The sequence below is a fragment of the Erythrobacter oryzae genome (genome assembly GCF_030271515.1).
Taxonomy (GTDB): domain Bacteria; phylum Pseudomonadota; class Alphaproteobacteria; order Sphingomonadales; family Sphingomonadaceae; genus Erythrobacter; species Erythrobacter oryzae.
Map to the genome: position 1 here is coordinate 277,954 of NZ_JASCXI010000002.1, position 54,619 is coordinate 332,572.

General features: G+C 67.9%; 53 protein-coding genes and 1 riboswitch (2 of these 54 running past the window's edge). Of the genes, 24 read left to right on the forward strand and 29 right to left on the reverse strand.

Features of this window, described 5'->3' with window-relative positions; translation table 11 throughout:
- A protein-coding gene (locus tag PFX90_RS06095; protein WP_285711489.1) for a UxaA family hydrolase crosses the window boundary here: on the forward strand, positions 1-1,068 show its 3' portion. 432 nt of this gene lie to the left of the window's left edge; 1,068 of the gene's 1,500 nt are visible here — the last part of the coding sequence; its start codon lies off the left edge, out of view; the stop codon is at positions 1,066-1,068.
- Here the strand turns inward: PFX90_RS06095 and PFX90_RS06100 are convergent.
- From PFX90_RS06100 to PFX90_RS06110, 3 genes are all read right to left on the reverse strand, one after another.
- Positions 1,065-2,345, reverse strand: a complete 1,281-nt coding sequence (locus PFX90_RS06100) for an MFS transporter (RefSeq protein ID WP_285711490.1) — start codon at positions 2,343-2,345, stop codon at positions 1,065-1,067. The genes PFX90_RS06095 and PFX90_RS06100 overlap by 4 nt on opposite strands.
- 40 nt (positions 2,346-2,385) lie before the next feature.
- Positions 2,386-3,351 (reverse strand): alpha/beta hydrolase, encoded by a 966-nt coding sequence (locus PFX90_RS06105; protein WP_285711491.1) that lies wholly within the window; start codon positions 3,349-3,351, stop codon positions 2,386-2,388.
- Between the two features lie 79 nt (positions 3,352-3,430).
- Positions 3,431-6,205 carry a TonB-dependent receptor gene (locus PFX90_RS06110; RefSeq protein ID WP_285711492.1) on the reverse strand — a complete coding sequence of 925 codons (2,775 nt, stop codon included), beginning with the start codon at positions 6,203-6,205 and terminating at the stop codon, positions 3,431-3,433.
- A gap of 177 nt (positions 6,206-6,382) precedes the next feature.
- Between PFX90_RS06110 and PFX90_RS06115 the strand changes: the two genes are divergently transcribed.
- Both PFX90_RS06115 and PFX90_RS06120 read left to right on the forward strand, forming a co-directional pair.
- Positions 6,383-7,723 carry a pectate lyase family protein gene (locus PFX90_RS06115; RefSeq protein ID WP_285711493.1) on the forward strand — a complete coding sequence of 447 codons (1,341 nt, stop codon included), beginning with the start codon at positions 6,383-6,385 and terminating at the stop codon, positions 7,721-7,723.
- 68 nt (positions 7,724-7,791) lie between these two features.
- Entirely contained in the window at positions 7,792-8,130 is a 339-nt protein-coding gene (locus tag PFX90_RS06120) for a cupin domain-containing protein (protein ID WP_285712044.1), read from the forward strand.
- On the opposite strand, the gene PFX90_RS06125 is transcribed toward PFX90_RS06120, so the two are convergent.
- The 5 genes from PFX90_RS06125 to PFX90_RS06145 form a co-directional block, all read right to left on the reverse strand.
- The gene (locus PFX90_RS06125; RefSeq protein ID WP_285711494.1) at positions 8,127-9,626 is read right to left on the reverse strand and encodes a carboxylesterase/lipase family protein; all 1,500 of its coding nucleotides are present in this window, start codon (positions 9,624-9,626) and stop codon (positions 8,127-8,129) included. The genes PFX90_RS06120 and PFX90_RS06125 overlap by 4 nt on opposite strands.
- The gene (locus tag PFX90_RS06130; protein ID WP_285711495.1) at positions 9,613-10,617 is read right to left on the reverse strand and encodes a sugar kinase; all 1,005 of its coding nucleotides are present in this window, start codon (positions 10,615-10,617) and stop codon (positions 9,613-9,615) included. Before PFX90_RS06130 ends, PFX90_RS06125 begins: the two co-directional genes overlap by 14 nt.
- A 9-nt stretch (positions 10,618-10,626) precedes the next feature.
- The gene (gene kduD / locus PFX90_RS06135; RefSeq protein ID WP_285711496.1) at positions 10,627-11,382 is read right to left on the reverse strand and encodes a 2-dehydro-3-deoxy-D-gluconate 5-dehydrogenase KduD; all 756 of its coding nucleotides are present in this window, start codon (positions 11,380-11,382) and stop codon (positions 10,627-10,629) included.
- Positions 11,383-11,384: 2 nt separating this feature from the next.
- Positions 11,385-12,017 carry an RpiB/LacA/LacB family sugar-phosphate isomerase gene (locus PFX90_RS06140; protein ID WP_285711497.1) on the reverse strand — a complete coding sequence of 211 codons (633 nt, stop codon included), beginning with the start codon at positions 12,015-12,017 and terminating at the stop codon, positions 11,385-11,387.
- A gap of 88 nt (positions 12,018-12,105) precedes the next feature.
- A complete protein-coding gene (locus PFX90_RS06145) occupies positions 12,106-13,125 on the reverse strand; it encodes a LacI family DNA-binding transcriptional regulator (protein WP_285711498.1) in 1,020 nt (339 codons plus the stop codon).
- A gap of 142 nt (positions 13,126-13,267) precedes the next feature.
- On the opposite strand from PFX90_RS06145, the gene PFX90_RS06150 reads away from it, so the two are divergent.
- Positions 13,268-14,068 (forward strand): 2-keto-4-pentenoate hydratase, encoded by an 801-nt coding sequence (locus PFX90_RS06150; RefSeq protein ID WP_285711499.1) that lies wholly within the window; start codon positions 13,268-13,270, stop codon positions 14,066-14,068.
- Here the strand turns inward: PFX90_RS06150 and PFX90_RS06155 are convergent.
- The 6 genes from PFX90_RS06155 to PFX90_RS06180 all read right to left on the reverse strand — a co-directional run bounded on the left by PFX90_RS06155 (position 14,065) and on the right by PFX90_RS06180 (position 23,942).
- Positions 14,065-17,100 (reverse strand): TonB-dependent receptor, encoded by a 3,036-nt coding sequence (locus tag PFX90_RS06155; protein WP_285711500.1) that lies wholly within the window; start codon positions 17,098-17,100, stop codon positions 14,065-14,067. The two genes, PFX90_RS06150 and PFX90_RS06155, sit on opposite strands and share 4 nt — an antisense overlap.
- A 131-nt stretch (positions 17,101-17,231) precedes the next feature.
- Positions 17,232-19,511, reverse strand: coding sequence for a penicillin acylase family protein (locus tag PFX90_RS06160; RefSeq protein ID WP_285711501.1), 2,280 nt, complete (start codon positions 19,509-19,511; stop codon positions 17,232-17,234).
- An 81-nt stretch (positions 19,512-19,592) separates the two neighbouring features.
- Positions 19,593-20,681 (reverse strand): hypothetical protein, encoded by a 1,089-nt coding sequence (locus PFX90_RS06165; protein ID WP_285711502.1) that lies wholly within the window; start codon positions 20,679-20,681, stop codon positions 19,593-19,595.
- 160 nt (positions 20,682-20,841) lie between these two features.
- The gene (locus PFX90_RS06170; protein WP_285711503.1) at positions 20,842-21,789 is read right to left on the reverse strand and encodes a TorF family putative porin; all 948 of its coding nucleotides are present in this window, start codon (positions 21,787-21,789) and stop codon (positions 20,842-20,844) included.
- 254 nt (positions 21,790-22,043) lie between these two features.
- On the reverse strand, positions 22,044-23,114 hold the full coding sequence (locus PFX90_RS06175; protein WP_285711504.1) for an NAD(P)-dependent alcohol dehydrogenase: 1,071 nt from the start codon (positions 23,112-23,114) through the stop codon (positions 22,044-22,046).
- Positions 23,115-23,147: 33 nt separating this feature from the next.
- On the reverse strand, positions 23,148-23,942 hold the full coding sequence (locus PFX90_RS06180) for an SDR family oxidoreductase (RefSeq protein WP_285711505.1): 795 nt from the start codon (positions 23,940-23,942) through the stop codon (positions 23,148-23,150).
- A 147-nt stretch (positions 23,943-24,089) separates the two neighbouring features.
- Here PFX90_RS06180 and PFX90_RS06185 point away from each other — a divergent pair, with 147 nt between their 5' ends.
- The 6 genes from PFX90_RS06185 to PFX90_RS06210 all read left to right on the forward strand — a co-directional run bounded on the left by PFX90_RS06185 (position 24,090) and on the right by PFX90_RS06210 (position 28,837).
- Entirely contained in the window at positions 24,090-25,121 is a 1,032-nt protein-coding gene (locus PFX90_RS06185) for a phytase (RefSeq protein ID WP_285711506.1), read from the forward strand.
- Between the two features lie 10 nt (positions 25,122-25,131).
- The gene (locus tag PFX90_RS06190; protein ID WP_285711507.1) at positions 25,132-26,499 is read left to right on the forward strand and encodes an alkaline phosphatase PhoX; all 1,368 of its coding nucleotides are present in this window, start codon (positions 25,132-25,134) and stop codon (positions 26,497-26,499) included.
- A gap of 23 nt (positions 26,500-26,522) precedes the next feature.
- A complete protein-coding gene (locus PFX90_RS06195) occupies positions 26,523-27,077 on the forward strand; it encodes a hypothetical protein (protein WP_285711508.1) in 555 nt (184 codons plus the stop codon).
- 124 nt (positions 27,078-27,201) lie between these two features.
- Positions 27,202-27,684: a Dps family protein gene (locus PFX90_RS06200; protein WP_285711509.1), complete on the forward strand. Its 483-nt coding sequence runs from the start codon at positions 27,202-27,204 to the stop codon at positions 27,682-27,684.
- A gap of 60 nt (positions 27,685-27,744) precedes the next feature.
- Positions 27,745-28,359: a 6-phosphogluconolactonase gene (locus tag PFX90_RS06205; protein WP_285711510.1), complete on the forward strand. Its 615-nt coding sequence runs from the start codon at positions 27,745-27,747 to the stop codon at positions 28,357-28,359.
- Positions 28,360-28,363: 4 nt separating this feature from the next.
- Positions 28,364-28,837 (forward strand): NUDIX domain-containing protein, encoded by a 474-nt coding sequence (locus PFX90_RS06210; RefSeq protein WP_285711511.1) that lies wholly within the window; start codon positions 28,364-28,366, stop codon positions 28,835-28,837.
- On the opposite strand, the gene PFX90_RS06215 is transcribed toward PFX90_RS06210, so the two are convergent.
- Complete coding sequence (locus tag PFX90_RS06215; RefSeq protein ID WP_285711512.1) at positions 28,834-29,244, reverse strand: hypothetical protein; 411 nt, start codon at positions 29,242-29,244, stop codon at positions 28,834-28,836. The two genes, PFX90_RS06210 and PFX90_RS06215, sit on opposite strands and share 4 nt — an antisense overlap.
- 25 nt (positions 29,245-29,269) lie before the next feature.
- A complete protein-coding gene (gene dinB, locus PFX90_RS06220; protein WP_285711513.1) occupies positions 29,270-30,403 on the reverse strand; it encodes a DNA polymerase IV in 1,134 nt (377 codons plus the stop codon).
- A 109-nt stretch (positions 30,404-30,512) separates the two neighbouring features.
- Between dinB and PFX90_RS06225 the strand changes: the two genes are divergently transcribed.
- Positions 30,513-31,781 carry a multidrug effflux MFS transporter gene (locus PFX90_RS06225; RefSeq protein WP_419180091.1) on the forward strand — a complete coding sequence of 423 codons (1,269 nt, stop codon included), beginning with the start codon at positions 30,513-30,515 and terminating at the stop codon, positions 31,779-31,781.
- 104 nt (positions 31,782-31,885) lie between these two features.
- Here PFX90_RS06225 and PFX90_RS06230 read toward each other — a convergent pair whose 3' ends face one another.
- From PFX90_RS06230 to crtY, 8 genes are all read right to left on the reverse strand, one after another.
- Positions 31,886-33,451: an acyl-CoA carboxylase subunit beta gene (locus PFX90_RS06230; protein ID WP_285711515.1), complete on the reverse strand. Its 1,566-nt coding sequence runs from the start codon at positions 33,449-33,451 to the stop codon at positions 31,886-31,888.
- Positions 33,452-33,560: 109 nt separating this feature from the next.
- Positions 33,561-35,504 (reverse strand): acetyl-CoA carboxylase biotin carboxylase subunit, encoded by a 1,944-nt coding sequence (locus PFX90_RS06235; protein WP_285711516.1) that lies wholly within the window; start codon positions 35,502-35,504, stop codon positions 33,561-33,563.
- Positions 35,501-35,992, reverse strand: a complete 492-nt coding sequence (locus PFX90_RS06240) for a nuclear transport factor 2 family protein (RefSeq protein WP_285711517.1) — start codon at positions 35,990-35,992, stop codon at positions 35,501-35,503. Before PFX90_RS06240 ends, PFX90_RS06235 begins: the two co-directional genes overlap by 4 nt.
- 117 nt (positions 35,993-36,109) lie before the next feature.
- On the reverse strand, positions 36,110-37,075 hold the full coding sequence (locus PFX90_RS06245; RefSeq protein ID WP_285711518.1) for a phytoene/squalene synthase family protein: 966 nt from the start codon (positions 37,073-37,075) through the stop codon (positions 36,110-36,112).
- 8 nt (positions 37,076-37,083) lie between these two features.
- A complete protein-coding gene (locus tag PFX90_RS06250) occupies positions 37,084-37,665 on the reverse strand; it encodes an LOG family protein (RefSeq protein ID WP_285711519.1) in 582 nt (193 codons plus the stop codon).
- Complete coding sequence (locus tag PFX90_RS06255) at positions 37,665-38,066, reverse strand: hypothetical protein (protein WP_285711520.1); 402 nt, start codon at positions 38,064-38,066, stop codon at positions 37,665-37,667. Before PFX90_RS06255 ends, PFX90_RS06250 begins: the two co-directional genes overlap by 1 nt.
- The gene (locus PFX90_RS06260; RefSeq protein ID WP_285711521.1) at positions 38,066-39,628 is read right to left on the reverse strand and encodes a phytoene desaturase; all 1,563 of its coding nucleotides are present in this window, start codon (positions 39,626-39,628) and stop codon (positions 38,066-38,068) included. The genes PFX90_RS06255 and PFX90_RS06260 overlap by 1 nt, the downstream gene beginning before the upstream one ends.
- Positions 39,625-40,872, reverse strand: a complete 1,248-nt coding sequence (gene crtY, locus PFX90_RS06265) for a lycopene beta-cyclase CrtY (protein ID WP_285711522.1) — start codon at positions 40,870-40,872, stop codon at positions 39,625-39,627. Before crtY ends, PFX90_RS06260 begins: the two co-directional genes overlap by 4 nt.
- A gap of 156 nt (positions 40,873-41,028) precedes the next feature.
- Between crtY and PFX90_RS06270 the strand changes: the two genes are divergently transcribed.
- The gene (locus PFX90_RS06270) at positions 41,029-41,967 is read left to right on the forward strand and encodes a MipA/OmpV family protein (RefSeq protein WP_285711523.1); all 939 of its coding nucleotides are present in this window, start codon (positions 41,029-41,031) and stop codon (positions 41,965-41,967) included.
- Between the two features lie 18 nt (positions 41,968-41,985).
- Here PFX90_RS06270 and PFX90_RS06275 read toward each other — a convergent pair whose 3' ends face one another.
- Positions 41,986-42,777, reverse strand: coding sequence for a DUF2059 domain-containing protein (locus PFX90_RS06275; protein ID WP_285711524.1), 792 nt, complete (start codon positions 42,775-42,777; stop codon positions 41,986-41,988).
- A 157-nt stretch (positions 42,778-42,934) separates the two neighbouring features.
- Here PFX90_RS06275 and PFX90_RS06280 point away from each other — a divergent pair, with 157 nt between their 5' ends.
- Both PFX90_RS06280 and PFX90_RS06285 read left to right on the forward strand, forming a co-directional pair.
- Positions 42,935-44,209: a metal-dependent hydrolase family protein gene (locus PFX90_RS06280; RefSeq protein ID WP_285712045.1), complete on the forward strand. Its 1,275-nt coding sequence runs from the start codon at positions 42,935-42,937 to the stop codon at positions 44,207-44,209.
- Between the two features lie 109 nt (positions 44,210-44,318).
- Positions 44,319-44,918, forward strand: a complete 600-nt coding sequence (locus tag PFX90_RS06285; protein ID WP_285711525.1) for a thiamine biosynthesis protein ThiC — start codon at positions 44,319-44,321, stop codon at positions 44,916-44,918.
- Between the two features lie 30 nt (positions 44,919-44,948).
- On the opposite strand, the gene PFX90_RS06290 is transcribed toward PFX90_RS06285, so the two are convergent.
- Positions 44,949-45,449 (reverse strand): hypothetical protein, encoded by a 501-nt coding sequence (locus tag PFX90_RS06290; RefSeq protein WP_285711526.1) that lies wholly within the window; start codon positions 45,447-45,449, stop codon positions 44,949-44,951.
- A gap of 182 nt (positions 45,450-45,631) precedes the next feature.
- Positions 45,632-45,741: riboswitch (TPP riboswitch) on the forward strand.
- Positions 45,742-45,782: 41 nt separating this feature from the next.
- On the opposite strand from PFX90_RS06290, the gene thiC reads away from it, so the two are divergent.
- Genes thiC through PFX90_RS06310 form a run of 4 tightly spaced genes read left to right on the forward strand, consistent with a single transcriptional unit; the run spans position 45,783 to position 49,097 of the window.
- Positions 45,783-47,654, forward strand: a complete 1,872-nt coding sequence (thiC, locus tag PFX90_RS06295; RefSeq protein WP_285711527.1) for a phosphomethylpyrimidine synthase ThiC — start codon at positions 45,783-45,785, stop codon at positions 47,652-47,654.
- 19 nt (positions 47,655-47,673) lie between these two features.
- The gene (locus tag PFX90_RS06300) at positions 47,674-48,093 is read left to right on the forward strand and encodes a DUF4259 domain-containing protein (protein ID WP_285711528.1); all 420 of its coding nucleotides are present in this window, start codon (positions 47,674-47,676) and stop codon (positions 48,091-48,093) included.
- A gap of 14 nt (positions 48,094-48,107) precedes the next feature.
- Complete coding sequence (locus PFX90_RS06305) at positions 48,108-48,503, forward strand: hypothetical protein (RefSeq protein WP_285711529.1); 396 nt, start codon at positions 48,108-48,110, stop codon at positions 48,501-48,503.
- A gap of 24 nt (positions 48,504-48,527) precedes the next feature.
- The gene (locus PFX90_RS06310; RefSeq protein ID WP_285711530.1) at positions 48,528-49,097 is read left to right on the forward strand and encodes a hypothetical protein; all 570 of its coding nucleotides are present in this window, start codon (positions 48,528-48,530) and stop codon (positions 49,095-49,097) included.
- A gap of 22 nt (positions 49,098-49,119) precedes the next feature.
- Here PFX90_RS06310 and PFX90_RS06315 read toward each other — a convergent pair whose 3' ends face one another.
- The gene (locus PFX90_RS06315) at positions 49,120-49,254 is read right to left on the reverse strand and encodes a hypothetical protein (protein WP_285711531.1); all 135 of its coding nucleotides are present in this window, start codon (positions 49,252-49,254) and stop codon (positions 49,120-49,122) included.
- Between the two features lie 262 nt (positions 49,255-49,516).
- Here PFX90_RS06315 and PFX90_RS06320 point away from each other — a divergent pair, with 262 nt between their 5' ends.
- On the forward strand, positions 49,517-49,759 hold the full coding sequence (locus tag PFX90_RS06320) for a cold-shock protein (protein ID WP_285711532.1): 243 nt from the start codon (positions 49,517-49,519) through the stop codon (positions 49,757-49,759).
- A 104-nt stretch (positions 49,760-49,863) separates the two neighbouring features.
- On the opposite strand, the gene PFX90_RS06325 is transcribed toward PFX90_RS06320, so the two are convergent.
- The gene (locus PFX90_RS06325) at positions 49,864-50,322 is read right to left on the reverse strand and encodes a YaiI/YqxD family protein (RefSeq protein WP_285711533.1); all 459 of its coding nucleotides are present in this window, start codon (positions 50,320-50,322) and stop codon (positions 49,864-49,866) included.
- A 346-nt stretch (positions 50,323-50,668) separates the two neighbouring features.
- Between PFX90_RS06325 and PFX90_RS06330 the strand changes: the two genes are divergently transcribed.
- From PFX90_RS06330 to PFX90_RS06340, 3 genes are read left to right on the forward strand one after another with little or no spacing between them, the layout of a single operon-like run.
- On the forward strand, positions 50,669-51,316 hold the full coding sequence (locus PFX90_RS06330) for an MT-A70 family methyltransferase (protein WP_285711534.1): 648 nt from the start codon (positions 50,669-50,671) through the stop codon (positions 51,314-51,316).
- Positions 51,313-52,071 carry a BglII/BstYI family type II restriction endonuclease gene (locus tag PFX90_RS06335; protein WP_285711535.1) on the forward strand — a complete coding sequence of 253 codons (759 nt, stop codon included), beginning with the start codon at positions 51,313-51,315 and terminating at the stop codon, positions 52,069-52,071. The genes PFX90_RS06330 and PFX90_RS06335 overlap by 4 nt, the downstream gene beginning before the upstream one ends.
- A gap of 40 nt (positions 52,072-52,111) precedes the next feature.
- Positions 52,112-52,720 (forward strand): hypothetical protein, encoded by a 609-nt coding sequence (locus PFX90_RS06340; protein WP_285711536.1) that lies wholly within the window; start codon positions 52,112-52,114, stop codon positions 52,718-52,720.
- 377 nt (positions 52,721-53,097) lie between these two features.
- Here PFX90_RS06340 and PFX90_RS06345 read toward each other — a convergent pair whose 3' ends face one another.
- A complete protein-coding gene (locus PFX90_RS06345; RefSeq protein WP_285711537.1) occupies positions 53,098-53,841 on the reverse strand; it encodes a GGDEF domain-containing protein in 744 nt (247 codons plus the stop codon).
- Positions 53,842-54,123: 282 nt separating this feature from the next.
- Between PFX90_RS06345 and PFX90_RS06350 the strand changes: the two genes are divergently transcribed.
- Both PFX90_RS06350 and PFX90_RS06355 read left to right on the forward strand, forming a co-directional pair.
- Positions 54,124-54,336, forward strand: a complete 213-nt coding sequence (locus tag PFX90_RS06350; protein WP_066531312.1) for a cold-shock protein — start codon at positions 54,124-54,126, stop codon at positions 54,334-54,336.
- 97 nt (positions 54,337-54,433) lie between these two features.
- On the forward strand, positions 54,434-54,619 hold the 5' portion of the coding sequence (locus PFX90_RS06355; protein ID WP_285711538.1) for a hypothetical protein. 42 nt of this gene lie beyond the right edge of the window; only the first 186 of its 228 coding nucleotides appear in the window; its start codon is at positions 54,434-54,436; its stop codon lies beyond the right edge, outside the window.

A 54,619-nucleotide genomic window follows, 5' to 3' on the forward strand; every position in this document is an offset into this window, starting at 1 on the left:
GAAATCGCCGCGCGCGAGGCTGGCTTGCGCCATGCGGGGCGGATCGACGCCATCGCCGGCTTCGGCCACCCCCACGGCTGCTCGCAACTGGGCGATGACCTTGCCGGCACCCGCGCGGCACTGGCGGCGCTGTGCGACAATCCCAATGCGGGCGGGGTGGTGCTGATCGGGCTCGGGTGCGAGAGCAACCAGCTCGATGCCCTGATCGCCTGCGTCCCCGAAAGGAGCCGCGCCAAGCTGCGCGTGCTGCGCGCGCAAGATGCGGGCGACGAGCTGGCCGACGTGCTAGCGCTGGTCGACGATCTGGTCGACGATCTGGCACCCTTGCAGCGCGTGGAGGCCCCCGCTGCGGCGCTGACCGTGGGCCTCAAATGCGGGGGATCGGACGCCTTCTCGGGCGTCACCGCCAACCCGCTGCTCGGTCGCTTTTCCGAAAGGCTGGCCGCGAGCGGCGGGCGGGTGATCCTGACCGAGATCCCCGAGATTTTCGGGGCAGAGGACGCGCTCCTCGCCCGCGCGGTCTCTCCGCAAGTGTTTGAAGCGGCGGGCGCGCTCATCAACCGCTTCAAGCGGCATTATCTCGATCACGGCCTGCCGGTCTCCGAAAACCCCTCGCCCGGCAATATCGCTGGCGGGATTACCACGCTCGAGGAAAAGTCGATGGGGGCGGTGCAGAAGGCGGGCGCGGTGCCGCTGGTCGATGTGATCGACTATGGCGAGAGCGTCAGCCGCTCCGGCCTGACGCTGCTGGAAGCGCCGGGGAACGACGCGGTGTCCTCCACGGCGCTTGCGGCGGCGGGGGTGGGGTTGCTCGTCTTCACCACCGGGCGCGGCACGCCGCTCGGCTTCCCGGTGCCGACGGTGAAGGTCGCCTCCAATTCTGCCTTGGCCGAGGCCAAGCCGGGGTGGATCGATTTCGACGCGGGCGCGGCTCTGGGGGGTGATGCGGACGCCGTGCTCGAAGCCTTCTCCGACCGCCTGCTCGCCATCGCCAGCGGCGAGGCCACCGCCGCCGAACGCAGCGGCCAGCGCGTCATCTCGCTGTGGAAGCGGGGCGTGACGCTCTAGACTTCCTCGACCCGCGCGAGTGTCGGCGCAAGCAGGTGGATCATGCCGACCGCGAGGAAATAGACCACCGTGCAGGCCGCGAAGATGACTGTGTAATTGCCCCCCGTCGCATCGAGGATCGCGCCCACGCTCGCGGCCATGATCATGCCGCCCACGCCTCCCGCAAAGCCGCCGAGCCCGATCACCGATCCGACCGCGCGCTTGGGGAACATGTCGGGCGGGAGCGACAGCAGGTTCGAGGAGAACGACTGGTGCCCCGCCAGCGCCAGCCCGATCAGGCCGACCGCGAGCCACATGTTGTCGAGGCTCGTCACCGCCAGCAGCGGCAGCACGCAGGCGCCCGAGGCGAGCATCGTCACCTTGCGCGCGAAGCTGCACGAATGGCCCTTCTGCAGCAGACGCGAGGATAGCCAGCCCCCGGCGATGCTGCCGGCATCGGACAGCAGATACATGATGATCATCGGCAGCAGCACCAGCTTCAAGTCGACGCCGTAGGTGCTGTCGAAATATTTGGGCAGCCAGAACAGCATCAGGAACCAAACCGGATCGGTCAGGAACTTGGCGCTGGCATAGGCCCAGGTCGAACGGTGGCGCGCGATCCGGCCCCAGCCGAGCTGCGCGACGGCCTCGGGCGGGTCGTGCTCGATCCACGCGAGTTCCGCCTCGCTCACCCGCCCGCTTTCGCGAGGGGCACTGTAGAGCCACCACCACAGGCCGAGCAGAACCACGCCGAACAGGCCGGTGACGATGAAGGTCTCGCGCCAGCCGAGGCCGAGCACCCCCATGAACAGCGCCAGCGTGGGGGCGGTCAGGATCACGCCGATCGTGGTTGCGGAGTTGACCCAGCCGATGGCATAGGCGCGCTCCTTCTGCGGGAACCACTCGCTGCTCGAGCGGACCACGGCGGGGAAGTGCCCCGCCTCGCCCACGCCCAGCACCATGCGCGCGGCCATGAAGCCGGTGACCGCGCTGGCAAAGCCGTGCGCGACGTGGCCCAATGTCCAGACGGTGATGGCGATGGCATAGCCGATTTTCGGACCGAGCCGGTCGATCAGGGTGCCCATCAGCAGAAAGCCGCTGGCATAGGCGGCCTGGAAGGCGAGCACGATATTGCCGTAGTCGCTCTCCCTCCACCCGAGCTCGCGGCCGAGATCGGGGGCGAGCAGGCCGAGCATCGTGCGGTCGATGTAATTGACCGTGGTGGCGGCGAACAACAGCGCGACGATTGACCAGCGATAGCGCCCGGTCTTGGCCGGAATGGCGGCGGCGTCTGTCATGCTCGGGTCTCCCATACCGTCATTCGCGCGAAAGCACCCATCAGGCCAGCCCCTTTGCGCGCGCCCATGCGAGCCATGTCTCGGGCCAGGCGGCGACCGGCTTTCCGGCGGCGCGGCTGATGCCGAAGCCGTGGCCGCCCGCGGCGTAGAGGTGCGTGTCGACCGCGATCCCGCGCGCCTTCAGGCCATCGCGCATCGCCAGCGTGTTGCCGACGGGCACGACATCGTCGTCCTCGGCGTGGAGCAGGAAGCAAGGGGGCGCATCCGCCGGAACATTGCGGTCTGGCGAATGCGCCAGTTCCTGATCGGCGCGAGGAGCGGCACCGAGCAGGCGTTCGCGCGAGCCGGGGTGGGCGAGGGCCGCGTCCATCGCGATCACCGGATAGATTAGCGCTGCCGCGTCGGGGCGGGCGGAGAGGCGGTCGGCATCGTCATGCGGGGCATAGGTGGCCCGCGCAAAGCCCGTCGTGAGGCTCGCGGCGACATGGCTGCCGGCCGAGAAGCCCATGACGCTCACCCGCGCCGGGTCGATACCCTGCGCGGCGGCGTTGCGGCGGATCAGCCGCATTGCGCGCTGCGCGTCGGCGAGCGGGGTGTCGGGGCCGCTCACCCAGCCCTGATGCGGGAGGCGGTAGAACAGGACGAAGGCGTTGACGCCGCGTTCCGCCAGCCAGTGGCCCATCTCGAAGCCCTCCTTGTCGATCACGACATGGCGATAGCCGCCGCCCGGCGCGATCAGCACCGCCGCGCCATTCGGGTTCGCGGGACGGAACACTGCCATGCGCGGCGCGGCGACGGATTGCATGATCCGGTCGGGCCTTGCGGGATCGGCGGAGCGTTCGACGATCTGCTCGTCGGGCAGGGGCGCGGGCGCGCCGGGAGGCGTGCCGGGCCACAGGGTTATCCAATCGGAGGGCCCGGGCAGCGGATCGCCAGCCGGCCGGGCGAGCACGGGGCCTGCCGCTGCCAGCCCGAGGCCTGTGATGGCGGTGCGACGATCGATCAAGGGCCTATCCCGGCAAGCACGGCACATGACAAGCGGCGCGGGCACGGCCATCCCGGCCGCGCCCGCGCCGCGACACGGGTCACAGCGTGAACCGCACGCCGACCAGCACCGTGCGGCCGGTGCGGTTGAAGGTCACGGGCCGGTCACCCGCGCTGTCGACGAATTGCGGGCGGATCTCGTCGGTGAGGTTGATCCCCTCCAGCGTCACGCGGATGTTGTCGGTGATGGCATAGCTCATCGCAGCATCGACGTTGAAGGTCGAACGCGTGCCTTCGATGTCGTTGCCGTTCTGCCCCGGCACGCGGGTCAGGAAGTCGCTGCGATAGGCGCCCGAGATGCGCGCGCTGAACTTGCTGTCCTCGTAGTAGAGCGTGGTGTTGAACCCGGTCTTGGACAGGCCGGTCAGCTGGTCGCGCAAGGGCGCGGCGAGCGTGCCGTAATTCACCTCGGAATCGAGCAGCGTCAGGTTGCCGAGGAAGCCGAAGTTCTTGAGCACGCCGGGCAGGAAGGTGAAGGGCTGCTGGTACTGGAGCTCGATGCCCTTGAGGCTGCCGCCCTCGCCGTTGATGTTGCGGGTGACGATAAAGATGTCGTCGGGGCTCGAGGGCGAGCCGGCCAGCAGGCTCTCGGGCAGGCCGAGATCGCGGAACGGCACCGAGGCGGTCTCGCGCGTGACGAAGGTCTTGATGTCCTTGTAGAACACCGCGACCGACAGCAGCGCTTCGGGGGCGAAATACCACTCGATCCCGAAATCGACCGAATTGGCGCGGAACGGATCGAGCTGCGGGTTGCCGAAGCTCAGGGTGGTGTTGAACGGGTTGAAGGTGCCGCCCGGGGTCAGGCTCGCGAGCGTCGGGCGCGCCATCTGCCGCGCGACATTGGCGCGCAGCAAAAGCTTGTCGGTCGGCTCGAGCACCACCGAGAGCGAGGGCAGCCAGTCGTTGTAGGCATTGTCGACCGAGACCGTGGTGCCGCTCAGGATGCCGGTCGAACTGACCTCGGTGCGCACGTAGCGCACGCCTGCCACCGCGCGCAGGCCCCACGAGCCGAGCGTGGTGTCGAGCGAGCCCTGGAGGAAGCCGGCGTAGTCGTTCTCGGTCACCTCGTTGACGGCACCGTTCTGGAGGACCAGCGGGAAGTTGCCGGTGTAGAGCCCGACCTGTGCCGCGATCGCGTCGATATCGGGCACCACCCAGGTCCGGTCGTTGCCCGAAGCCCCGGGCGCACCCGAGGTCAAATTGGCAAGGCTGGAGTTGTTGGCAGTGAGCAGGAAGGGCTGCACCACCGTGGTCGCGGTCAGCACGCGGTCGCGGCGCGATTCGGTCGAGGAGAAGCCGAACTGCTTGTACGACGCGCCCGCCTGCACGCTGATCGTGTCGCTCGCCGTCCAGTCACCCGCAAGCGCCACGGTCTTGAACTCGTTGAGCGTCGATTGCGGCCGGTCGCGCACCTCGTTGACGAGGAAGTTGGCCGGATTGGTGACATCGATGTTGTAATCGATCACCGGCGAATTGGGGCGACCGGTGAAGTCGATGCTGTAGCCATCGACATTGAGCGCATCGGCAATGATCGTGGTCTGGCGGGTGATGCGGAAATCGGATTCCGATAGGCCGCCGTTGAGCCGCACCTTGAAGCTGTCGGAGAACTCGTGCTCGATATCGAGCGTCGCCTGCTTGAACACGGTCTCGAGATCGTCGAGCCGGTTCTCGATCCGCACGTCGACATCGTCGAAGGTGCCGCGCACCAGATTGCGGGTGGCGGGATCGACCTCGAGCGAGACGACGTCGGTCTGGCGGATGCCGTCGGCGGTGTTGCGGCTGAAACTGATCGCCTCGAGGAATTCCTCGCGGCGGGTGCCGGCAAAGCGCGAATAGAGCAGGTCAAGGCTGATCGTGGTCCGCTCGGTCGGGGCGAACTGGATCGAGCCGGTGATGCCGAGCCGGTCCTGATCGCTGGTCAGCACGCCGTAACGCGGGATGCGCGGGAAGAAGGCGGTGGCGGCGGCGGGGAAGGCGGCCTCGTTCTGGAAGGCGTTGCGCTGGGTGAAGCTTTGCGCGGCGCCCGCGGCGGGGGCGGGGTTGCCCACCCAGCGCACGGTGCTGAAGCCTTCCTCGACGATGTCGCGCGGGGTCCAGGCGACCGAGAGCAGCACGCCGAAGGTCTCGGCCTCGTTGGCATAGCTGGCGAGCGCGGCGATGCGCGGGTTCACCTGCCGCGAGGCGTCATTGTAGAGCGCCTGCCCCGATCCGGCGAGCGTCAGCCCCGCGCCGTAATCGAGCGGGCGCGCGGTCGCCAGATCGACCACCGCGCCCAATGAGCCTTCCTCGGTCGAGGGGTTGGGCGACTTCGACACCGTGATCGAGCGGAACAGCTCGGAAGCGAAGGTGTTGAAATCGAACCCGCGCCCGCGGTTGGTGCCGCCCGAGCTGTCGGTCGATCCGGTGGTCGAGAGCGTCTCCATCCCGTTGATGCGCACGCGGGTGAAATCGGGGTTGAGACCGCGAACGGTGATGGTGCGGCCCTCGCCATTGTCGCGGTCGATCGAGACGCCGGGGATGCGCTGGATCGATTCGGCAAGGTTGAGGTCAGGGAAGTCGGCAATGTCTTCGGCAAGGATCACATCGACCGCGTTGACCGCCTGACGCTTCTGGCCGAGCGCGGCATTGAGGCTGGAGCGGAAGCCCTGGACGACGATGCCCTCGGGATCGGTCGTCTCTTCTTCGGGCGTGGTGACGGCGACCTGCGGCTGGCCGGCTGCGGGAGCGCTCTGCGCAAGCGCCGTGCCCGGCGTCACCAGCGCGCCGCCCAGCAGCAGGGCGGACTTGAAACGGAACATCCCGGAAATCTGTGACACGCAGCCTACTCCCTCTGTTTCACCGAGAGAGTGACACCGGTTTCCGCGACAGTCGCAAAGCAACCGGCTGTCCCCCAGACCTCTCCCGCCCCGATTTTGGTAACCGGTGTCATTATGAATTGCCATGCCCCGCCGTTTCTGTCAAGCAGCGCTGCGGAACGAGGGAGAGTGACGGAAATGCGCGGATTTTTCGCCCATCTTGCGGCCTTGCTGCTGCTTGCTGTGTTCTTGCCGCAACAGGCGCTCGCGCATCCGGCGGACCCCACGCAAGGCGGCGCGGGCGGGCGGATCATCCGCGTCACCACGCTCGCCGCCGACGGGCCGGGGAGCTTGCGCGCCGCGATCCGCGCCAAGGGCCCGCGCATCATCGTCTTCGAGGTCGGCGGCGTGATCGACTTGGGTCGCACCGGGATCGACATCAACAACCCGTTCGTCACCATCGCCGGCCAGACCGCACCCGCGCCCGGGATCACGATCATCAAGGGCGGGATCGACATCAAGACCACCGACGTGAAGATCCAGCACATCCGCGTGCTGACCGGTGCCGACGGGCAGGCCAAGATGAGCGGGTGGGAGGCCGATGCGCTCTCCACCGTCCGCGCGGCGCGGGTGGTGATCGAGAACTGCACCTTCCTGTGGGGCATCGACGAGAACATGTCCGCCTCCGGCCCGCGCTTCACCGGCGAGACGGTCGCCGAATGGCGCGCGGGCACCAGCCACGACATCGTCTTCCGCCTCAACCTCGCCGCGGAAGGGCTGGCCTATGCGAGCCACCCCAAGGGAGAGCACTCCAAGGGCTCTCTGGTCCACGACAACGCCACCGGCATCGTCTTCGATCGCAACATCTGGGCCCACAATGTCGAGCGCAGCCCGCTGGTGAAGGGCGGGGCGCAGGTGCTGATGGTCAACAACCTGATCTACAACCCGAAAGCCCGCGCGGTGCATTACAACCTGATGGACCTCGAATGGGCCGGGCGCGCGCCGGTGACGGGGGAGATCACCGCGGTCGGCAATGTGCTGCGCGGCGGGGTCGATACCGATCCGGGCCTGCCCTTCCTGATGCTCGGCGGGGTGGGCGATCTGGCCTTCTACGGGCGCGACAATGTCGCGGTCGACCGGCTGGGCAATCCGCTGCCGATGTTCGGCCGCTACGGCAAGACCCAGGCGAAGCTGATCGAGGCCGAGGCGCCGCTCGCGAGCCTCGAAGGCTATGCCATCCTGCCCGCCGACGAGGTCGAGACCACGCTGCTCGCCACCGCCGGGGCGCGGCCGTGGGACCGCGGAAGCGAGGAGCTCAGGGTGCTGTTCTTCATCGCCGAAGGCCGCGGCGAGGTGATCGACGATGAAAGCGAGGTCGGCGGCTATCCCAAGGTCGAGGCCACGGCCTCGCCCTTTGTCGAGGCCGAGTGGGACCTTGCCACCATGACGCCGAAGTCGGGCACCTATCCCGGCCAGAAACCCGGCGCGCAGGAGCACCTCTCGCCGCGCGACCGCCAGATGCGCACGGGCGGCAAGTGATCCTCCCGGCGCTCGCTGCGCTGCTGCTGGCGGGCGGGGAGGCGGCGCCCCCGCCACCCGCGCGCCCGATGGTGGTGGTGCGCGGCGAGGATGTGCGGCGCGAGGAGCCGCCCCCGCATGGCGCGATCGGCATGAGCACCGCCTGGCGCATCTCCGACGCCGTCCCGCCCCCGCGCGCTATGGAGTTCCGCCGCCGCGTGCTCCACCCGGGCGCGGCGATCGGCGCGCACCCCATCGCCCATGACGAGGTCTACTACGTCCTCTCGGGGCGCGGCGAGGTGGTTTCGGACGGGGTAACCGCCGTGCTCGAACCAGGCATGGCGGCCTATCTGTGGAAGGGCGCGGTGGTGGGCATCCGGCAAGTGGGCACGGAACCGCTCGACCTGATTGTCAGCTATCCGAACTAGGTTCCGGGCTGGATATAGGGCGCGCGGGCGAAGAGCTCGCGCTCCCATCGGCGCGGGTCGCTTTCGACGCGGCTGGCGGTGTCGAAGATCATGGTCTGGCGGCTGGCGAGATCGTAGGCGGGCCAGCCGGGATTGCCGGTGCGGGCGAACCTCACGAAAGCGTCCATCACCGTAGCGCTCATCGCCCCGCGCGCAGGGCTCCAGCCCGCGGTGGTGCCGAAGGCGAGGCCGATGTCGTCGGTGTGCTTGGCGTTCTCGAAATCGAGCTGGTAGACGAAGGTGTTGCCCCGCCCGCCTTTCGCCCGCGCCTCGGCCTCCTCGACCTGCCCACGCCAGCTGCGCGCGGGCGTCATGATGCGGTGGAACAGCGCCTCGGGCGAGGCCTCGGGATAGCGCGCGCGGAACTGCGCCACCACCCAGCGGGGCTCGAGATCGACCCGCATCTCCCGCCCGATCCGCTGCGGGAGATTGTCGAAGGTGAGGCCGCTGAGCGCGCGTCCGTCGGGCGCATAGAAGGCGCGTGTCTCGGCGATGGTGTTGCCGAGCAGCATCGGGATATCGGCCGATTGCTCCGGTGCGTCGGGCCAGAAGGGGTGGCGGTGGAGGTGGCGCATGTCCACCACCGGCCCGAAATAGATCCGCCCGCCCAGCACCGGATCATTGACTGAAAGCGCACCCACCAGAGCCTCAACCGGCGCGGTGGCGGGGTCCTCGCCCAGCGCCGAGAGATAGGCTGCCGCGCGTCTCCCCGCGTTGAGGGGGCCGGAGGCGGTGACCTGCTGGCCGCTCATGGTGATCGCCTTGTGGAACAGCCCGCGCGCGGCCGGCATCGCCATCAGCGTCGCGATCTTCGCGCCCCCGCCCGACTGGCCGAACAGCGTGACATTACCCGGATCGCCCCCGAAGGCGGCAATGCTCCGCTGCACCCATTCGAGCGCGCAGATCAGGTCGAGCTGCCCCACATTCCCGCTGTCGGGAAAGCGCTCCGGCATATAGAGATAGCCCAGTGCGTTCAGCCGGTGGTTGACCGTCACCACCACCACCTTGCCGCGCGCCGCGAGCGCCGAACCGTTGTTGAGGGGATCGGCGACCGAGCCCGCCGAATAGGCCCCGCCGTGGAAATAGACCATCACCGGCAGACCCCGCCTTTCGCCGGCGGGAACCCAGACATTCAGGAAGTGGCAGTCCTCGGACTGCCGGTAGGTGTCCTCTGGTTGCGGGGAGGCAGGGATCGTGCTCCAGCCGCCCGCAGACTGCTCGGCAACCGTCACCGGCTGCGGCGCCTCAAACCTTGCGGCGCGGGCATAGCGGATGGCGGGATAGGACCAGGCATCGCCGCAGGCACGGGCCTCGAAGTTGCCGTCCGGGGCCCTTACCGGGCCGAGGCAAAGCCGGGCGGCGGGCTCATAGGCCAGCACCGGAGAGGCCGCAGCGACACCCGTCGCCGCCCCGCCCGCCAGAACGGCGCGGCGGCTCCACCCCTCAGCGGCGGACATCGCCCGCGCCCGCGCTGAACCCGTCGAGCATCGCGCGGCTGACCGGGCACATGTCGCCCGCGATGGTGTGCTTGAGTGCCGCCAGCGCCAGCCCCCGCTCGGCCATCACCGCGAGGTCACCCCCGCCGAGCCAGCCGTCAAGCACCCCTGCCGCAAAGGCATCGCCGGTGCCGATCCGGTCGACGATCCCGGTGACGTCGATCTCCCCGGTCTGGTGGCTGCCCTCGCGCGAATCCACCCGTGCGGAGATGCGGTGGTGGTCGCTTGTCACCAAGTGGCGCGCGGTCGAGGCGATCAGTTCGAGGTTGGGGAAGGCCGCGAAAGCCGCCTCCGCCGCCTCGCGCCGCCGGTCCTCGCCCTCGCCCGAGAACGGCCGGCCGAGCAGCAGCGCGATGTCGCGGTGGTTGCCGATCAGGATCGTCGCGTCCGCCACCAATTCGCGCAGGATGGTGGCGGGGTCGCTGTCCCAAGCGGCCCAGAGCTGGGCGCGGAAGTTGCCGTCGAAGCAGATCGGCACGCCTGCGCCCCGCGCGGCGGCTTGCGCGGCACGGGCCAGCGCCACGCCCTTGGGGCCGAGTGCGGGTGTGATCCCGCCGCAGTGCAACAGCCGCGCCCCCGCCAGCGCGCCCGCGAAATCCACCTGCTCCGGCGCGGCCTCGGCAAAGGCGCTGCCCACCCGATCATAGGTGATCGCCGAGGGGCGCAGGCCCGATCCGGCCTCGAGGAAATAGAGCCCCATCCGTCCGGCCGCGCGGGCGATGTGCCCGGTCTCCACCCCGCACGCCCGAAGCGCAGCGAGGGCGCGCTCGCCCAGTGGATTATCCGCCACCACGCCTGCAAAGCGCACCGCGTGCCCGAGGCTCGCCAGCGCCGAGGCGACATTGGCCTCGGCCCCGCCGACGACCATCTCGAGGCTGCCGGACTGCACCAGCAGCTGCCGACCGGGCGGCGCAAGGCGCAGCAGGATTTCGCCGAAGCAGGTGACCGTCATCGGGCGAGGTTAACGCGCCAGCCAGCCGCCGTCGACCGCAAGAACATGCCCGGTGACGTAGTCGGACGCGGGCGAGGCGAGGAACACCGCCGCTCCGGCGATGTCTTCCGGCCGGCCCCAGCGCCCGGTGGGAATGCGTTCGAGGATCTGGCGGTTGCGCGTTTCGTCGGCCTGCAGCGCGGCGGTGTTGTTGGTGGCGATATAGCCCGGCGCGATGGCGTTGATCTGCACGCCCCGCAGCGCAAGCTCGTTCGCCATCGCCTTGGTCAGCCCCGCGACGCCCGACTTGGCGGCAGCATAGCTCGGCACGCGGATACCGCCCTGAAAGCTCAGCAGCGAGGCGATGTTGATGATCTTGCCCGCGCCTTGGGCTGCCATCACCCCGGCTGCGGCCTGACTGAGGAAGAACAGGGTCTTCAGATTGGTGTCGACCACCGCGTCCCAATCTTCCTCGGTGAAGTCGGCAAGGTCGTTGCGGCGGATGATCCCGGCATTGTTGACGAGGATATCGAGCCCGCCCAGCGCTGCCACGGCCTCCTCGACCAGACCCTTCACCGGGGCGGTGGACGAAAGATCGGCGCGCAGATCCACCGCCTTGCGGCCCGTGGCGGCGATCAGCGCGAGCGTTTCGTCCGGCGCGCTGCGTCCGGCGAGCGCGACATCCGCCCCCGCCTCGGCCAGCGCGACCGCGATCGCTTGCCCGATCCCGGTATTGGCCCCGGTCACCAGCGCGCGCTTGCCCGCAAGGTCGAACGAGATCGCCATGCTCACAGCGCCTTCAGATAGGCGGCGATGCCTTCATCCTGGCAGTTGGGGTAGAAATATTCGGCGAACCTCTCGCCCGCGATCGCCGCGCGCAGCAGGTCTTGATCGACGGTCTTGAGCACGGTCAGCATGTCGTGGCAGCTCGCCGCCTTGAGGTCTGAGAGCTTGCCGCGGTTGACCGCCATGATCGCCGCGCGCTCCTTGGGATAGCCCGCGCCCGGCTCACCGGTGAACAGCTTGGCGTAGCAATCCTGCAAATTCAGCTCCGCCGCCCAGCCGAAGCCCTTGGCGTAGGGCATCGAGATCGCGTTGCCCGCGTTGATCTGGCTGAACAGGAAGGCGTCGGTCGGGTCGATCACGAGGCCGCAGAACACGCCCGGCATGGCGTTGCAGGCGAGCATCGAGCCCATCCCCGTGCCGCACCCGGTGACCACGAAATCGGCGGCCCTGGAATTGAGCAGGATACCCGCCAGCAGACCGTTCATCACATAGGTGAGCGAGGCCGAATCCTCGGCCGAATACATGCCGTAGTTGAACACCTCATGCCCCATCGGCTCTGCCACATTGGCCAGTGCCTGATGGATGATCGGGTTCTTGGCGGCCTGGCTGTTTTCGGTAATCAGCGCGATCTTCATGTGCTCTCTCCGGGTGCCGGCCCGCTTGAGGAAACCGGTGTCATGATCCGGCATAGCCGCAAAGCCGTGCCGGTTTCAACCGCCGTTTTCACCCCTTGGGCGGGCCGACCGACTGGCGCTGCACCAGCCTTGCGGGGAAACGGAAGGCTTGCGCGGCCTCCTCGCCCGGGGCGATCAGCTTCAATGCGGCAGCGCGGCCCATCTCGCGCACCGGCCAGCCGACGGTGGTGAGCGGGGGCCAGATGTGGGCGGCGACCGGCGAATCGTCGAAGCCGATGATCGAGAGATCCTCGGGGATCTTGAGGTCGCGCTGGCGTGCAGCGTGGAAGGCGCCCGCGGCCATCTCGTCGTTGCTGGCGAAGATCGCGGTCGGGCGCTCGGGAGCGTCGAGCAGCCGGCTCGCCGCCTCCAGCCCCGATTCGAAGCGGTAGGTGCCCTGCGCCCGCGCCTCGGGCGGCACCGGAAGCCCGTGCGCCTCCATCGCCGCCAGAAACCCCTCGCGCCGCTCCAGCGCCGAGCGGAAGCCCTCGGGCCCCTCGATCAGCGCGATCCGGCGGTGGCCGAGGTCGATCAGGTATTTGACCGCCTCCTGCACCATCTCGCGGTCGTTCGAGGCGACGATATGCTCTTCGTCATCGAGCATCGCCGAGCCCAGTCGCACATAGCCGCAGCCCATCTCGAGGCACAATTCGGCCAGCGCATCGTTCTCGGAAATCGGCGGCAGGATCAGCACGCCATAGAGCCGCTGCAATTCCAGAAACCGCCGGATGTCCTCGAGCAGCGTCGGCGAATGGCGGTCGACCGGGCGCACCACCAGCGCGAATTCGGTGTCGCGGATCGCATCGAGCACGCCCTCCTGCACCTTCAGCACGGTCTGGGCGTTGGGGTTGTCGTGCAGCAGCCCGAGCAGGAAATTGCGCCTGAGCGCCAGCGCGCGCGCCTGCGGGTTGGGGACATAGCCGAGCTTGGCGATCACTTCCTCGACCTTGGTGCGCGTGTCTTCGCTCAGCAGCGCGGAACGGTTGATCACGCGGCTGACGGTCTTCTTCGACACGCCCGCGAGGCGGGCCACATCGTTGATCGTTGGCGTCTTGTTCGATTTCGGCATCGGCGGTCGTGACCATCTTTCGCATGAGCCCTGCCCTTCTAGAGGGCATTCGCGCGAATGCAAAAACCGCCCCGGCGGGCGGGCTTGCTGCGCACAAGAAAGCTTTTGACACCGGTTTCCTTTTTCGCCAAGGCTCCGCGTCGTGGAGCGAGAGGACAATACCGAAACCGTGATTTGCGAGGCCCGCGAGATCGCCTCGGCCTTCGTGGCTGCGCGGATGAGCGGGGCGGCGATCGGGCACTATCCGGGCACGCCGCCGCATGATCTGGCGAGCGCCTATGCGATCCAGGACGCGGCGCTTGCCATCTGGGAGCGCGCTGTCGGCGGGTGGAAGGTCGGCCGCATCAACCCGCCGCGCGACGCCGAGCTGGGCGCGGACCGGCTGGTCGGCCCCGCCTTCACCGACGCGATCCTGCCCGCCGATCCCGCGAGGCCCTTCCCGGTGTTCCGCGGCGGTTTTGCCGCCGCCGAGGCCGAATTCATGCTCCGCCTTGCGCCTAAGGAGGGCCCTCTGCCGACGACGCCTGCCGAGGCGATGGCATGGGTCGCCGAGGTGCGCATCGGCATCGAGATCGCCTCCTCGCCCTATGCGCGGATCAATGCCGACGGGCCCTGCGTGACGATTTCCGACCACGGCAACAATGCCGGCCTGCTGCTGGGGCAGGTCGTCCCGCGCGAGATGTGGGACACGCTCGATGCGGTTCAGGCGACCCTCGCGATCGACGGCGCCGAAGTCGGCCGCGCCACCACCGCGACCATGCTCGACGGGCCGTTTGGCGCGGTCGCCTTCCTCCTCGCCAACCTTGCCGGTCGAGGCATTGCGATCCAGCCCGGCTGGTGGGTGTCGAGCGGTGCGATCACCGGGGTGCATGTGGTCGCCCCCGGAAGCTCGGTCGTCGCCGGGTTCGGCGCGCTGGGCTCGGTCGAGGCGACGATCGGCTAGAACTTGTAGGCAAGGCCGAACTGGAATTGCCGCGGCGCGCCCGCGTTTCTCTGCACGAAATCCGCCCCGCCGCCGAACTGGATCTGGTTCGAGGTCGTCGCCGCATTGGCAAAGCCGCTCTGGTTGTTGGCGTTGAAGACATTGAACACGTCCGCGCTCGCCTCGAGCTTGCCGCCCATGACGGGCAGCGCATAGCGCACCCCCAGATCGACCGTCGCCGACCACGGCAGGCGCGCGCTGTTGCGCCGCTCGCCCGGGTAGCGGTCCGAATTGCCGAGGTAGTTCTCGCCGAAGCTGGCGCCGTCGCCGTTCAGATCCTGCGTGCCGAAGATGCGCGCATCGGGGACGAGGTTGACCGGCTGGCCCGACTGGAACAGGCCCGCCGCCGTCAGGGTCAGTCCGTCGAGCGGGTAGAGATAGCCGACCGCCGAGATCACGTGCCGCCGGTCGTTGGCGGAAGGGCCCCACTCGGCGGCGAAGTCGTTGCTGTTCGCGGCGCGGAAGTTGATGTCGTCGGTGTCGTTGCGGAGGCGCGAGAGGGTGTAGCTGAGGCGGAAGGCGTAGTCGTCCTCGCCCCGCAGCTTGATCGCTTGCAGGATCAGCGCGAGATATTCGGCCTCGCCCTCGGTTTCCGAGACCGTGATCTGCCGGGCGCCGCCGGGGAACAGCGCGATCGGGCGCGAGGCGTCGGCGGCCGCTTGGCTGCGCACCAGCCCGAGGCTCTGGGCAAGGGCGAAGCGCGCGGCGTTGTCGGGCAGGGCACGCAGAGTCGCGATGTTGGCGGGCGTGAGGTTTGCGAGGTTGGGCGTGAAGGGCGCGGGCGTGTTGAGGTCGCGCAGCCGCACCAGATTGCGCGAGCGGCTGTAGAGCGCGTCGACCGAGAGGGTGAGGGTGCTGGTCGCGGCATATTGGTAGCCGCCGCTCACCTGCACGCTCCACGGATTGTCGTAGCCGGTCGGACTGAGAATACGCCCCTCGCCGAGCGTCGCGGTGCTGCGCAGCGCCTGCACCTGCGCCGGGGTCGGGCAGGCGGAGACGGTCGCACACGGGGGCGTCACCGTAAGATTGCCGTCGAAGGTGATGTCGCGCAGATCGACGCCCGCCGGAATGCTCCCGCGCGCCTGCAACTGCGCCAGCTGCGAGAGGAAACCCGCCGATGTGGTGTTCCGCTGGAGCGCGTCGGAGATCACGGCGTAGCTCAGCTTGCCCGTGAAGATCCCCGCCCCGAAGCGCACCGAAGAGCGCGCGTCGGGCTGCCAGTTGAGAGCGAAGCGCGGGGCGATGTTGTCGGTGTCGCCGTTCCCCGCGCCCCGCTCGGTCAGCGTGTCGTAGTCCCACCGCACCCCCAGCGTGGCGGTGAGGTTGGGCGAAAGCTCCCATGCGTCCTCGAGATACAGCGCCACCAGCGTCTGCGCGGTGCCGAAGCTCTGCGGGCGCAGTTCGACCGCGTAGTTGGCCACGGCGGGGTTCAGCGCCAGCACGTCCTGCGCGCTGAGCGCCAGGCCGCGCGAGGACAGGCTCGCCAATTGCGCGCTCGTCAGGTCGACCGTGTAATTCCCGTTCGGGTTCCCCCCGCCCAGCAGCGCGAAGTCCGAGGCGATCACGTCCACCCCGGCGCTCACCCGGTGCGCGCCGAGATCGCGGGTGAGGCGGTGGGTGGTCTGCCAGGTCTCCTCCAGACTATCGAAGACATAGCCGGGATTGCCGACCACCGCCGCCGTCAGCCCCGAAGGCCCGCGCACCACCACCTGCGGCCCCGGCGCGCCCGCCGCCTCGCCATAGTCCCAGCGGAAGCGGCTGTATTGGACCGCGCCGTCATAGCTCCACGCGTCCCCGGCATAGCTTGCGGTCGCGGCGATCAGGGTCGAGAAGCGGTCCTGCTTCGATCCGGCCGAGGGGAAGGTCGCGTTGCCCCCACCCAGCGCGCCGCCCGGCCGGTCTATGGTGACGCGGCCCAGATTGCCGCGCAGACCCAGCGTCCAGTCCTCGGTCAGCCGGTGGTCGAGCCGCAGCGAGGCCAGGTGGAATTCGTTGTTGCCGGTGACCGTGTCGACGATCCCCAACTGCGGTGCGTCCACCACCTGCGTGTTGCGGTCGCGGGTATATTCGTAATTGGCATAGAAGAAGGTCGTGTCGCGCTTAAGCGCGCCGCCTGCGGCAAAGCCCGCCTGATAGCGCTCGAAGCTTTCGCCGACGGGGTTGCCCGACAGGTCGCGACGCGGGAAGGGGGACCGGGCGTCGAGCGGCCTGCCGGGGCGAACCAGTGCATAGGCCTCCCCCGTAAAATCGTTGCTGCCCGAGGGGGTGGTATAATTGACTATGCCGTTCGCCGTGCGCCCGTAGGCGGCGGAGTAGGAGTTCGCGAGCACGGTCACCTCGCGGGTGAAGCCCAGCGGCACGGGGAATTTGATCCCGCCGAGGAAGTTCTCGTTATTGTCGAGCCCGTCGATCAGATAGTTGGTATCGAGCCCGTTGGAGCCGTTGATCGAGATCGAGGGCGCTTCGGGGAAGAACCCGGTCGAGGGGACGACATTGGGCAGGCGGATGAGCGCGCCCAGCACGTCGCGGCCCTCGATGGGGAGCGCCACCAGCTGCTCGCGCGCCAATGAGGCGGAGATTTCGGCGTTGGCGGTGTTGAGCCCGGTGATCGCGCGTGCGGCGGTCACGACGATCCCCGCGTCGTCGGCAGGCTGCAACTGGAGGATCACGCTGCGGGTGAAGTTCGAGCGCAGTTCGATCGCCTGCGCTGCAAGCGGTGCGAAGCCGGGGGCGGCGGGAACCGAGACCCGGTAAGCCCCCGCGGTCGTCACCCCGTCCAGCCGCACCGCCCCGCGCGCGTCGGTCACCAGCGTGCGGGCGAGGCCGATGGCGGGGTTCTCGACCAGCACCTCGGCGCCCGCGACCGGAGCGCCCTCGGCATCGACCACGGTGACCTCGATCCCCGCCTGCTGGGCATGAGCGGCCGGGGCGCAGATCATGCTGGCTGCCATCAGGGCAGCGCCCGCCGCGCTGGTGCGAAGCAAACCGGTCATTCCTGTCTATCCCCCGTTCGATCCCTCGGCGCACGGCACGGTGTTGTGCCCTTGGGCCTGCCGGTATTCGTTCCTGGCAGGCCCGAGGTTACAGCGCCGCGCCCCCGACGCTATCGCGATATTGCGGGCGGCTACTCCGCGATGCGCTTGGGCTTCCCGATCGCCGCCGCCGCGATCGCCTTCTTCGAGAAGGGCAGGCGGTGCCAGCGCTTTTCCGCATAGGCCCGCGTCTGGTCATAGGCATGGGGGCTGGCGGGGTTGGTGGACTGGCTGTAGCTCAGGATCGCGTCCGCCACCGGGCCCGTCTCGTCGAAACCGACGATCTGGATGTAGCTCGTCCCGTGGCGCGGGATCAGCTTGCCGCTCGGGGCGCGCTCGGATTCCTGCATGTTGAGGATGCCGAGCCCGCCGGGGCCGCCGTGGATCGGGATCGCCTCGTTCCCGGCCATCGCCACCTGCTCCTCGCCCCAGGGCGCATCGAGCGCGATGCCCTGTTCCTCGGCCGCGGTCACCGCTGCGCCAAGCGCGGCGAGGAGTTTCGCCCCGGTCTCGCCCTCGGTGACGATATCGCGCGGGGTGCCCACCGGATCGGCGGGGTCGAAGGGCACGGCCCACAGCCCCTTGATCTGCGCGGCGGCGGGCCAGAAGGCGCGGAACAGGCGCGCGCCGCGGCTGGTGGTCTCGAACCGCCCGTCCCACTTCGCGAGCACTGCGCAGCCGCGCGCCGCAGCGCCTTCCGCCCCCGCGCACAAAGTCGCGAGTTCGGGCAGCAGCATCTGGGCCGCGAGGCTCTTGTTGGCGAAGGCATGGGCCTCGGCCCGCGCATGGTCGATCTTGCCGCCCGCCACCAGCGCGGCGGTTTCGGTGAAGTTCGAACGGGTCCGAAGGCTCCGCGCCGTCGCATACTTGCCGAGCACCGGCGAGAGCTGGCGATAGGGCATCGCCGGGTTGCTGACCCAGTAGGAATCGTTCGAATTGGTGAGCCAGGTCTTGACCGTCGTCGCCGCCTGATCGCTGGCGGGCATCAGGCCGGGGACGGGGGTGCCGGGGGCGACGTCCCAGTCGCAGGCGGACTTGCTGCCGTCCATCAGGATCGCGAGTTCGGCGAACAGCCCCGAGATCGGCGTCGCGCAGGTCTTGGCCTTCTCGGCCGAGACATTGGGCACCGCGGTCACATCGGCATGGAGCGCATTGCCGAAGCGGTCGGCGGCGATGGTGTTGACCCAGGGGATGCCGAGCGTCTCGCTGACCGCCGCCTGCACCTCGCCCACGGTCTTCGCCTCGCCGATCCGCAGCCAGGTCTCGACCCCGCGCTGGTTGCCGCGATTGGCGTCCTTCAAGGCGAAGGCGCTCGTGGCGCTCCACGTGATCCCGCGACCGGGCACGACGAAAACCGGGCCCCAGCGGGTGGAATAAAGCGTGCGCGAGACGGCGGGCTTTCCGTCGGGCATCGGCACGGTGACGGTCTGGCTCGTCATCGCCTCGCTCTTCCCGTCGACCATGTAGCGGGTGGGGTCAGCCGGATCGAGCGCGAGCTGATACAGCGTGAAGTGCCGCGCCTCGGTTACGGTGTGGGTCCAGGCGACGTCCTTGTTGAAGCCGAGCGTCGGCATCGGGGTGCCGGCGAGGCCGACGCCCATCACCTCGTAGCCGCCGGGGCCCTTGACGTGCATCTGCCAGAAGCGGCTCGGGCCCTTCCACGGAAAGTGCGGATTGCCGATCAGCATCCCGCGCCCGTCGGCGGTGACGTCGCTCCCGAATGCCCAGCCATTGCTGCCGATGCCGAGTTCCTTGGGATCGGGCATGGTGATGGCGACCTTGGGCGCGGGCGTGCCGGGAGGGGCGGCATTGGCGATCGCGGGGGCGAGGTTCAATGAGCTCGCCAGCAGCATCTGCTTTTCATTGAGGCGCAGCATGTCGTCGGTGGTGATCGGGCGCACCCAGCCCTTGCCGCGGCATTCGGCGGGGATGCCGCCCGGCCCGGCGTCCTTGAGGAAGCGGTTGTAGCCCGCGACATAGCCCGCCATCAGATCGCGGGCGCGCGGGGTGAGGGTGGTCTCGGCGCCCTTCCTCAGCGCCGGCAGGTCGATCACCGCGCGGAAGAAGACGTCGGACGAGAGGTTATCGACTTCCTCGAAGCCGAGCACCGCCTTGGCCTCGGGCCCCCAGAAGCGCGAGCGCTCGCCCGCCACCGTGGCGAATTCCTCGGCCAGGAGGCACAAGTTGTCCTCGGCATAGGCATAGGCGACCCCGTAGCCGACGCCGCGCCAATCGCGCGCTTCGATATGGGGGATGCCGTAGGTCGTGCGGGTGATGGTCGCGGCATAACGCGGCTTGGCCAGCGCCTCGCTTGCCGGAGCCAGCACCAGCGCCGCCGCGCTCGCTGCAAGAACCGCAATCCGCCTCATCATCATCCCTCTCCCGTGACCCGTTCCAGCAGGTTTCGGGAAGAGACCTATCGGGCGCTCACGCAAAAGGAAAGAGTGCGCCGGTCAGCCTCTCGGGAAGCGGCTCTCGAGCCAGACCAGCCAGTCCGCCTGCATCGCCGCCATGTCGCGCGGCAGGGTGCCCTTGGGCTCGTCATTGGCGAGCCACTGCTCGATCGTCTCGCCGCGCACGAAGGCCTGCGCGATCCGGCCGAAGACCTTCGGGTCGCCGGTCCGCGCGACCAGATATTGCGAGACCACGGCCGACTGGAGGTAGAAGCGGGCACCCCCTTCGGCAATCTTGCGCGCTTCCTCGCCGGTGATGAGGCGCACGGCGCTCTGCTTTTCCTCGGCCGTGCGCTGTTCGTTGAGCAGCCGCACCTGTGCCGAGGCGGGGTGGACTTCGGTGAGGAAGTTCGGGAGGTCGACCAGCAGGCGGGTATTGGCGTCGGCCTTGGCAGGATCGGCGCGGTAGGTGTCGAAGCGCTGGCGGAACTGGGTGACCCGGTCCTCGAAACTGGACGGGGCCTCCATCAGCACCGCCGCCATCTCGTCGAGCCAGTCCGGGCTCGGGCCGCCATAGTGCTTGTCCTCGCCGAGCGGGGCGTCCGGCCAGTAGCCGATCCGGAACCAGTCGTGGCCGAGCTCGTGCGAGACCGCCGCAAGCTCGATCCGCTGCCGCCGCGCCGGGTCGGTCTGCCGTGCCAGCGCCGTCGCCACCGCAGCGTCGATCTGCTCCTGCGGCTGGCCTGCCATCTGCGCCTCGATCGCGCGGCGCAGCGACAATTCGGTCTGCTCGCGGAACACCTTTTCCGAGAGCCAGGGGAGAACCACCGGGAAGCCGGACTTGCGCAAGGCCTCGATGGTCTCGCGCGGGGTGATCGTGTCGCGCCCCTCGACCACGGCGTAGCGCAGCGGCTCGCTGCCGAAGTGCGTCACGAACCGGTCTGCGCCCGCCTCGGCAAGGCCGAGCAGATGTTCCGCCCGCTCGCGCGAGCCCGCCATGGCCAGCCCGCGCGCGCTTTCGACGCAGACGAGGCCCGGCACAAGGCTAGCCGCCCGGTCGCAGAGCGGCCCGTCGCCCCCCGCTGCCGGCATCATCCCGCCGGTCAGAACCCATGCCGCAGCAAGCACCGGAATTGCGCGTTTCCCCATGAATGACGTCTCCCTGGTCAATATGACTACAGGCGTAATCGCCGACTACATTTGTAGTCAATTGCCGGGGCGGCGTGCGGGAAATTCGGCGCAAGAATGTGAAAGAAAGGGCGCCCCGCCGCATCCGGCGGGGCGCCCTCCTGTGGCAGTCAGCCTGCGATCAGAACGAGGCGGTGATCGAGAACACCACGGTCGCGTCCGAGATCGAGTCGCCGTCGAGCGTCGCGAAGTTCGGGCGGATCAGGTTGGCTTCGGCTTCCGAGATGTCGGTATCGACATAGGCGACCGAGAGCGTCAGGCCCGAGATCGGCACGACGTCCGCGCCCAGCGACCAGTCGAAATAGGTGCCGGTCGGGGCAACGCTGGTGCCGTTGGGGCCGAGGCCGGGGTTGCCGTCCGAATAGCCGATGTGGGCCTTGAGCGTGATCGGCGCGCCTTCGACCGCATAGGTCGCGTCGCCCGCGAGGTAGAGGTTGTCTTCCTTGTCGCCCGGATCGACCGTCGGGCCGACCGGATCCCAGTTGCCGAGCGCCTCCTGCGAGGGCGCATAGGCGACCGTGGCGGTGAGGCCAATGGGGCCGACAGTGCCCGAGAGCTTGGCGTAGAGTTCGGCGAAGTCGGTGTTGCTCGCGCCGCTCGGGTACATGTACCAGGTCAGGCCCGCATCGAGCGTGCCTTCGCCCACCGGCAGCTTGAAGCCGGCGATGAGGTCGAGCTCCATGTTGGCGCCGCCGAAGGTGCCCCAGCCCGCGAGGTTCGAGCCCCAGGCGCCGACATAGAAGCCGCTTTCGTGGCTGATGGTGATGCCGCCCTGCACGGCCATGCCCTCGTCCGACTGCGAGACGCCGCGGAAGCGGTAGTCGGAGGTGAGGGTCGCCGCGCCCGAGATGGTGATCGGGGAGGAGTCTTCTTCCTGGCCCATGGCATCCGCGGTCGCGATCGGGGCGATCGCGGGGGTCAGGGCTGCGGTGTCGGCGACGGTGATTTCGGTTTCGGTGTCAGCGGCCGCGCCGGTGGTTGCCGCAGCAGCCTCGCCAGCGAAGGCGGGAGTGGCAAAGCAAGCGGCGAGTGCGACAGCCGAGGCGGCCGATGCGAAACGAATGGACATAAGGAACGCTCCATAGAGAGGTTTGGATCGTTCCACCTGCGCGCCGTGCAGGACGTTTTTATCCGAAGAATCGGGTTCCCGTCACGTCGCCGTCATATTCCCCTATGCTGCACCTGCGCACAAAGGTTATGTGGCGAAGGCCTTTCGTATTAGGTTGTTGCGTGACTTTCGTGCAACAGTTTGCGGCCATGTCCTAGCGGCGCGGATCGGCGGTGGTCGATACGTCAAGCGACCACCGCCCCCGCGGGGCCGCCTCAGCCTGCCCGCAGGCTCTCCATGTCGATCACGAAGCGATACTTGATGTCGCTTGCCTCCATCCGCTCGTAGGCGGTTGCGATGTCCTGCATCCGGATCACCTCGATATCGGGGAGGATGCCCTTCGCGGCGCAGAAATCGAGCATCTCCTGCGTCTCGGCGAGGCCGCCGATGCCGCTGCCGGTCAGCACCTTGCGGCCCAGCAGCACGCCGGTGTGGATCTCCGGCATCGGCCCGATCAGCCCGACCAGCACCTGCACCCCGTCGATCCGCAGGAGGTGGAGATAGGGCACGACATCGTGGCGCACGGGGATGGTGTTGAGCACCATGTCGAAATAGCCGCGCTTGGCCTTCATCGCGGCCTTGTCCTCGGTGTTGAGGAAGGCGTGCGCACCCAGCTTCTCGGCATCGGCGCGCTTGCTTTCCGAGCGGCTGAGCACGGTCACCTCGGCCCCCATCGCCGCGGCGAGCTTCACCCCCATGTGCCCGAGGCCCCCGAGCCCCGCGACCGCGACCTTGCTGCCGGGGCCGACCTTCCAGGTGCGAAGCGGCGAGTAGGAGGTGATCCCCGCGCACAAGAGCGGAGCGGCCTCGGCCATCGGCATGCCGTCGGGCACTTTCAGCACGAACTCCTCGCGGCACACGATCCGCTCCGAATAGCCGCCGAAGGTCAGCGAGCCGTCGCGCCGGTCCTTGCCGTTGTAGGTGCCGGTGTTGCCGCCATCGAGGCAATATTGCTCGAGGTCGGCCTCGCAATGGGCGCATTCGAGGCAGGAATCGACCATGCAGCCGATCGCGACGCGGTCGCCGACCTTGTGGCGGGTGACGCTCTCGCCGACCGCGGTGACGATGCCGACGATCTCGTGGCCGGGCACGATCGGATAGGTGGTGAAGCCCCAGTCGTTCCTCGCCGAGTGTAGGTCCGAATGGCAGATGCCGCAATGGCTGATCTCGATCAGCACGTCGTCGTGGCGCAAACCCCGGCGGGTGATCTGCATCGGGCCGACCCCGCTGTCGGGCGCGGTCGCGCCATAGGCCTTGGTGGGGTATTCGTTGGGGGCAGTTGCCATGCGCTCTCTCCTCGCAAGTGGCAGGGAAGTGACTTACTTCGGCGGCATCCGGATCGCGCCATCGAGGCGGAACTGGTGGCCGTTGATGTAGCTGTTGCGGGCGATCTCCAGCACCAGCGAGGCGAATTCCTCGGGTTCGCCGAGGCGCTTGGGGAAGGGGACGGACGCGTTCAACTGCGCCCACATCGGCGGATTGCGGTCCTTCATGCCGAGCATCAGCGGCGTCGCGAAGATCCCCGGCATGACCGAGTTCACACGGATGCCGAGGTCCATCAGATCGCGCGCCATCGGCAGGACGAGGCCGTTCACCCCGGCCTTGCAGCTGCCATAGATCACCTGCCCGATCTGCCCGTCCTGCGCGGCGACGCTCGCGGTGAGAATGATGCAGCCGCGTTCGCCGTCGTCATTGACCGGATCGGCGTTCGCCATTCCCAGCGCCGAGATGCTCGCAACGCGGTAGCTGGCGACCAGAATGCCCTCGGCCCCGAAGGCGTAGTCTTCGGTGGAGAGGCGCTTGTATTGGCCGCTTTCCTTGTCCCACCCCAGCGTCTTGCCGCGCCGCGAGGCCATCGCGCAGTGGAGCGTCACGCGCTCCTGCCCGTGCGCGGCGCGCGCGGCGGCGAAGCCTGCTTCCACGCTGGCCTCGTCCATGATGTCGACATGGTGGAAGGTGCCGCCGATCGCGGCCGCATGAGCCTCGCCCGCCTCGTCGTTAATGTCGAAGATCGCGACCTTCAGGCCCGCATCCGCGAAGGCCTGCGCGCTCGCCTTGCCGAGCCCGCTCGCGCCTCCGGTGACGACCACGGCCATGCCCGCCTCGAGTTTCATTGCATCTCTCTCCCTTGATGTGTTTTGCCTCTGGCTAGGCGCTTCGCGCTGGCAGCGCTAGCTGTTCAAATGCACACACCGCCCGTCGCCTTTCTGTCACGAAACCGGACTACCCCCTCCGGACATTGCACCGAGGGGCCTTCCACCATGATCCGACCGTTCCACGGCTTTGCGCTCCTGTCGCTCGGCATTGCGGGGGCGTGTGCCACCGTGCCGCCGATCATGGGCGACCCCGCCGTCACCGTCACCGCCACCGCCGAGACCCCGCCGGTGGGCACCGCGCGCGAGGATGCGGCGGATGATCCGGCGATCTGGCTCAACCCGGCGAACCCGGCGGCGAGCCTTGTCGTGGGCACCGACAAGAAGGGCGGGCTCTATGTCTATGATCTCAAGGGCGCGCAGAAGAGCTTTCTGCCCGCGCCGGGCCTGAACAATGTCGACCTGATTGAGCTGCCCGATGGCCGGGTGCTGGTGGCCGCGAGCGACCGCAGCGACCTTGCCACCGCGTCCATACACCTCTCGCTGCTCGACACCGCCACAGGGACGCTGCGCTTTCTTGGACGCCAGCCGGTCGGGCCCGGCGAGGCCTACGGGATCTGCTTCGGCGCGCTCGCTGCTGACGGGCAAGTCAAGGTCTACACCGCGACCAAGGGCGGCTTGATCTACGAGAACACTTTCGGCCTCGGCGTTCCAGTCGGATCGGTGCGCACCGTCGCCATCGTCCCGACGCAAACCGAGGGCTGCGTCGCCGATCTTCGCACGAACACGCTCTACATCGGCGAGGAGGACGCCGGGATCTGGGCGATCGACATCGCCACCGGGGCCAAGCGCATGGTCGCGCCCGTCGACAACAAGATGCTGGTCGCCGATGTCGAGGGCCTCGCGATCGCGCCGGAAGGCAAGGATGGCGGCTATCTCGTCGCCTCCTCGCAGGGCGACAATGCCTATGCCGTGTTCCGCCTGCCGGGCGTGACCCCGGTGGGCCGCTTCCGCATCGCCCAAGGGGCTTTCGGCAGCACCGAGGAGACCGACGGGATCGAGCTCGACAACGGCGCCTTCGGCGCGGACTTCCCCGGCGGGCTGTTCATCGCGCAGGACGGGCAGAACGCGCCATCTGCGCAGAACTTCAAATTCGCCCGCTGGGACGAAATTCTTGCTGCACTGGGCGAGGGCAAGTAACCCCGCTGGCATGACTCAGCCGATCCTGACGCAAGACCGCCGCCGCTTCCTCGGCGCCACCGCCACCGCCTTTGCCGCGCTTGTCGCGAGCGGCTGCTCGGTGCGGGGCGGGGGCGGGGGGAGCGCGCCCAAGGTGGCGAGCAGCGGGGGCTTTGCCGGATATGGCGCCTTGCAGCCCGATCCGGCGGGGTTCCTCGATCTGCCGCAAGGCTTCTCCTACCGCGTGATCTCGCGCCTCGGCGATGCGATGGACGACGGCGGCACCGTGCCTGACCGTGCCGACGGGATGGGGTGCTTCGACCTCGGAAACGGCGAGATCGCGCTCGTCCGCAACCACGAGCTGCAACCGCGCCACAATGCGGGTGGGCCGATCGCCAAGGGCTATGGCAAGCGCGAGGGCGTGTTCGTCCCCGGCGGCACCACCACCCTCGTGCTCGATGCCAAGACCCTCGCGGTCAAGCGCCAGTTCCGCAGCCTCGGCGGCACGATCCGCAATTGCTCGGGCGGCGTCACCCCATGGGGCAGCTGGCTGACCTGCGAGGAAGCGCCCACCGGACCGGGGCAGCTTTATGGCGAGGGGCTCGAGCAGAACCACGGCTGGGTGTTCGAGGTGCCCGCTTCGGCGAAGGGCCTCGTCGATCCGGTGCCATTGAAGGCGATGGGCCGCTTCAACCACGAGGCCGCGGCGGTCGATCCGGCGACCGGCATCGTCTACCTGACCGAGGACCGCGACGACGGGGTGCTCTACCGTTTCCTGCCCAAGACCCCCGGCAAGCTGGCCGAGGGCGGCCGCTTGCAGGCGATGGTAGTCGAGGGGCTGACCGACACCCGCAACTGGAAGACCGCCACCATGCCGGTGGGCAAGCCGTTCCGCGTCAGCTGGGTCGATCTCGATGACGTGGAGGCCCCCAAGGACGACCTGCGCCAGCGCGCCGCCGCGAAGGGCGCGGCGCTGGTGGCGCGAGGCGAGGGGCTGCACATGGGCGTCAAGCGCGGGCAATCGGAAGTCTTCGCCTGCTGCACCAGCGGCGGCGCGGCCGAGCTCGGGCAGATCCTCAAGCTCACCATCGGCGGCGCGGGCAAGCCCGACATGGTCGAGCTGTTCTTCGAAAGCGAGAGCACCGACCAGTTCAACTTCGGCGACAACCTTACCGTCGCCCCTTCTGGCCACCTGATCGTGTGCGAGGACCAGTATACCGCCGTGGTCGACAACCACATCCGCGGCATCACCCCCGATGGCCGCGCCTACAACCTCGCCAGGCTCCACGCGCAGACCGAGCTGGCGGGCGCGTGCTTCTCGCCCGACGGCAAGGTGCTGTTCGTCAACGCCTATGACCCGACCGCGACGCTGGCGATCACGGGGCCGTGGATCGCCTGACAGGCGCAGCGGGGGGCTGAGCGGTGGACGGCTTTCTTCTCGCCATGCTGCTGGTCGCCATGCTTGCGACCGGCGGGCGTGACCAGTTGATGGTGGCGCAGTGGGCCGGAAGGCTCGGGCAGAGCGCGCCGCTCCTCGCCCTCGCGATGGCCTGCGCCAGTATCAGCGCGGGCGTGATGGCCTTCATCGGGGCCGAGTTCGCCGCGCTCCTGCCGCGCCGCGCCGCGCAGATGCTGGTCGCCTTCGCGCTCGCCATCGCCGCGGGCGAGCTGGCGCTGCCGGTGCGCCTCAAGCCCCCTGCCGAGCCGACCCGCTCGCTCCCGGCCTTGGGCATCGTGCTGCTCGCCCGCCAGCTGGGCGACGGGGCGCGCTTCGCGGTCTTCGCGCTCGCGGCGTGGACGGTGTGGCCGGTGACCGCAGGCCTCGGCGGGGCGATCGGCGGGGCGGCGACGGTCGCGCTCGGCTGGGCGGCGGGGGCCGAAACGCTCGCGCGCTGGCCGCTGCGGATGATCCGCCTGATGCTGGCCGTATGCCTCGGCATCGCGGCGCTCTTCATCGGGATCAGCGCCCGCTACTGATCGGCCCGGGCGATCATTGTCGCCGAAAAACTGCGCGGGCTAATCCAGATTCCCCACCCATGTAGGTGAACGAGACGCGCAGCGCGACATGGTCGCGCACACCCTCGACCCAAGGAGAGCCCACATGGCCAACAACAAGGACAATTCCAAAGCCGCTCTGATCGACGAGCTCAACGGACTGCTCGCCGATCACTTCGCGCTCTACATGAAGACCAAGAACTTCCACTGGCACGTCGTCGGCCGCCATTTCCGCGACCTGCACCTGCTGTTCGACGAGCAGGCGGCCCAGATCCAGGCGCAGACCGACGTGATCGGCGAGCGCGTTCGCAAGCAGAACGGCACCACGCTGACCTCGGCGGGTTCGATCTCGCGGCACACGCAGATCAAGGATCAGGACAGCACCAGCCTCAAGGCCGAGGATATGATCGCCGAACTGCGCGACGACAACGTGCTGGTGATCGAGCGCCTGAAGAAGCTCAAGGACCTCGCCGAAGAGGCCGGCGACAACGCCACCGACGGGCTGCTCGACGACTGGACCGACGAGGCCGAAGAGCGCGTGTGGATGCTCAGCTCGTTCCTCGACGAGCAGGTTCCCACCGTCGATTAAGACGTTCACGAAAGGGCCGCTCCCATTGTCGGGAGCGGCCCTTTTGCTATGGTCGCGGCCATGGCTGACATCACGATTTTCGAGAATGCGAACCGCTTTGCGGTGGCCGGCTGGCTGGTCGGCAAGCTCACCGGGACCGGCGCGATCACCGTGCCGGGCGGCTCGACCCCCTTCCCGATCATGGATGCGCTGACCGACCTCGGCGCCATCGACTGGCCGGGCTGGGCGGTGTGGCCCAACGACGACCGCATCGTCCCCGAGGAGCACGAGGCCTCGAACACGGGCAAGCTGCGCGCGCTGCTCGAGCCTGCAGGCGCGCGGATCGTGCCGCTCGCCGAAGACGCCGCGCCGCCGCATTTCGCGCTGACCTGGCTCGGCATGGGGCCCGACGGGCACATCGCCTCGCTCTTCCCCAACACCGATCCGCAGGTTGACGACGCGCAGGTCGTGCGCCGCCTCACCCCCGATCCGCTGCCCCCCCACGCGCCCTTCGACCGGATCACGCTGACGATCCCGGCGCTGCTGGCGACCGATGCGATCCTGTTCACATTGGGCGGCGCGGCGGACAAGCGCGCGGTGTTCGAGGCGGCAGCTAGCGGCGCGAACGATCTGCCCGTCGCCCGCCTGCTCGGCGCGGCGCGCGCGCGAGGCATTCCCGTCACGGTCTTCGCCTGAGCCCATGCCCAATATCCTCCCCGCCCCGCTCCACCGCGCGCTGCTGCCGCTGGCGCACGCGCTGCGGCACCGCTGGCGGCGCTGGCGCAAGACGCCGATTGCCGGGGTGAGCGTGATCGTCACCAACCTTGCGGGCGATGTGCTGCTGCTGAAGCATTCCTATGGCCCTTCCGTGTGGGGCCTGCCCGGCGGGGGGCTCGGCAAGGGTGAGGACCCGCTCGCCGCCGCGCGGCGCGAGGTGCGCGAGGAGCTGGGGGTGGAACTTGCGCGGCTCGAGCCGGTGGGCACGCTGGAAGAGGTGCTCTCGGGCTCGCCCCACACCGCGCATATCTTCACCGGCGTGTGCGACCGCCAGCCCAGGCCCGACCGCCGCGAGGTGACCGAGGCGCGCTTCTTCCCCTCGCACTCGCTCCCCGAACCGCTGGGCGAGACCACCCGCGCGCGGATCGCGGTGTGGCGGGCAAGGGGCGTGGGTTAGCGGCCCAGCCGATCGCGCACCGAGGAACCGAAGATCTGCTTTTCGGTGTCGCCGCAGGCCTTCAGCTCTTCCCCGAGCTGCGCGATGGTCGCCTTGCGGTCGCCGCTGCCGGTGAGCACGGTCAACAGGGCACTGTTGTTCGCGGTGTAGCGCTCGCTGACCAATTGCTCGTCCCGGGGCGGAAGGTCGGCGGCATGCTCGAGGAAGCGCTTCGCCGCTTCGGTCAGCGCCGCTTTGGCCTCGGGATTTTCCTTGCCGATGATGACGCTGAAAAAGGTGTAGACCGAAGCGCAGCGCACGGGGGCTTCGATCTGGGAAACGACCTTTGCGGCAGGCTCCTCGGCGTGCGCCGGGGAGAGGGCGAGCAGCAGCGCGGCGAGGCCTGCGATGGGGTGGATTCTCGGCATGGCCTCGGCGCTCCTTGTGGGCGGGCTATAGCAGCGAGAGTTGCGCGGTATCAACGGGTTTGCCCCCGGGCTCGTCGGCCGCCTCCAGTCCCGAGAGCGTCAGCCCCATCAGCCGGATCGGGCCGCGCAGGGGCAGCTCCGCCTCCAGCAGCGCGCGGGCGAGCCTGCCGAACTCGGCCTTGCCGGCGACGTAATCGGGCTGCGAGGTCGCGCGGGTCATGATCTGGAAGTCGGTGAACTTGAGCTTGAGCGTCACCGTCCGCCCCCGCGCGCCCGCCGCCTCGATCCGTTCCCACACGATGTCGATGATGTTTTCGAGAGTCTCGCGAAGCCGTGCGCCGCTGCCGATGTCTTCCGAGAAGGTCCGCTCCCCGCCGACCGACTTGCGGAGGCGGTGGGCGGCGACCGGGCGCAGGTCGATGCCCCGCGCGGCGCGGAACAGGTAGTCGGCCATGCTGCCAAAATGCGCGCGCAGGAAGGCGATGTCCTTGGCGGCCAGGTCCGCGCCCGTCGCGATGCCGAGCTTCTGCATCTTCGCTTCCGCCTTGGGCCCGACCCCGTGGAACCGCCGGATCGGCAGCCCCGCGACGAACTGCGCACCCTCGCCGGGGCGGATGACGCACAGGCCATCGGGCTTGTTCTGGTCGCTCGCGAGCTTCGCAAGGAACTTGTTGTAGCTCACCCCCGCGCTGGCGGTCAGCCGGGTCTTGGCGCGGATTTCCTGCCGGATCAGCTCGGCGATGCGGGTCGCGCTCCCGATCCCGAGGCGATCATCGGTGACATCGAGATAGGCCTCGTCGAGGCTCAGCGGCTCGATCACGGGGGTGTAATGCTCGAACACCCGGCGGATCTGGCGGCTCGCTTCCTTGTAGGCATCGAAGCGCGGGCGCACGAAGATGAGGTCGGGGCACAATCGCTGCGCCGTGACCGAGGGCATGGCGCTCCGCACCCCGAATTTCCGCGCCTCGTAGCTGGCGGCCGCCACCACCCCGCGCCCGCCCGCGCCGCCAACCGCGACGGGCTTGCCCTTCAGCTCGGGATTGTCGCGCTGTTCGACGCTGGCGAAAAAGGCGTCCATGTCGACATGGATGATCTTGCGCAGGCCGAGCTCGGTCCCGCGCGCCTCACCATCCTCGTCTGACGGAGCCCTCAGTATCATCCCTTGGAAATAGAACCTTGTGCCGCCTGAAGGAACTGTTGCTGGAACAATTCACTTCGCACGCCATTTTGTGCACATGCGAAAAGAACTCTGGTCTTCCGGCGAACCGATGGGCAAGGGCCCCGCGATGGCCACCTCGCAAGCCTCTGTCCTGCCTGCCCGCAAGGCCCTCGGTGAGACCGAGCTGATGTGGATGATGGCGATGCTGATGGCGCTCAACGCCTTCGGCATCGACGCGATCCTGCCCGCGCTGGACGCGCTCGCCGCCGACCTTTCGGTGAGCGGCAACGACCGCCAGTTCGTGATCGGCGTCTATCTCCTCACCGGCGGCATCGGCTCGCTGGTGCCCGGCGCGCTCGCCGACCGCTTCGGGCGGCGGCCGGTGCTGCTGGGAGCGGTGGCGGTCTACATCGTGCTCTCGCTGCTCTCCGCACTCGCGCCCAGCTATGACGCGCTGATTGCGGTGCGCGCCGCGCAGGGCTTCTTCGCCGCCGGCATCGTCGCGCTCCCGCCCGCGATCATCCGCGACCGCGTGGGCGGCGACAAGATGGCGCGGATGATGAGCCTCATCTTCGTGATCTTCCTGATGGTGCCCGCGATCGCGCCGACAATCGGCGAGGCGATCCTCCAGACCTTCGGCAGCTGGCGCGCGATCTTTGCTGCGATGGTGCTGCTGGGCCTGGTGATGGGAACTTGGGTGTTCATCCGCCTGCCCGAGAGCCTCACCGAGGAAAACCGCCAGCCGATCGTGCCGCGCGCCATCGGTGCCAACATGCTCCGCGCCCTGACCCTGCCGAGCGTCGCGGGCTATGTCATCGGCTCGGCGCTGGTGTTCGGCGCGCTGTTCGGCTTCATCAATTCCTCGCAGCAGCTCATCACCCAGACCTTCGGCGCGGGCGACATCTTCCCGCTGGTCTTCGCGATCTGCGCCGGATCGATGGCGCTCGCGAGCTGGTCGAACTCGCGCATCGTCGAGCGTTTCGGCGCGCGCCGGGTGAGCCACACCGCGCTGTTCGCCTTCATCGCGGTGAGCGCGGTGCAGGTCATGCTCGCCTTCCAGCCGGGCGAGGAATTGTGGCACTTCGTCCCGCTGATGGCGATCAACATGGCGCTGCTCGGCTTCATCGGCAGCAATTTCGGCGCGATTGCGATGAACCCCTTCTTCGCCATCGCGGGCGCGGCGAGCTCGGCGCACGGCTTCGTGCGGATGACCACGGCGGCGATGCTCGGCGGGGCGATCGGCTATGCCTATGACGGCACCGCGCGGCCCCTCGCGCTGGCGCTGCTGGCGAGCGGCCTTGCGTGCCTCGCGCTGGTGCTGTGGAGCGAGAAGGGCAAGCTGTTCGGGCCGTCAGATGCGGAGATGGGTGGGCACTGAGCAGGCCCACCCCCGACTCCGATACCCGCCCCGGGCTTGACCCGGGGGCAAGCGGGAGGGGCGTTGCTCGCGCTTCACAGTCCCCCTCCCGCTTGCGGGAGGGGTTAGGGGTGGGCCCGAAACTCGCTCTCCAACCGTCGCCACGCCAGCCCGGCGAACTCGCACAGCAGGGGCCGCGTGTCGCGCGGGTCGATGATGTCCTCGACATTGAAGCGCTCGGCTGAGCGGAAGGGCGAGGTGACTTTCGCCAGCCTTGCGCGGATGTCCTCCAGCAGCGCTTCGGGGTCGTCGGCGGCTTCCAGCTCGGACTTGTAGGCGACCTCCAGCCCGCCCGCGATGGGGAGCGAGCCCCAGTCGCCCGACGGCCAGCAATAGCGGTACTGGTAGCGCTCGGCATTGCTCATCGCGCTGCCCGCAATGCCATAGGCGCGCCGGAGGACAATCGAGGCCAGCGGCACGGTCGCTCGGTAGATCGCGTTCATCGCGTTGACGCCATAGCGGATCGTCCCCGCCATCTCCGCCTCACGCCCGATCATGAAGCCGGGGTTGTCGACGAGGTGGACGATCGGCAGGCGGAACTGGTCTGCCAGTTTGACGAAGCGCTCGACCTTCTCGCTGGTTTTCGCCTCCCACGATCCGCCGAGGTAGCTGGGGTCTGAGGCGATGACGAACACCGGCCAGCCATCGAGCCGCGCGAGGGCCGTGATCCCGGCGCGGCCCCAGTGGCGGCCGATCTCGAACACGGTGCCCGTATCGAACACCATGTCGAGGCAGCGGCGCATCGAATAGACCTGCTTGTCCTCGCGCGGGACGAGCGAGAGCAGCGCCTCCTCGCGCCGGTCGGCGGGGTCGCCGGTTTCGATGCGGCGGGCAGGCTGGCCGACATATTCGGGCATGAAGGAGAGAAAATGCCGCGCGCGGGCGAAGGCTTCGGCCTCGCTGGCGACCTCGTCATCGACCACGCCGTTGCGGGTGTGGATCGCGCTGCCGCCGAGCGCCTCCTTGGCCTCCTCGTGATTGGCCGCGCCGCCCTTGAACGCCTCGCCCAGCCCGTCGACCACCGCAGGCCCCGCCGCAAAAATCTGCGAGAGGCCCTTCACCATGATCGAATAATGGCTCGCCACGGTCCGCGCCGCGCCGAGGCCCGCCGTAGGGCCAAGCGCCAGCGCCACCACCGGCACCGTGTCGAGGTTGGTCACGACATCGCCCCAGCCAGGCACGGCGGGGATATAGGTGGCACCGATCTGTTCGAGCGTTTTTACGCTGCCTCCGCCCCCGGTGCCGTCGATCATGCGGATGATCGGGAGCTTCAACTGGTGCGCCATCATCTCGGCCTGCACCATCTTGCGCGCAATCCCCGCATCCGCCGCGCCGCCGCGAATGGTGAAGTCGTCGGCGGTGGCGACCACCGGGCGGCCATTGATAGTTGCTTTGCCGAACAGGAAGGGGGCGGGGGTGACGCCTTGGAGGTCGCCGTTCGCGTCATACTTCGCGGACCCTGCGATCTTGCCGATCTCGCGGAAGGAGCCCTCGTCCACCAGCGCTGCCAGCCGCGCGCGAGCGTCCATCTTGCCGCGCCCATGCTGGCGCGCAACCTTGTCCGCGCCGCCCATCTGCTCGGCCAGCGCCTCGCGGGCGCGCAGTTCTTCGAGTTCCTTGGCCCAGGTCATTGCCTCTCCCTCACAGGCCCACCCCTAACCCCTCCCGCAGGCGGGAGGGGGACTGGTCTGCGCCCTTTTCTCCCCTCCCGCCTGCGGGAGGGGCTGGGGGTGGGCAAGTCTATTCTTTGCTAGCAGGCACCACCCGGCACAACACCGCCTCGACCTGCACCTGCCCGCCCGCGCTCACCGCCAGCCCCTCGACCACCCCGTCGAAGGGCGCGGTGAGGGCGTGTTCCATCTTCATCGCCTCTAGCACCAAGAGCCGCTGCCCGGCGGTGACGGCCTGCCCCTCGGCGACATCGACCGCGATGACCTTGCCCGGCATTGGGGCGATGATGGCGCCATCGGCGGCGGAGGCTTGGCCGGTGCCGTCATGGCGGGTGCGAACTAGAACCGCCTCGCCATCATCGAAGACGACGATCCCGCCCTCGGTCTGCTCGCAGGATACATAGCGGTCGAGCCAATCGCGCGATTGCACCACCACCTCGGTAGGCTCGCCGTCAAACGAAAAGGCTACCGCTGTCTTGGGATCTCCATTCATACGCAAACCGATGGCAGTCTGCCAAACGTTGCCCCGCGGAAACTTAAGTTCGTTCCGCAAGGTGCCATAGCTGCTGCCAATGCCGGAAAGTTCGCGGGTGATGAGAGCAACGGCAGCATCAGCCTTCAGCGAATGCCGAAGGGCCGAGGTGTCGAGAAGCGCAGCTTCGTGTTCCCCGATGAAGGCGGTTGTCACGTTGCCAGCGACAAAGTCGGCTTGATCCAGAGCGCGCTTCAGAAACCCGGCATTGCTACGCACGGGCCAGATTTCGACGCCTGCACAGACCTCGGCGAGGTCCGCGATAGCCTGTTCGCGGGTCTCCGCGTGGACGACAAGCTTGGCGATCATGGGGTCATAGAAGGGGCTTATCTCGGAGCCTTCGACAACGCCGGTTTCGATCCGAACTTCAATACCGGGCGGTTCAGGCAGGATAAGGTGCTCAAGCCGCCCCGTGCTCGGCAAAAACCCCTTCGCTGGATCCTCGGCATACAGCCGCGCTTCAATCGCATGGCCGTTGATCGACAGCTCCTCCTGCCGCTTGGGCAGCGGCTCGCCGCTTGCGATGCGCAATTGCCATTCGACCAGATCGACCCCGGTGATTTCCTCGGTGACGGGGTGTTCGACCTGAAGGCGGGTGTTCATCTCCATGAAGAAGATGCGGTCGGCGCGCAGGCCTTCGCTGGCGTCGGCGATGAATTCGATCGTGCCCGCGCCCTCGTAATCGACCGCCTTGGCCGCGCGCACGGCGGCGGCGCAGATGGCTTCGCGGGTGGCCGCGTCCATGCCGGGGGCGGGGGCTTCCTCGATCACCTTCTGGTGGCGGCGCTGCAAGGAACAGTCGCGTTCGAACAGGTGGACGACGTTGCCGTGGGCATCGCCGAACACCTGCACCTCGATATGGCGGGGCGAGGTGATCCACTTTTCGAGCAACACTTCGTCATTGCCGAAGCTGGCCTTGGCCTCGCGGCGGCAGCTTTCCAGCGAAGCGGCGAAGTCGGCGGGGGCGTCGACCTTGCGCATCCCCTTGCCGCCGCCGCCCGCGACCGCCTTGATGAGCACGGGGTAGCCGATCGCCTCGGCCTCGGCGGTGAGCCGCTCCACCGATTGGTCCGACCCGTCATAGCCCGGCGTCACCGGCACACCCGCCGCGCGCATCAGCTGCTTGGCCGCGTCCTTCAGGCCCATCGCGCGGATGCTGGAAGGCTTGGGGCCGACCCAGATCAGCCCTGCGTCGATCACGGCCTGCGCGAAATCGGCGTTCTCCGACAGGAAGCCATAGCCCGGATGGATCGCATCCGCCCCGGTCTGCTTGGCCGCCGCGATGATCTTCGCACCGACCAGATAGCTTTCGGCGGCGGGCGAGGGGCCGATATGCACCGCCTCGTCAGCCGAGCGCACATGCAGCGCCTTGGCATCGGCATCGGAATAGACCGCGACCGTGGCGATCCCCATGCTGCGCGCGGTGCGCATGATCCGGCAGGCGATCTCGCCGCGATTGGCGATCAGGAGTTTGGTGATCATTGTGCAGGCACCTCCGGCGCGCCGAGCGCCGCGCAGCGTTCGGGCAGTTCCATCGTGAAGCTGGTGTTGGCGACCTTCCAGCCGCCCTCGGTCTTGACGAGGCTCAGCGAATTGATCCCGCAATGGCTGGTCTGCCCGTCCGAGATGAAGCGATAGGGGCCCCACACCAGCGCCATGTCGCCGTCGACCCGCACGGTGTCGTAGCGCATCACCTCGTCGACCTTGCGCGTGCCCTTGGCCCAGCGCGCGAGGTGATCGGCGACCGGAATGACATCGACGCGGGGGAAGTCGGGCTTCATCCGGCTGTGGACGAAGATCATGCCCTCGGGGAGCATCTGGCGGGCGAGTGCGGTGCGGTCCTCGCTGCGCAGCGCGGCGAAGAAGGCGTCGGCGGCGGCGATGGCCTCTGCCTGCTCGGGGGTCGGCTCCTCGGCGGCGAGCGGCGCGGCGGCGAGGAGTGCTGCGGCGGCGGTGATGACGGCTTTCATGGCTGCCGGATTAGCGCGGCTTGGTTGCAAAGGAAACCGCATCGCTATTGCGTCTTCCCGGGCTTGACCCGGGACCACGCTTCCTTTTTCTCCGCGCAAGAAAAGCGGGGCCCCGGGTCAGGCCCGGGCCGGGGCGGATGGCCGGTAATCCGCGATCCCCCAGTCGATCCCGCCCTCGGGCATCTTCTCGCGGTTGAGCACCGCCGAGAGAAACGCGCGCACGCCGTAGAGCGCCTTCTCGCTGCGCGGCACATAGGTGCGGCTGTTCCACGCCTCCACCCCTCGCGCGCGGACCTTGCGCCCGATCGCGCCGTAGATGCGCGCCGCCGAGAGCACCGCCCAGCGGCTGCGGAAGGGGAGTTTCGCCGCGCCCACGCGGGCTGCCGCCTCGTGCTTTTCCACCAGCGCCACCAGCCGCGCGGCCATTTCTGCGAGTTCCTTCCTGTGGTGCGGCTTGGTGTGCTGGCCGGGCTCGATATCCTGCTCGACCAGCCATTCGACCGGCAGATAGCAGCGCCCCGCCGCATCATCCTCGACGATATCGCGCGCGATGTTGGAGAGCTGGAAGGCGAGGCCGAGATCATTGGCCCGGTCGAGCGTCTCCTGATCCTGCGGCGAAACCCCCATCACCACCGCCATCATCACGCCGACCGCGCCCGCGACGTGGTAGCAGTAGCGCAGCATGTCGGCCTCGGTGCGCGGGCGCCAGTCTTCGGCATCCAATTGGAAGCCCGCGATCACGTCCTCGGCCATCTGCGGGGTGAGGCCGACTTCGGCGGCGACCACGCCGAGCGCGTCGAAGGCCGGATCGCCCGTCGGCTGGCCTGCGAAGGCGAGCGCGGTCAGGCGGCGGATATGGGCGAGGCGGTCGGCAAGGTCGCTCTGGTCGCCCAGCTCGCCGCCCAGTTCCTGATTGTCGGCAATGTCGTCGGCGCGGCGGCACCAGGCGTAGAGCAGCCAGGCGCGCTCGCGGGTCTCGCGGTCGAACAGGCGCGCGGCCGCGGAGAAGCTCTGCGAGCCGTGCTTGATGGTCAGCCGGGCGTGTTCGACCAGCGCGGCGCGGGTGGCTGCATCGACCGCCATGGCGAAGCCTACAGCTCCTCGGCCTTCATGCGGAAGATCGGGGTGTGGGGGACGTAGCTGGCCATCTTGTCGAGGAGCTCGCCGCAGGTCTCGGCCGCGATCATGATGCCGGCGTGCTGCGGGCGGATGAAGCCGACCTCGATCATCTTGGCGTTGAAGGCGAGCAGGTGGTCGTAGAAGCCGAAAGCGTTGAGCAGGCCCACCGGCTTGGTGTGATAGCCCAGTTGCGCCCAGCTGATCGCCTCCCACAGCTCGTCCATCGTGCCGACCCCGCCGGGGATGGTGACGAAGCCGTCCGAGAGGTCGGTGAAGCGCTGCTTGCGCTCGTGCATGCCCGAAACGGTGACGAGTTCGTCGCAGTCATGATTGGCGACCTCGGCCTTGACCAGCGCCTCGGGGATGATGCCGATGACGTGGCCGCCATGGTCCTTGGCGCCCTTGGCAACCGCGCCCATCAGGCCAAGCTTGCCCCCGCCATAGACGAGCCCGATCCCCCTGCGGGCAAGCTCCGCGCCGACGTCATAGGCGAGCTGGATGTAACGCGGATCCTCGGGAGAGGCCGAGCCGCAATAGACAGCGAGGCGTTTCATCAGTGCGTTCCGCAGGCGGCTTCAAACAGCTGGCGGTCGGAGGGGTCGTCCGCCACATTGAGCGGCTCGATCAGCAGCTCGCCGATCGGCAGATCGGCCGCGTCCCCGACATCGGGAGAGATGACTCGCGCGCGCTGCATTCCCATCCTCACCTTGGCGCAATCGACCACCCCGATGATATCGGCGACGAGGTTGTTCTCCTTGTCTTCGGTGCGCAGCAGCAACTGCTTGTAGCGCACCCCGTCGATCACGGTATCGCCGCGCCAGGCCATGTCGATCCAGCCGGTCAGTTCCTCGTCATTTTGCGCCTCGACCCAGCGGTGCGCGTGGCCCGGCTGGACCAGTGGCGATGCGCCGTAGTCGGCTGCCCCGGCGGCGAGAAGAAGAAGCCATCCCATCATCACACATTCACCTTTGCCAGATCCTCCAGCATCAGCCCGGCGGTCGCCTTGGCGCTGCCCACCACGCCCGGAATGCCCGCCCCCGGGTGGGTGCCTGCGCCGACGAGGTAGTAGTTGTCGATCACGTCGTCGCGGTTGTGGCCGCGCAGCCAGGCGCTCTGCCACAGCACCGGTTCGAGGCTGAAGGCGCTGCCCATGTGGGCGTTGAGGTCCTGCTTGAAGTCCTTCGGCGCATAGCTGAACTTGGTGACGATCCGCGAATGGATGTCGGGGATCAGGCGCCGCCCCAGCTCGTCGAGGATCATCTTCTCAAGCTTCGGGCCGACCTCGTCCCAGTCGAGCGGCATCTTGCCCATGTGGCTCACCGGCACGAGCGCGTAGAAGGTGCTCTTGCCCGCCGGCGCCATGCTCGGGTCGGTGACGGTGGGGTGGTGGAGGTAGATCGCGAAATCCTCGGGGATCACGCCGTTCTTGTAGATGTCGTCGAGCAGGCCCTTGTAGCGCTTGGCGAAGAGGATCATGTGGTGCGGGATACCGGGCCAGGTGCCCTCCAGCCCGAAATGCACCACGAAGAGGCTCGGCGAATAGCTCTTGCGGCCGAGGCTCTTGGCCATCTGCTTGCCGCGCGCGCTCTGCGACATCAGGTCCTTGTAGGAGTGCATGATGTCGGCGTTGCTGGCGACCGCGTCGAAGCGCTGGCGGAAGCCCGACTTGGTCTCGACCTCGGTGGCCTTGGTGCCGAGAGTATGCACCTGCACCACCGGATCGCCGATCCGCATCTGGCCGCCGAGGCGCTCGAAATGGCGCACCATGCCTGCGATCAGCCGGTTGGTCCCGCCGCGCGCCCACCACACGCCGCCGTCCTTCTCGAGCTTGTGGATCAGGGCGTAGATCGACGAGGTGTTCATCGGGTTGCCGCCGACGAGCAGCGTGTGGAAGCTCAGGGCCTCGCGCAGCTTCTCGTTCTCGACGTAGCTCGAAACCATCGAATAGACGCTGCGCCACGCCTGTTCCTTGATCAGCGCGGGCGCGGCCTTCAGCATCGACTTGAAATCGAGGAACGGCACGGTGCCGAGCTTGAGGTAGCCTTCCTTGTAAACCCGCTCCGAATATTCGAGGAAGCGCGCATAGCCCGCGACATCGGCGGGGTTCAGCTTGGCGATCTCGGCATTGAGGCTCGCCTCGTCGTTCGAATAGTCGAAATTGGTGCCGTCGGGCCAGTTGAGGCGATAGAAGGGCATGACCTTCATCAGCTCGACATCGTCGGCGATGTCGTGGCCGGTGAGGGCCCACAATTCCTTGAGGCAATCGGGATCGGTGATGACGGTCGGGCCCGCGTCGAAGGTGAAGCCCTCGCGCTCCCAGAAATAGGCGCGCCCGCCGGGCTTGTCGCGGCTTTCGATCACGGTGGTGGCGATGCCGGCCGATTGCAGGCGCAGGGCGAGCGCCATGCCGCCGAAGCCTGCGCCGATCACGCAGGCGGTGCGGCCGTCATAGCGCGCGGCGAGGGCGGGGTTGATACCCTTCGCGCCCGAAAGGTTGAGCTTCGCATCGGCGTTCATGCCGGGGTCTCCGTTTTGAAAGGCTTGCCTGAAGAAAACAGCGCACGGATGGCGCGCGGGATAGCTACGGGGGGCTTGCCCGTGAGGATGCGCAGCCGGTCGGGCCAGGTCGATCGGCCGGCGTAGAAGCGCTCCACCAATGCCCCGCGCAGCGCGTAGAAATGCTCGAACACCACCACCCGCTTGCCGGGCTCGGCGGCCTCGAACAGCATGCGGCTGAGCATCCGGTAATAGGCGGTCGCGCGCCAGTGGCGCCGGGCGCGGCGGGCGCAGAAGGCGGCGAGCTCCTCGCCGGTCAACTCCGGGCGGCGCGCGATCATCTTGGCGACGGCGAGCGCGTTGCTGGCGGCGAAGGGCAGGGTGTAGCTGGTGAGCGGGTGCGAGAAGCCCCCCCGCGCGCCTGCCAGCGCGACGCCGGGGATCGCGACCTCGGCGCATGCCGCGGCGAAATCCCCGCCCGAGATCACGGGGAGAATCCCCGCCTCCTGATCCACCACCTCGCCCTTCCAGCCATTGGCATGGGCATAGGCGGCGACGCGGCCCTTGAGGACTTCGGCGTCCATCTTCGGCTGGTCGGCGTAATAGGTGTCTTCAATGAACACCTCGTCTTCGGAGAGGGGCAGGACATAGACGAAGCGGTAGGCCTCGCCATTGCCGTAGGGGGCGAGCTGATCGACGCTCGCATCCATGATGACGGGGCGGGTGAGGCCGTGGGGCTGCTCGCACTTGAAATGCTGGCCGAGGAACACCTGCCAGCCGCCCGCGAGATGCTTCGAGGGCTTGAACGGGCGGCAGTCGATCACGCGCTTGGCAGGCATCCGCGTGCCGTCCGCCAGCGTCACGCCGCCTGCGTCCAGCGCTGCCGCTTTGGTCTCCAGCAGCACGCGGCTTGCAGGCAGTTCCGCCATCAGCGCGCGGTGGAATTCGGCGCTGGCGAGCGAGCGGTAGGCGGTCGGCAGCGTGCGGCCGAGGCGCGGGAAGGTGATGTCGTAGCCCTCGTCCCAGCCGTTCAATTGGAACCCCGCCATCAGCGCGCGGTCGGCTTTCGGGATGTCGGTCTCGAACCAGCTCCAACGGTGGTGGCCGCCCAGCGTGCGCCCGGCCTCGAGCAGCGCGAAGCGGCAGCCGGGAGCGTGGCGATGGAGCGCGAGCGCGATCAGGCCGCCTGCCAGCCCGCCGCCGACGATGATCACGTCATGCGCAGGCTCTCCGGCTGCGGGGCGGCTGTTGGGTGAATCGACCATCGGCCCAATGCCCTAGGCGAGGCGGCGGTAATCGGCAATCGAATGCGGGGATCGGGCGGCGATTGCCCAAAGATTGGAATGTTGCAACGTTACGCGGAAACATTAGAGGGCGCCTGCGTTTCGCCGGTCAAACCTCTTTTCCCAGGATCGCACCCCATGAAGACCAGCCTGATTTCCGCCCCCCTGACGCTTGCTCTCGCGCTGTGCGCCGCGCCCGCGCTCGCCTCGGAAGAGGCCGAGACTGCCGCCGCCGAGGAGCAGGCCCAGCCCAAGCCCGAACCCGCTCCCGCGCCGCCCGCACCCCCGCCCTTCGCCTTCGCCAAGCCGGTGTTCGACGAGACCTGGGCGACCATCGGCCTCGGCGTAGGCATGGTGCCGAGCTATGCGGGCTCCAACGATTACATCGCCTTCCCCCTGCCGCTGATCGCGGGCCGCGTGGGCGGGGTGGGAATCGCACCCAACGGGCCGGGCTTCGTGCTCGACTTCAATTCGCCCAAGCCCTCGTTCGTCCCCCGCAAGGGCGCGCGCCTCGCCTTCGGCCCGGCTTTCCGCTTCCGCAATGACCGCAACAACCGCATCACCGACGAGGTGGTCGCGCGCGCGGGCAAGCTCGATGCGGCGCTGGAGGTGGGCGCGAATGTCGCGGTCTCGATCCCCAACGTGGTCAAGAGCTTCGATGCCTTGAGCATCGGCGTGCAGGCCCGCCGCGACGTGCTCGGCGCGCACGAGGGCTGGGTGATCGAGCCGCAGGTCGGCTACCGCGCGCTGGTCGGCAAGGGCTTCACCCTGCAAGCCCAGGCGAGCATGGAGATCGTCACCGACCGCTTCGCCGATTACTACTTCACCGTCTCGCCTGCGCAGGCCGCCGCCACCGGCCTCGCGCAATTCCGCGCCGACGGAGGGGTGAACCGCATCGGCACCACCGCGATCCTCGCCTACGACCTCGACCGCAATCCCCTGAACGGCGGGTGGAGCCTCACCGGCATCGGCGGCTATTCGCGCCTGATCGGCGACAGCGCCGACACGCCCTACACCTCGGTGAGGGGCGACGCGAACCAGTTCATCCTCGGCGCGGGGGTGGCCTTCACCTTCTGACGCGCCGCCCTTCGGCAATCACTTGCCGATATGGGCCTCGATCGCGGTGATCGCCGCCTGCTCGATCGCCGCGATCTCGCCCGCATTGGGCTGTTCGTTCGCCATCTGGGTCTGCAGCGCGAGCAATTCGCCGCGGATCGTCGCGAGCTTGAGCAGGGCGGGCTTTTCCTTCGCCAGCCGGGCGAGTTCGGCCATCTCCGCCTGCGACATCGCACCCCTTGCAGAGCGCACCGCCTTGTCGACGTCGCTGGCGACCTCTTCACGCGTCACCTGCACCTCGGAAAGGTCCTTGCCCGAGGTGATGTCCTGATCGAGATCCTCGAGGAAGCCGTCCTCAGTCATGCTGCGCGAGACGTTGCCCAGGATCTTCATGCCCAGCGGCGAACGGTAGAACGCGGCAAGATCCTGTGCTTCACTCGGGGAGAGATTCCGGGCCAGCAGTTCTCTCCTGCGCGGGCGGTATTCGCCCTCCACCCGCGCCATGACGCCTTCGAGCACCGGGCGCATGGCGCGCACCGTCGCATCGATCAAGCCGGGCTTCGCCTTCTCCAGCGCCGCGATCTCGGGCACCTGGGCATATTCGCGCGCGATCGCGGCCCCCATGGTGTCGAAGAGCGCGTCCCGGTTGACCGATCCGTCGATCGCTTCGAGGAGATCGAAATAGGCGGGGTGATCGGGGTCCGGCGCGGGGGCCATGTGGATGGCGGGATAGGCGGGCTGGTCCTGCGCGGTGGCGGGCGCTCCCGACAGCGCCAGCGGAGCGGCGGCGGCGAGCGCGGCCATGACAAAGCGTGCGGTCGGACGGATCATCGGCATTCCCTGCTGCAACGGCTGACCCGCCGGGCATAGCGCCGGTGCCCTGCCAACCCAAGGGGCGGACTGATCATCCACGATTTTTCTTCCCGCGCTTGCCATGCCGGGGCGCCCGCGCCATCACTCCGGGCTGCAACACGAGGGGAGAGAGATGATGCACCCGTTCCGCAAGGCCCTTGCCGCTGGCGCCGCGCTGTTCGCGCTGGCCGCAGCGCCGCTTGCCGCCGAAACCGTGGCAATCCGTGCCGGGAGCGTCATCACCGATGCCGCGGGCGAGGCGTCCGGCCCGGCGACGATCATCGTCGAGGACGGCAAGATCCTCAGCATCACCCCCGGCCATACCGCCAAGGCCGACCGCGAGATCGACCTCAAGGACAAGACCGTCCTCCCCGGCCTGATCGATCTCCACACCCACTTGACCGGCGATCCGGGCGGCGACTTCTGGAAACAGGCGACCGAGCCCGAGGAGTGGGGCGTGGTCGTCGGCGCCAAGAACGCGCGGATCACCGCGCTCGCGGGCTTCACCACGGTGCGCGAGGCGGGGAGCGGGCAGGAGACCGCCTTCTCGCTGCGGCGCGGCACGGCCGAGGGCCTGATCCCGGGCCCGCGCATCATCGCGGCCGGCCCCGCGCTCTCGATCATCGGCGGGCACGCCGACACCAACGGCTTCATCCCGGCGGTCAACCAGCTGCTCGACACCGGCTACAACTGCACCGGCGCGGTGGAGTGCGCGGCCAAGGTGCGGCTTGCGAGCCAGAACGGCGCGGACATCATCAAGATCACCGCGACCGGCGGCGTCCTCAGCCAGCAGGGCCGGGGGCTCGAGGCACATTTCACGCCTGAGGAAATGAAGGCGATCGCCGACACCGCGCACAGCCTCGGCCTTAAGGTCATGGCCCACGCCCACGGCGCGCGCGGCATCCAGCAGGCCGCCGAGGCTGGGATCGACACCATCGAGCACGGCACCTACCTCGACGAGGCCGCCGCCAAGGCGATGCGCGAGCGCGGCGTGGTGCTGGTGCCGACGCTGATGGCGCTCGAGGGTGTCTCCGAGGGCCTCGGCAAGGGGGTCTACACCCCCGTGGTCGAGAACAAGATCCGCGCCGTCCAGCCGCTGATGGCCTCGCTGGTGAGCCGCGCGCGGCAGTATGGCGTCACGGTCGCCTTCGGCACCGATGCGGGCGTCTACCAGCACGGCCGCAATGCCGAGGAACTGGCGCTGATGAGGAAGCAGGGGATGAGCGACCGCGAGGTGCTCGCCAGCGCCACCACGGTCGCGGCCAGGGTGCTCGGCATGGAGAGCCAGATCGGCAAGCTCGCCCCCGGCTTTTCGGCCGACATCATCGCGGTCGCGGGCAATCCCTTGAAGGACGTGAGCGTGCTCGAGAAGGTCGATTTCGTGATGGTGCGCGGCCGGGTGATCGAATAGGCCGCGATCTGGTCCGCGCGCACAATCCGAAAGGACGCCCGCCGCGCCGACTGTAACCTGAGCCCCGGCGGCAGCGAACCGGCTGCCGTCACACAAGGGGTTCGTTTGCATGCCTGTCGCCCACCACAGCACCGTCCGCGCGATCGCGCTCCTGCTGCTCCTCGCCTGCGTCACGCAAGGGGTCTACACCGCGCTTTACGTCGCCAAGCTGGAGGTTCCGCGCCAATTGCTGTGGGGCACCGAGGGGCTGCTCTTCCCCCTCCTCGCCGCGCTGGCCGGAGCGGCGATGGTGCGCACCGAGCGGCTGACGCTGGCCTTCGCCGCCATCGCCTTTGCCGCGGTCTTGAACCTCGTGCAGGTGGGCGTGGGCCTCACCCTGTTCTTCCCCTTCGCCGCCGCGGCCAAGGCCGACCCGGCGCTGGCCCCCGCGGCAGGCGCGATCGTCGCCTTCGCCTTCGTCATCTACAACGCCGCCAAGCTGCTGCTGGGCCTCGCCGCGCTGCTCGTGGGCCTCGCGCGGATGGCCGCGGGGCGCAAGGCGCTGGGCGGAGCGACGGCGCTGGCCGGCGGTATCGCGATGCTGGCCAACGGCGCGGCGATTGCGGCAGGCGGCAAGGTGTTTGGAGAGCTGCCCCTCGCGGGAGGCACGGGCGTGCTGGCGACGGCGCTACTGGCGGCGTGCCTGTTGGGCGCGGCGCGGGAGGATTGACGCGGCTCAGCGCATCCCTCGCTTCCGGCTTCAGCACTTCGCGAGTGTGGTCGCCTCGGTCGCCGCAGCCCGCACCAGCCCCTTGGCATGGAGCGCCTTGAACCCGTCCATCGGCACCCGGCCAAAGAAGCGCGCGGTCTCGAAGAAGCTCGGCGGCAGGCCGAAGCGGAATTCGAGAAAGGCGGGCGGGGCCGCACTGGTGAGGTCGCTGAAATTGCTGCTGAGCGGACGCCCGATCCCGTCGCTCACCGGGCGATTCATGAACATCCCCGCCCAGCGCCCTGTGGGCTCGCGCCGCTCGGCGGTCCATTCGCTCGTTGCGATCTGGCGGTCCGGCCCGAACACCAGCGCCGCGCCATTATCGACGATATAGCCCTTGAGGCTGAAGGTGCCGTCCCGAGTGTCCTTGAGCGGCTGGCCGGGGGCGAAATAGGTCTGGCTCAGCACCAACTGGAGATTGCCTTTGAGCGTCAGCTGCTTGCCTGCCGGCTGTGCGGGCGCGGCTGGGTCGGGCTGGAAGCTTGCGGTCATCAGGACGCGGTCTTTTGCGAACTGGCATGACCAGACGGGCGCAGCGGCCGAGGCCGACGTAGCGCCGAATGCGAGGCAAAAGGTGGCTGCGGCAACCGGCGCCAGCCATGAAAAACGTGTCATTTTCCGCATTCCCCCCAACGCGTCCCCGCTGGACTCATAACTCTGCCCGGCCTATCCAGCAACCATCCCCGGGGAGCGCGCTCGCGCTGAGAGGGGCGGTTAGCATCGCCCGACCCGTCGAACCTGAACCGATTAGCATCGGCGGAGGGAGTGGGCTGGTCGCTGTGCCAAAACCCCGCTCGCTTTCCGCCATGAGGAGAGCAGAGCATCATGGCCGACATCAACAGCCCCGTCGAAATCGGCGTCACCACCGGCCCCATCCGCGGCAGCCGCAAGGTTTACGTGGGCGCGCGCACCGGCAGCGGCATCCGCGTCGCCATGCGCGAGATCGATCTCGAGGGCGGCGAGCCAAGCGTGCGCGTCTACGACACCTCGGGCCCCTACACCGACCCCAATGCCCATATCGACATCAACGCCGGCCTCCCGCAGCTGCGCCGCGACTGGATTCTCGCCCGCGGCGATGTCGAGGATTACGAGGGCCGCGAGGTCAAGCCCGAAGACAATGGCCGCCTCGGGCCGGATCGCAGCGGCGGCGTTCCGCAATTCCCCAACACCGGGAAGCGCCCGCTGCGCGCCAAGCCGGGCATGAACGTCAGCCAGATGCACTATGCCCGCCGCGGCATCATCACCCCCGAGATGGAATATGTCGCCGAGCGCGAGAACCTCGGGCGCGAAATCGCGAAGGATCTGGCGCGTGACGGCGAAAGCTGGGGGGCGGAGATCCCCGATGTCATCACCCCCGAATTCGTCCGCAGCGAAGTCGCGCGGGGGCGGGCGATCATCCCCTCCAACATCAACCACCCCGAAAGCGAGCCGATGGCGATCGGGCGCAATTTCCTCGTCAAGATCAACGCCAATATCGGCAACTCCGCCGTCGCCTCCGACGTGGCGAGCGAGGTGGACAAGATGGTCTGGGCGACCCGCTGGGGCGCGGACACGATCATGGACCTCTCGACGGGGCGCAACATCCACGACACCCGCGAATGGATCATCCGCAACTCGCCCGTCCCCATCGGCACCGTGCCGATCTATCAGGCGCTCGAGAAGGTCGGCGGCATCGCCGAGGAACTCACCTGGGAAATCTTCCGCGACACGCTGATCGAGCAGGCCGAACAGGGCGTCGACTACTTCACCATCCACGCCGGGGTCCGCCTGCCCTACATCCCGCTCACCGCCAAGCGCGTCACCGGGATCGTCAGCCGCGGCGGCTCGATCATGGCCAAGTGGTGCCTCGCCCACCACAAGGAAAGCTTCCTCTACGAGCACTTCGACGAGATCACCGAGATCATGAAGGCCTATGACATCGCCTATTCGCTGGGCGACGGCCTGCGCCCCGGCTCGATCCGCGACGCCAATGACGAAGCCCAGTTCGCCGAGCTCTACACCCTCGGCGAACTCACCAAGCGCGCCTGGGAGCAGGACGTGCAGGTGATGATCGAAGGCCCCGGCCACGTGCCGATGCACAAGATCAAGCAGAACATGGAAAAGCAGCTCGAGGCCTGCGGCGAGGCGCCGTTCTACACCCTTGGGCCGCTCGTTACCGACATCGCGCCGGGCTACGACCACATCACCAGCGGCATCGGCGCGGCGCAGATCGGGTGGTACGGCACAGCGATGCTCTGCTACGTCACCCCCAAGGAGCACCTCGGCCTGCCCGACCGCGACGATGTGAAGGTGGGCGTGGTGACCTACAAGCTCGCCGCCCACGCCGCCGACTTGGCCAAGGGGCACCCCGCCGCACAGGTGCGCGACGATGCGCTGAGCAAAGCCCGCTTCGAGTTCCGCTGGCGCGACCAGTTCAACCTCAGCCTCGACCCCGAAACCGCCGAGCAATATCACGACCAGACGCTCCCCGCCGAGGGCGCGAAGTCGGCGCATTTCTGCTCGATGTGCGGGCCGAAGTTCTGCTCGATGAAGATCACGCAGGAAGTGCGCGACTTCGCGGCGAAGCAGAACGCCGGCATCGACACCTTCGTCGCCAGCGAGGCCGAGGCCGAGAAGGGCATGGCCGAAATGAGCGCCAAGTTCCGCGAAGTCGGCAACCAGCTCTATGTCGGCGCGGGCGACCGCGAGCACGATTGAGGCCCGGCGGGGGTAACAGATGGGCACCTGGGGCATCCGGCCGTTCGACAATGACGACGCGAGCGACCTGTTCTACGAGCTGAAGGAGGAGGGCGCGGATCACCTCGCCATCCTGCGGGCAGCGGTGACCGCGCTCGACCCCGACTATGTCGAGGCCGATCAGGGCCAGCGCGCGGTCGCGGCGGCGGCGCTGGTGCTGTTCCATGCAGGCGGGCCCGCCACCCACCTGTCGGAATACGAGCTTCCCTTCGCCAGCGCCAACCCGGTGCCCGGCGCCGCAAGCCTGCTCGCCCCCGCGCTCGCCGCGCTCGACCGGGTGCTGGCGGGCAGCGAGCAGTCCGAGCTCCACGCCCTGTGGGCTGAGCAGCCGGGCGGGCTCGAGGATTGGGGCGCGGTGACGCGCGCCCTGCGCGCCGATCTTGCCGCCGCTCAGGGATGAGGAGAAAGCAGCGCATGAAAGCCCTCGCCCTCGCCGCCCTGATCGCCCTTTCCGCGCCCGCTCACGCCGAGGAACCCGCGCCTATGCCTCCCGATTTCACTGCGGTCGAAAGCCTCGAAGCCGCGCAGGATCTGGCCAAGGCGGGCACGCTCGTGCCCGTCCTGCTGTTCCCGGTCGAGGTCGGCGGGCCGGACGTGCCGCCCAACACGGTCTACATCACCCCCGAGGCCGCGGCCGAGCGCGCCAAGGCGCTCGCGACGATCATCGCCCTGCTCGAACAGGACAAGCTCGACCAGATGGACGTGAAGCCCGCCTTCAAGGGCAAGAGCTTCGTCCCCTCGACCATCGTCATGAAGGCGTGGCACACGCGCCGGGACGAAAAATTCGAAGTGACGATCCATGTCTGGTAGCGCGCGCACGTGCTACACGGCGGCATGAACAGCTTGCGAATCAAGGCCCTCGCCCTCGCGCTCCTCGCTGCGGGCACCCCGGCACTCCCGCTCGCGGCGCAAGGCACGCCCCCGCCACCGCCCGACAATATCGAGGCCGCCGCGGGCGAGCTGCGCGTCATCCACCTCTGGTCGACCGAGCCCGATGAATTCATGGCCGCATGGGCCGGCCCGACCCCGCCGAAGTTGCCGACCAGCAAGCGGATGGAGCGCAATCAGCCGATCCAGCAATTCGTGCTCTACGCCAATTGCACCCGCAACGCGGCGGGCGAGTGCCATGTCACCGCCAAGGTCCTGATCTTCGCGCCCGACGGCAGCGCCTATGGCGATCCGCTCGCCTTCGAGGTGGTGAACGGCCCCGCCACCGTGCCGCCCGGCAATATCGGCATGGCGTCAGGCGGCATCGGGCTGACGGTCGAGGACGGCGAGCAGCTCGGCCGCTACCGGGTCGAGCTGGTGGTCACCGATCACAACGCGGGGCTGACGGCGACCAGCGTGGTGCATCTCGAAGCGGTCGAGGCCGGATCGCTCGCCGGGAGACGCAAGGAGGGCTGAGCGCGCCGGGGCGGCGGCGCCCTCAGCCGTTCTTCATGTGCTCCAGCCCCTTGATCCCGCCGGGCTTCAGGCTGGGCTGGCTGGCGTTGAGCTTTGGCCCCTTGTCCTTCTTGGGTTTTCGCGCTTCGCGGCTTTTCTTCTGTTGGCCCTTGGCCATGAGCTTTTCCTATCGGGTGACATACCCGACGCGGGCCTGCGCCGCTTCATGCAATAAGTCAATCAAAGTGCCTTAAATGCGACGAAGCGATGGCGGTTCGCATTGTATCGATCCGATCAGGCCCCATATCCATGAGGCTACCAGTCAAACAGAAATCGGATGCGGCCAAGTAAAATTGGCTCGCCATTTCGGCACGACTTCTGGCACCGTGCATAAGCGACCACATCTGGTTGCCCGCGCGGACACAAAAGGAAGCATCATCATGACCCATTATGGCAAGATCAAGTCCTACGACAGCGCCAAGGGCGCCGGGATGATCACGCCCGACAAGGGCGGCGATGCGCTGGCGTTCAACAAGTCCGACCTGCAACAGCAGGCGCAGGAGCCGCGCGCTGACCAGCGTTACGGCTATGACACCCGCCAGATCGATGGCGGCAAGACCCACGCCACCAACCTCCAGATGGAAGCCGGCACCAGCGGCAGCTCCGCCAAACAGCAGAGCTGACGCGCCAAGCTGACGCTGCATCATGGGCTTCCGGACCCCCGGGAGCCCATGATTGCGTCCGGCTCCGTGCAGCTTCGCATCGCGTCTTCCAAACGGCTCCCGGCCTAGCCGCGCCCCATCGCCACCATCACCCGGTCGAGCGCCTGGAGGAAGCGCGAGCGGTCCGCCTTGCCGAAGGGCGCGGGGCCGCCGCCGATCCCATCCATCCCGGCGCGCAGGTCGGCCATGATCGCCCGTGTGGCGATGGCCGCGCCGATGCTGGCGGCGGTGAATTCCTCGCCATTGTGCCTGAGCACCCGCGCGCCCGCCTTGAGACAGCGCTCGGCGAGCAGGATGTCGGCGGTGACGACCACGCTACGGTGATCCGCCGCCCCCGCGATCCAGTCATCCGCCGCATCGAACCCGTCGCTGACCACCACGCGCCGGACCCGCGGGCTCTCGGGAATGCGGAACGGGGCATTGCTGACGACGCGAACCTCGGCCTTGTAGCGCTCGGCAACCCGATAGATCTCGTCCTTCACCGGACAGGCATCGGCATCGATCAGAATGGTGACGGGAGACATGGCGCGGGCTTAGCCGAATGGCGATGGGGGCGTAAGGGGGCGGGGTGCGCGCCGGAGCGGGGAGGGGGCGCTGCGCAACCACCGGAGAGGCAGGCGGCAATCCTCCCCTGCAAGGGGGAGTCGCAGACGGTCCGCTTGCGGGTCAGCGGGACCACCGCAGGTGGTGGAGGGGCAGGCGAGGGTGATCCGAAGGGGTGGCGCGAGTGCCGCACCCGGGCAGGTTCCACGCAGAGACCGCAGAGGGAAGGGAAGCGCGGAAGGTGTAGTTCAAGGTTGCTCCAAAACGGCTTGGGAAAGACAGTTTGAGATGCTTGACAGTTCAAGGTGCATCCGGCACGGTCTCCTTATGTTCCAAGATGGCGAAACCCCTGGAGAGAGCCTTCTCGCTACGGCGGGCAATCGGAAATTCGCGACGATACTAGCCGACCCTCCTTGGCAGTTTCAAAACCGTACAGGGAAGGTTGCACCTGAGCATAAGCGGCTCTCGCGCTATGGCACCATGACGCTTGACGATATTTGCAACCTTCCTGTGGAACGTATCGCAGATGATCCTGCCCATTTGTATATGTGGGTTCCCAACGCTTTGTTGCCTGAAGGCCTCCGAGTCATGGACGCATGGGGCTTTCGGTACATATCCAACATCGTCTGGCACAAAGTTCGGAAGGACGGAGGCTCTGACGGTCGCGGTGTCGGATTTTATTTTCGCAATGTGACCGAAATTCTTCTCTTCGGCGTGCGAGGAAAAAACGCCCGGACCCTTAAACCGGGTCGGACACAGGTTAACATGATCCAGTCGCGCAAGCGCGAGCACAGCCGAAAGCCCGATGAACAATATAAGATCATTGAGGAATGTAGCTGGGGCCCGCGTATTGAACTCTTCAGTCGCGGCACTCGGCCCAAGTGGACGGTTTGGGGCAATCAGGCTGATGATGAATATCGCCCTGATTGGCAAACATACTCCTACAATAGCTCCCTGAGTATTGCGGCTGAATGAGTGGATCGGAAGACGAGGACTCGGGCCTCCCAGAGAGGCATGACGACGTTTCTAGCGGCCGTGGGGCTGATCACCGGGCTGTCGTCGAGCCACATTTCCCGGACGAATTGCTGAGCAAGTTTGAGGTTTTCAGCTATCGCAATGCTGCGTCTATCCTTGCGACCAGTTTTCCTGCCCAGTTCGACCAAATTCTGACGGCCCTGAGCCGGTTCACTATTTCGCAGACGATGATCCGCACGCCGGGTGGCAGCAAGGGGCTGATCGCCAAATATGTCGATACGCTCTTCACCGAAGGCGATGGTTGGCGAGAGACGCGCATCTCTGCTGACCTTCACGTGAAGCTTCTGGACGCGAAGAAAACCGATTATGTCTTCAGCGAGTATGTGCGTGAAGGCTTTCTTGACGGCCATCGCATCGACTTTTTGAATGGTCGCGTAGCACTTGACCTTGAATGGAACAGCAAGGATCAGACCTACGATCGAGATCTTTATGCCTTCTCGGCATTTTACGATGCTGGAGCGATTGATGTCGGTGTGTTGATCACAAGAGGCTCATCGATGAATAACCACTTCTTTAGAACCCTTGGCAAGGTTCTAGCGAAGGATGGTAGCGAAGGAACGCAGGAAGTTTTCAAGAAATACGGCGCTTCTACTACTTGGATGGGAAAACTTCTGTATCGTTTGGATGCAGGGCGCAATGGTGGCTGTCCTGTACTTGCGATAGGAATCACGCCGAAATGTGTCACTGAAGACTAACCCCTTTCCTACAGCCCCTACCCTGAGTCATCATCCCCCGATGACTCGCATCCCCGCCCCGTGCCCTTCGGGCCGCTCGCCCCAGACCGCCGCTTTTGCCACTGTCCGCCGCGACGGGTGGACCATCGAACGGCAGACCGCTTTTCTCGAGGCGCTCGCTGCCGGGTCGAGCGTGGCGGGGGCGGCGCAGCAGGTGGGGATGAGCCGGCAGGCGGCCTATGCCTTGCGCGCGCGGCTCAGGGGCGAGCCCTTCGATCAGGCATGGCAGGTCGCCACCCGCTGCCGGTTCGACGAGCTGCTTGACGCGGCGCTCGATCGGGCGCTGAACGGAGTCGAGGTGCCGCACTTCCACAAGGGCCATGTGGTCCACCTCACGCGCCGCTATGACGAGCGGCTGACGGTCGCGCTGCTCAAGGCGCGCGGCGCGCTCGGCGAACGGCGGAGCGTGCCCTCGGGCCATCCAGCGCGCGGCTATGGGCGCGACGACTTCGCGCGGCTGCTCGAGCGGGTGGCCGAGGGCCCCGAGACTTGGGAGGCCGAGATCGAGGCCGACTACGCAGCGCTGCTGGCGCATGACGCTGCCGAGGGCGATGGACAGGACGCGGATGGCGACGAAGCGGCCCAGAACGCTGCCCCGCGCCCCGAATAACGCCGCGCACAGTGTCAACTTCGGTTTTCGCCCGCAAGTCTCCGAGAATAAAGCGAAAAACCTGTAGGATTGCGAAGTTTACAGTGTCAACTTTGTAAACTTTGGGGTTTTTGTTTGCGTGCCCGCCTCCGCGGGCACGTCCTCGGTGCGTTTCGATCCCTGCGGGATCGAGCACCTGCGGCTCGCGCCGTGCGCTCGCGGCCCTGCGGGCCGAACCAGCGCCTACGGGAATGGGGAGCGCTGGTATCGGTCGCGCAGCGACCGCAAGGCCGAACGGCCGCCCGCAGCGATGCGGCCTTCAGGCCGCGTGAGCGAGGATTTCGCACGCCGGATGGCGTGCGGAAAACAAGAGACTCCGCGCGGAGGCGCCCTCGCAATCAAGCAGCCCGCTCGCTCCGGTTCCGGCCCGCCTGCTTGGCGGCATACAGCGCGCGGTCGGCGCGGGTGATGAGGCGGTCGTGGGGCTCGGCGGGGGCTTGCTCGGCGAGGCCGAAGCTTGCGGTCAGGCGCCAGGGGCCGGTGGGGGTGATGAGCGGGGTCTCGGCGACCGCGATGCGCAGGGTCTCGATCCGCTCGGCGAAGGCGGTGAAGTCGGCGGTGGGGGCGGCGAGCAGGAACTCCTCGCCGCCGATGCGGGCGACCAGCCAGCCCTCGGGCACCATGCGGCGCAGCATGCCGGCGAAGTGGACGAGGCTCGCGTCCCCGCCGTCGTGGCCGAGCCGGTCGTTGACGCGCTTGAAGAAGTCGATGTCGGCGATCGCGAGGCACACGGGGGCGCCGGGCGCGGCGGACCATGCGGCGAGCTGCGCCATCGCCGCGCGGCGGTTGGCTAGGCCGGTGAGCGGGTCCTCGAGCGCGAGGCGTTCGAGCTCGCGGCGCGAGGCCTCGAGCTGGAGGGAGAGCGCGGCGATCCAGCGGAAGGCGAGGCTCGCGACCACCAGCGGGATGAGCACCGCGGCGATCATGGCGTCGAGATAGACGATGCCGCCGAACTGGGTCATCGCGATGTGGACGAAGAGGAGGGTGGCGAGGATCGACCCGCCGACGACGATGAAGCCGGTGCGGCGCAGGCGGGCGCGCAGGGCGTCGAGGGCGTCGTGGGAGGCGGCGGGCGGGTTCATCGCGGCCATAAGGATAGCGCAGGAGGGGTTGCGAATGTCTTGACGCGGCGGGAGCCGGCAGGGACGGATGCGACGGGCCGATTAGGCGATTGCGGGAAAGGGTGCTATGGCACGCGGGCTGACGTCGAAATTTGCGACGGACTTCGAAATTTGCGCTCAACCACCCGGCTCCGGCCGCGTGGCTATACCCAGACGACGACTTCCTTTCATCGGACGATACGACGCACGGCCCGCACGGCATCCTGCCTGCGGGCAACCTCTTGTTCTTGAAAGGAACAACCCATGAGCAGCAAGACCGGAACCGTGAAGTTCTTCAACACCGAAAAGGGCTATGGCTTCATCCAGCCCGACGACGGTTCGTCGGACAGCTTCGTCCACATCACCGCCGTGCAGGCCGCCGGGATGCACAGCCTCGATAAGGACCAACGTCTGACCTACGATCTCGAGCGCGGGCGCAACGGCAAGGAAAGCGCCGTGAACCTGGCCTCGGCCTGATCCGATTTTGCGGGAGCGGGGTGCTTCGGTGCCCCGCTCCTGCCCCGAATACGCCTAACGAATCCCGCCTACCCCCTCCCATGGCAGGACACCCCCGATGGCCCAGACCTACGAATTCTACTGCGAACGCGCCGACGAAGCGGCTGCCCTGGCCGAAAAGGCGACGCTCGAGAATGTGCGCGAGCGCGAGCTGCGCTCCGAAAAGACCTGGCGGGGCCTCGCCGAACATGCGCGCAAGACCATCGAGGAGCGCGGGAAGGCCGAACGCGTACGCGCCGAGCGC

Bases quoted from the DNA above. Each gene is read 5' to 3' on its own strand.
- PFX90_RS06100 (WP_285711490.1), bottom strand. From the start codon at position 2,345: ATGACAGACGCCGCCGCCATTCCGGCCAAGACCGGGCGCTATCGCTGG.
- PFX90_RS06115 (WP_285711493.1), top strand. From the start codon at position 6,383: ATGCGCGGATTTTTCGCCCATCTTGCGGCCTTGCTGCTGCTTGCTGTG.
- PFX90_RS06120 (WP_285712044.1), top strand. From the start codon at position 7,792: ATGGTGGTGGTGCGCGGCGAGGATGTGCGGCGCGAGGAGCCGCCCCCG.
- PFX90_RS06125 (WP_285711494.1), bottom strand. From the start codon at position 9,626: ATGTCCGCCGCTGAGGGGTGGAGCCGCCGCGCCGTTCTGGCGGGCGGG.
- PFX90_RS06130 (WP_285711495.1), bottom strand. From the start codon at position 10,617: ATGACGGTCACCTGCTTCGGCGAAATCCTGCTGCGCCTTGCGCCGCCC.
- kduD (WP_285711496.1), bottom strand. From the start codon at position 11,382: ATGGCGATCTCGTTCGACCTTGCGGGCAAGCGCGCGCTGGTGACCGGG.
- PFX90_RS06140 (WP_285711497.1), bottom strand. From the start codon at position 12,017: ATGAAGATCGCGCTGATTACCGAAAACAGCCAGGCCGCCAAGAACCCG.
- PFX90_RS06145 (WP_285711498.1), bottom strand. From the start codon at position 13,125: ATGCCGAAATCGAACAAGACGCCAACGATCAACGATGTGGCCCGCCTC.
- PFX90_RS06155 (WP_285711500.1), bottom strand. From the start codon at position 17,100: ATGACCGGTTTGCTTCGCACCAGCGCGGCGGGCGCTGCCCTGATGGCA.
- PFX90_RS06160 (WP_285711501.1), bottom strand. From the start codon at position 19,511: ATGATGAGGCGGATTGCGGTTCTTGCAGCGAGCGCGGCGGCGCTGGTG.
- PFX90_RS06165 (WP_285711502.1), bottom strand. From the start codon at position 20,681: ATGGGGAAACGCGCAATTCCGGTGCTTGCTGCGGCATGGGTTCTGACC.
- PFX90_RS06170 (WP_285711503.1), bottom strand. From the start codon at position 21,789: ATGTCCATTCGTTTCGCATCGGCCGCCTCGGCTGTCGCACTCGCCGCT.
- PFX90_RS06175 (WP_285711504.1), bottom strand. From the start codon at position 23,114: ATGGCAACTGCCCCCAACGAATACCCCACCAAGGCCTATGGCGCGACC.
- PFX90_RS06180 (WP_285711505.1), bottom strand. From the start codon at position 23,942: ATGAAACTCGAGGCGGGCATGGCCGTGGTCGTCACCGGAGGCGCGAGC.
- PFX90_RS06185 (WP_285711506.1), top strand. From the start codon at position 24,090: ATGATCCGACCGTTCCACGGCTTTGCGCTCCTGTCGCTCGGCATTGCG.
- PFX90_RS06190 (WP_285711507.1), top strand. From the start codon at position 25,132: ATGACTCAGCCGATCCTGACGCAAGACCGCCGCCGCTTCCTCGGCGCC.
- PFX90_RS06200 (WP_285711509.1), top strand. From the start codon at position 27,202: ATGGCCAACAACAAGGACAATTCCAAAGCCGCTCTGATCGACGAGCTC.
- PFX90_RS06205 (WP_285711510.1), top strand. From the start codon at position 27,745: ATGGCTGACATCACGATTTTCGAGAATGCGAACCGCTTTGCGGTGGCC.
- PFX90_RS06210 (WP_285711511.1), top strand. From the start codon at position 28,364: ATGCCCAATATCCTCCCCGCCCCGCTCCACCGCGCGCTGCTGCCGCTG.
- PFX90_RS06215 (WP_285711512.1), bottom strand. From the start codon at position 29,244: ATGCCGAGAATCCACCCCATCGCAGGCCTCGCCGCGCTGCTGCTCGCC.
- dinB (WP_285711513.1), bottom strand. From the start codon at position 30,403: ATGATACTGAGGGCTCCGTCAGACGAGGATGGTGAGGCGCGCGGGACC.
- PFX90_RS06225 (WP_419180091.1), top strand. From the start codon at position 30,513: ATGGGCAAGGGCCCCGCGATGGCCACCTCGCAAGCCTCTGTCCTGCCT.
- PFX90_RS06230 (WP_285711515.1), bottom strand. From the start codon at position 33,451: ATGACCTGGGCCAAGGAACTCGAAGAACTGCGCGCCCGCGAGGCGCTG.
- PFX90_RS06235 (WP_285711516.1), bottom strand. From the start codon at position 35,504: ATGATCACCAAACTCCTGATCGCCAATCGCGGCGAGATCGCCTGCCGG.
- PFX90_RS06240 (WP_285711517.1), bottom strand. From the start codon at position 35,992: ATGAAAGCCGTCATCACCGCCGCCGCAGCACTCCTCGCCGCCGCGCCG.
- PFX90_RS06245 (WP_285711518.1), bottom strand. From the start codon at position 37,075: ATGGCGGTCGATGCAGCCACCCGCGCCGCGCTGGTCGAACACGCCCGG.
- PFX90_RS06250 (WP_285711519.1), bottom strand. From the start codon at position 37,665: ATGAAACGCCTCGCTGTCTATTGCGGCTCGGCCTCTCCCGAGGATCCG.
- PFX90_RS06255 (WP_285711520.1), bottom strand. From the start codon at position 38,066: ATGATGGGATGGCTTCTTCTTCTCGCCGCCGGGGCAGCCGACTACGGC.
- PFX90_RS06260 (WP_285711521.1), bottom strand. From the start codon at position 39,628: ATGAACGCCGATGCGAAGCTCAACCTTTCGGGCGCGAAGGGTATCAAC.
- crtY (WP_285711522.1), bottom strand. From the start codon at position 40,872: ATGGTCGATTCACCCAACAGCCGCCCCGCAGCCGGAGAGCCTGCGCAT.
- PFX90_RS06270 (WP_285711523.1), top strand. From the start codon at position 41,029: ATGAAGACCAGCCTGATTTCCGCCCCCCTGACGCTTGCTCTCGCGCTG.
- PFX90_RS06275 (WP_285711524.1), bottom strand. From the start codon at position 42,777: ATGATCCGTCCGACCGCACGCTTTGTCATGGCCGCGCTCGCCGCCGCC.
- PFX90_RS06280 (WP_285712045.1), top strand. From the start codon at position 42,935: ATGCACCCGTTCCGCAAGGCCCTTGCCGCTGGCGCCGCGCTGTTCGCG.
- PFX90_RS06285 (WP_285711525.1), top strand. From the start codon at position 44,319: ATGCCTGTCGCCCACCACAGCACCGTCCGCGCGATCGCGCTCCTGCTG.
- PFX90_RS06290 (WP_285711526.1), bottom strand. From the start codon at position 45,449: ATGACCGCAAGCTTCCAGCCCGACCCAGCCGCGCCCGCACAGCCGGCA.
- thiC (WP_285711527.1), top strand. From the start codon at position 45,783: ATGGCCGACATCAACAGCCCCGTCGAAATCGGCGTCACCACCGGCCCC.
- PFX90_RS06300 (WP_285711528.1), top strand. From the start codon at position 47,674: ATGGGCACCTGGGGCATCCGGCCGTTCGACAATGACGACGCGAGCGAC.
- PFX90_RS06305 (WP_285711529.1), top strand. From the start codon at position 48,108: ATGAAAGCCCTCGCCCTCGCCGCCCTGATCGCCCTTTCCGCGCCCGCT.
- PFX90_RS06310 (WP_285711530.1), top strand. From the start codon at position 48,528: ATGAACAGCTTGCGAATCAAGGCCCTCGCCCTCGCGCTCCTCGCTGCG.
- PFX90_RS06315 (WP_285711531.1), bottom strand. From the start codon at position 49,254: ATGGCCAAGGGCCAACAGAAGAAAAGCCGCGAAGCGCGAAAACCCAAG.
- PFX90_RS06320 (WP_285711532.1), top strand. From the start codon at position 49,517: ATGACCCATTATGGCAAGATCAAGTCCTACGACAGCGCCAAGGGCGCC.
- PFX90_RS06325 (WP_285711533.1), bottom strand. From the start codon at position 50,322: ATGTCTCCCGTCACCATTCTGATCGATGCCGATGCCTGTCCGGTGAAG.
- PFX90_RS06330 (WP_285711534.1), top strand. From the start codon at position 50,669: ATGTTCCAAGATGGCGAAACCCCTGGAGAGAGCCTTCTCGCTACGGCG.
- PFX90_RS06335 (WP_285711535.1), top strand. From the start codon at position 51,313: ATGAGTGGATCGGAAGACGAGGACTCGGGCCTCCCAGAGAGGCATGAC.
- PFX90_RS06340 (WP_285711536.1), top strand. From the start codon at position 52,112: ATGACTCGCATCCCCGCCCCGTGCCCTTCGGGCCGCTCGCCCCAGACC.
- PFX90_RS06345 (WP_285711537.1), bottom strand. From the start codon at position 53,841: ATGAACCCGCCCGCCGCCTCCCACGACGCCCTCGACGCCCTGCGCGCC.
- PFX90_RS06350 (WP_066531312.1), top strand. From the start codon at position 54,124: ATGAGCAGCAAGACCGGAACCGTGAAGTTCTTCAACACCGAAAAGGGC.